The organism is Vibrio sp. 10N.222.54.E6 (genome assembly GCF_041473955.1).
Taxonomy (GTDB): Bacteria; Pseudomonadota; Gammaproteobacteria; order Enterobacterales; family Vibrionaceae; genus Vibrio; species Vibrio tasmaniensis_A.
Window position 1 is genome coordinate 57,672 of sequence record NZ_JBFRTD010000009.1, and the last position, 57,671, is coordinate 115,342.

Sequence of the window (57,671 nt, forward strand, 5' to 3'; positions counted from 1 at the left end):
CTACTTGAACATAACCAATATAACGTGCCATAGAAGCACACTTGTTGTTCAAGTATTTGTTTACTGTTTACCATTTGGATTTCAGACATGTCATTACCACACGTAATTTTAACCGTTTTAAGTACACGCGATGCTACTGGTTACGATATCACAAAAGAATTCTCCGCAAGCATTGGTTACTTCTGGAAAGCTAGCCACCAACAAGTTTACCGCGAGCTAAATAAAATGGCTCAGAACGACCAGGTAACTTGCGTACTTGAGCCTCAAGAAGGCAAACCTGATCGTAAAGTTTACTCTATCACCGATGCTGGCCGTGGCGCGCTAGGTGAATGGTTTGAACAACCAACTGCACACCCAACCGTTCGTGACGAGTTCTCAGCTAAGTTAATCGCTTGTGCTGTACAACCTTCTGATGCGTACCGTGTACAACTTGCTGAACTAGTAGAAGAGTCTCGCAAACTGGTTTCTCACTACAAAGAAATCGAAGCGGCTTACTACGCAACGCCATCTACACTAGACAAGCAAGCACGCCTAGAGCGTCTAACGCTTCGTCGTAACCTACTGATCCGTGAAGCATGGATTGTATGGGCTGACGAAGTACTGCTTGAACTTGGCGCTCTTGCTTAAGTTAAGCTAGAAACTAGAAACTAGAAACTAGAAACTAGAAACTAGAAACGTAAAAGGCTTGAACTCTTAGAGTCCAAGCCTTTTTTGTATCTATAGGATTTGAAATGTTACTACCAGAAGCTTTTACAAGCGCTTGGGCTTTACTTCCTAGACTTTACTTAAAGCGCAGCGACTTGTGGGCGAACACCTAGCGTATGGCAAAGTGCATAAGTCATTTCTGCACGGTTTAGCGTGTAAAAGTGGAAATCTTTCACACCTTCACGGCTTAGCGTACGAACCATATCGATCGCTTGGCTAGCACCGACTAACTGACGAGTTGTTGGATCATCATCCAAGCCTTCGAACTGCTTCGCCATCCAACCTGGTACTTTTACGTTATTCATCGCAGCAAAACGAGACGCTTGCTTGAAGTTAGAAACCGGCAAGATACCCGGTACAATCTCTACGTCAACGCCAGCCGCCACACAACGGTCACGAAAACGTAAGTAGCTTTCGACATCGAAGAAGAACTGAGTGATTGCACGGTTTGCACCCGCATCCACTTTACGCTTTAGGTTAATAAGATCAGATTGAGCGCTTTTTGCTTCAGGGTGAACCTCAGGGAATGCCGCTACTGATATATCAAAGTCGTGACGAGATTTAAGCAGCTCGACTAAATCAGACGCATACATATCTGGCGCACCACCGCCTGCTGGAATATCACCGCGCAACGCAACAATACTTTCAATGCCATTTGCCCAGTAATCGTCGGCAATTTGAATCAGCTCTTCGCGGCTAGCATCAATACACGTTAAGTGTGGTGCAGCAACTAAGCCTGTTTGGTTCTTAATTTCTTTAATGATTGAGTGGGTACGATCACGCTCACCCGAGTTTGCACCATAGGTTACTGATACAAATTTAGGTTGAAGTGTTTTAAGACGGTGAACAGAATTCCACAGGGTCTCTTCCATCTTCTCACTGCTTGGTGGGAAAAATTCAAATGACACATTGATGTTGTCAGAAAGCTCTGCAATATTCTGATTTAAAGCGTCGATATGACTTGCGTGTGTGTATCCCATCTTACTCTCCCTGTGGCAAAAGCAACCACTAAATAATCTCAAATCCCTAGCGACGTTTAGACGTCTATATGTCTCCAGAATGAATTGAATACGATTTAATGTCAACAGATCCATTATGAATTTTTTTCAAGTAGATAGTGAGAAAAGCTCAAGCCGATAGGTGGGTCGCAAAGAAGAAATAATGTAGAAAAAAGGCTGAAAACACATCGTGCTTTCAGCCTTATTTATCTTAGTGGATAGTATGCTATTTACGCATTTAAACAATTAATCTGAGTATTAAAGCAATTGATCTGACTATTAAGCCAATCGCTCTAAGTATTAAACCAACCGCTCTAAGTATTAAAACAGGCTAGACATTCTGTTTAAATCAGACTGAATTGCACCAGCTGTCACTTCACGACCAGCACCTGGGCCACGAATAACCAATGGATTATCTTTGTACCATTTGCTCTCAATCGCAAAGATGTTGTCGCAAGGCAGTAAGTTCGCCAGAGCGTGTTCTTTAGATAACGCTTCAACGCCTACCGTTGCCTTACCATTCTTCTCTAAACGCGCTACGTAACGAAGGACCTTCTGTTGAGACTGCGCTTTCTCTAAACGCTCGGCCAACTCTTCACTCAGTACAGAAGCTTTATCAAAGAAGTCATCCACTGACAGATCTTGTAATTCTTCAGGTACCAATGATTCTACTTTGACGTTTTCAGGCTCAATATCTAAACCCGATTCACGCGCCAGAATCACTAGCTTACGCATCACGTCAGAGCCATCGAGGTCAGCACGAGGATCCGGTTCCGTCAGGCCTTGTTGCCACGCTAAATCAACCAACTCGCTGAACGGCACAGTGCCATCAAACTGTTGGAATAACCAAGATAGAGTGCCCGAGAAGATACCTGACAGAGCAATAATATCGTCACCGCTTTCGCGCAGGTCACGTACCGTGTGGTTAATCGGTAAGCCAGCACCCACTGTCGCATTGTACAGCCAATGACGGCTGATCTTAGCGAAAGCATCTTGTACCTGATGGTAATACTCGCTTGATGCAGAACCTGCCACCTTGTTAGCTGAGATCAGGTGGATACCTTGTTGTGCGACTTGCAGGTATTTTGCAGCAAGCACCGGGCTTGCCGTGACATCGAGTACTACAGCTTCATCGTAACCCTGAATAGAACCCAAACGCTCTAGCCAGTCGTTGCCGTTATTGGCAATCGCTTCATCATCAAAACGCTTGCTCACAGAAGTCGCATCAATGCCTTGATCATCGAACCAATAAGTTTGGCTATCAATCACCGCAACCAATTCAAAGTTCATTCCACGACGCTTTTCAAGTTCCGCTTTTTGCTCAGCAAACAGGCTTAACCAACTTGAACCAATATTGCCCTTGCCACATAAAGCAATCGCAACACGCTTCTGCGCTTGGAACAGTTGAGAGTGAATGCCTTTCACTAGGCTTGATGTTTCACTCTTACGAATCACAGCCACTAAGCTCAAGCCAGAGTTCGCTTCTGAGATAAACTCAACCGGTGAGCTCTTGAGTTGTTGGTAGAATCCATAACAATGGTTCGGGTTCTTAGTCACACCAGCACCCACCGCCGCAATCAGAGAGAAGCCTTCTTTAAGCTTAATTTCCGCTTCAATCGCGTGGTCTTGTAGATATTCCAACGCACCACCAGCAATCTCTTCCGTGTAGGCAAGGCGCAAGCAGTGCTGATCCGGTTCAAGCTCATAAGCAAGCGGCTCAAGTTGAGCTCGCTTAAGGCCTTCAAGGACTTCACTTTCTAAGCGGTCAAAATCATGGCCATGACCAAAGGTCAGCTGAACGATCAGAACTTCATCCAGAGAGGTAATAATTTTTGCGCCGCGACCCGATGCCAGTACACGCTCTATTTGTGTAGAGCCCGCCTCCGGCTGGTAGCTGCAGCGCAAGCTGAGATCCATAGCACTTTGAGCCACAGGCTGTAGCGTTCGGCTATGGAGCACTGGAGCCGCCAGACGAGCGAGTTCACTCGCTTCATCAAGGCGAAGCAGAGGCAACAAACACGCATCCGAAACCAAACGAGGGTCAGCGCTGTAAACGCCCGCCACGTCACTCCAAATCGTCACACGTTCAACTTCAGCCAAGGCGCCAATCACGGTTGCTGAGTAATCTGAACCGTTACGACCAAGCAGTACTGTTTCACCTTCGCAGTTCTGAGCCATAAAGCCCGTAATCACCACTCGGCAATGCGTATGCTGAGCCAAAACTTCTTTAATCAGAGGATAAGAACGCGCGCGATCCACTTCGGGTTGAGCACCCGCTTCTGCACGTAAAAAGGCACGCGCATCTTGAGCAACTGCTTGTAAGTCATGTTGGCACAACAGAGCGGCTAACAAACGTGAAGACCAAACCTCACCGTGTCCTAACACCTGTGCTTTTTGCGATTCGCTTAGAGGAGCAGTTAGCTCACCTAAAGCAGTAAATTCTTGTTGAATAGTGGCCGTTAGCTGAGCCGCAGACTCACCTTCAAGCAGCGCTTCAATCAGCTCAAGCTGGAACTGACGAAGGGTTTGTAGACATTCATGCGCAATACGACCATCTTTGTCGAGCGCTTCAACAAACTCAATCAAGCGGTTAGTTGTTTTACCCGCAGCCGATACCACGACCAAGTCAGTAGATGACGAGTATTCTCTAAGAATATTGACCACGCGTTGGTAACACTCAGGGTTCGCTAAACTGCTGCCACCAAATTTATGTAGCTGGCGAAAGGTTGTCATTATTAAACCTCCCCTTCTGCGATAAAGCCTTGTGTTTTTTCAAACGCTTGCTTGAGATCATCAATCAAGTCTTCTGCATCTTCAAGGCCAACAGAAAGGCGCAGTAATTGTTGAGAAACACCCGCTTCTGCTAAGGCTTCTTCGCCCATAGCACGGTGAGTCATCGACGCTGGGTGACAAATCAGGCTTTCAACACCGCCCAATGATTCAGCCAAAGAAAATAGCTCTAATTTATCCACAAAATATTTAAGTGCTTCAAAAGATCCCGAAAATTCAAAGCTCAGCATGGAACCAAAGCCCAACTGCTGTTTCTTCGCGATCTCGTGACCCGGATGTTCAGGAAGGCTTGGGTGGTAAATCGTACCCACCAGATCTTGTTGTTGCAGAGCCGTCAGAATTTCACGTGAGCTCTCTTCGTGAACGCGCATACGTGCACCTAGCGTACGAATACCACGTAGCGTCATGTAGCTATCAAATGGTGTGCCGGTTGCACCAATACAGTTACCCCACCATGATAGCTCTTCAGCGTGCTCTTCAGTTTTAGTGACCACAACGCCGCCAATAACATCTGAGTGTCCGTTGATGTATTTAGTGGTTGAGTGGATAACAAAATCCGCACCCAGCTCTAAAGGCTTTTGGAACACAGGCGTCAAAAACGTGTTGTCGACAGCAACCAGAGCACCTACTTCTTTCGCTTTACGGCAAGTTTCTGCAATATCAACCACACGAACCAATGGATTCGATGGCGTTTCGATTAAGATTAACTTTGGCTTAAGCGCGATCGCCGCATCCAGTGCAGCTTGATCCGATTGATCAACAAACAGAACTTTGAAGTCACCTTTGAGTGAGCGTGTGTTAAACAGACGGTAAGTACCGCCATAGCAGTCGTGCGGTGCAATAATAAGATCATCGCCACCTAAGAAAGCGGATACCCATAAGTTAAGTGCCGACGTACCGCAGTTAGTGACAACCGCGCCTTTGCCTGATTCAAGCTCAAACAGTGCCGTTTCTAATAGACCGCGGTTTGGGTTACCAGAACGGGTATAATCATACTTTGGCACTTCACCAAAAGCGGGAAACCCATAGTTAGTCGAAAGATAAATAGGTGGGACAACGGCATGGTGTTGCGTGTCTGACTCGATGCCAGTACGTACTGCGATGGTTGCTGGCTTCCGGCTGCTCATAGGTGCTTCCTTACAAGTTTTGCGTCTGAGAATCACAGCTGCTTGTCGGCATTTTGTGGCTGTGTTAGATATATGTTACTCACTTTACTTTCATAAACGTGAGACGTCAACACTTCTGGACGTCTATATGTCTTTGCTTATGGCAGTAAATCCCGCTAAAATCAGCACTATTAATTTATTCTAACAACTAAAGTGATGAAGGTACGCAATGGCCGACTGGAATGGTGAATACATAAGCCCATATGCTGAGCATGGAAAGAAAAGCGAACAAGTAAAGAAAATTACAGTTTCTATCCCTCTAAAAGTGTTAAAGGTTCTTACTGACGAGCGCACTCGCCGCCAGATCAATAACCTACGCCATGCAACAAACAGTGAGCTACTGTGCGAAGCCTTTCTACATGCGTACACAGGCCAACCACTGCCAACGGATGAAGACCTTCGTAAAGATCGTCCAGACGACATCCCGACTGAAGTCAAAAAACTGATGACAGAGATGGGCATCGAGTTCGAAGCGTTTGACGAAGAATAAAAACAACTCAGTCACCGCCTTCATTATTGATTCGCTATAGCTGAACCCTATTTGTCACATCACCCACTACGTTATCTGTAGCTGCGCTGTGAATGATAGACATAAAAAAACCGACTCCTATGAGTCGGTTTTTTATTATTCTTTTTCGCTCAATAGAGCAACAGCTATTAAGCTATTAAGCTATTAAGGCATTAAGGCATTAAGCCATATAGTTAGCAGGCATCTCAATTCGAGCAACGCCAGACTCAACAGCCGCTTCAGCAACTGCTTTTGCAACACGAGGAAGCAGACGCGGGTCCATTGGCTTAGGAATGATGTAACCCTTACCGAACTCCAGTGCAGTCTCGCCCGCAGCTGCCAGTACTTCAGCTGGAACTTCTTCTTTTGCTAGTTCACGAATCGCTTTAACCGCCGCTAGCTTCATTTCGTCATTGATTTCGCTCGCACGCACGTCTAGTGCACCACGGAAAATGAATGGGAAACAAAGTACGTTGTTTACTTGGTTAGGGTAATCACTACGGCCAGTACCCATGATTAGGTCAGAACGAACTTCATGTGCAAGCTCAGGTTTGATCTCTGGATCTGGGTTTGAACATGCAAACACAACAGGCTTATCAGCCATCAGCGTAAGTGCCTTAGCTGGTAGCAGATTAGGACCCGATACACCCAAGAACAGGTCAGCGCCTTCGATAACATCTTCAAGCGTGCGCTTGTCGGTGTTATTTGCGAACAGCTCTTTGTATTCATTCAAGTCATCACGACGAGTGTGGATCACACCTTTACGGTCAAGCATGTAGATCTTCTCACGCTGAGCGCCACACTTAATCAGTAGCTCCATACAAGCAACCGCTGCTGCGCCAGCACCTAAACAAACGATCTTACACTCTTCCAGTTTCTTACCTTGAAGCTCGATCGCGTTAAGCATACCCGCTGCCGTTACAATCGCAGTACCGTGTTGATCATCATGGAAAACAGGTACATCACAACGCTCAATCAGGCGACGCTCGATTTCAAAACAGTCTGGTGCTTTGATGTCTTCTAGGTTAATACCACCAAATGTATCTGCGATATTCGCAACCGTATCAACGAACTCATCGATTGTGCGGTGTTTTACTTCAATATCGATAGAATCTAAACCAGCAAAACGCTTAAACAGTAGCGCTTTACCTTCCATGACCGGTTTAGAAGCAATAGGACCAAGATTACCTAAGCCAAGAATTGCAGTACCGTTAGAGATAACTGCAACCATGTTGCCTTTACCTGTGTACTTATAAACGTTATCGACATTCTGTGCGATCTCGCGAACAGGCTCAGCTACGCCAGGGCTGTATGCCAGTGCTAGGTCTTCTGCAGAGTTTGCAGGCTTCGTCAGTTCTACGGCAATTTTGCCTGGAATTGGGAACTCATGATAATCAAGAGCTTGCTGACGGAATTGTTCTTGAGGCGATAATTCTTGAGGGGATTGATCTTGGCGGCTGTCTTCAGACATAGGTGTAGGTTCCTAGGATATTATTATTTGGGGGATCTTGTTCATGTTAATGGATGTACTTCAAAGTTCCTAGGTGGTTGAAGCATCTGTATCATTAAAAAACGAGATTTCACTACTAATAAGACCAGTGGGCAGTTGAAATTACTGTCGCCTGCTCAACTTTAGAGCGAATTTCGAGGAAGGAGTGTTGGGGTAAGCGATGAAATAAAATTTACGCCAGTAACCTACCACTTTAAATGAGCTAATAATGAAATACGATTCAGTATTTTTTCAAATTTAAGGCAACAAAAAAGGACACCGAAGTGTCCTTTTTATGTCTAAATAGCGAGAATTACTTCTTGCTAGAAAGAGCACCGAAACGCTTGTTGAAGCGATCAACACGGCCGCCCGTATCTACGATACGTTGCTTACCAGTGTAAAACGGGTGACATTTGTCACATACGTCTAGGTGGATTGATTCTTTTGCTAGCGTTGAGTTGAACTCAAATGTGTTGCCGCAAGAACAAGTTGCAGAAACTGCTTTGTATTCTGGGTGGATACCAACTTTCATGGGAAAACCTCAATTAGGCCGTGTCGCCATCCGATTCTAAGCCGGACACCACACGTAGTTAAAAAATAAATAAAGACACCGCTGTATCACTAAACCGCGATAAAGCCATACCTTTAAGGCGCAGTATAGTAATGAATCTGTGAGGTAGGATCAACTGATTTGATACATTTTTCACCAACACTGTCCTTAAACCTTCTATTAAGCGTTATTTTCTGGCTCCAGTAGCATTCAAGCCTCAAGTAAGCTCTGTCATCTAAACTGCTCCTCGAATTTAACGCCCTTATCCATTAGACTGTTCGCTCTCGTCAACTCAGATAAAGCCGTCCCTTTATGCGTCCAATGATTGCCCGTGTGGCACTGCCTGTTCCACTCGACAAGCAGTTCGATTACAAGATTCCTAGCCACCTATTTCCGATTATTGGCGGTCGAGTCTCTGTGCCTTTTGGACGACAAACCTTAACAGGCATTGTTACGGCTCTGGTTAACGAATCTGAATTCGAGTTAGACAAACTCAAGCCCATTAAAGCCTTACTAGACAACCAACCCGTTTGGCCGGAATCGGTCTACTCACTCTTGGTATGGTGCAGCCAGTTCTATCAGTATCCACTAGGTGAAACCTTGGCCAACGCACTACCAAGCGCCTTACGAAAGGGCAAAGCGGCCGATTTCGCGACGCTTGTTGAATGGCAACTGACCCCATCAGGTAGAGATCAACTGATGCAAGGCTTTGGTCGTGCCGTCAAACAAGCCAAAGTAATGCACATGCTTGAGCACGGCCCTGTTCCCCATCAAGAATTCATCGATGAAGAAGTGGGCAGCGCGGTACTTAAGACGTTGGAAGAGAAAGGCTGGGTTGAATCGGTAGAGAAAAAGCCGAAACGCCAGCCGTGGCCAGTTGAGCTCGAAAACGATCAAGATAAGCCAAAACTCAGTGAAGAACAGGCTATAGCAATAGCGACAGTAAATAGTCAAACCGACTTCGGTTGCTTCTTGCTAGAGGGTGTAACTGGCTCAGGTAAGACCGAAGTCTACCTGAATATGATCAAGCCGATTCTCGACCAAGGTAAACAAGCGTTAGTGTTAGTGCCCGAGATCGGTCTAACCCCTCAAACGATTAACCGCTTTAAGCGACGCTTTAATGTTCCAGTTGAGGTTATCCATTCTGGTTTAAACGATTCTGAGCGACTAAATGCTTGGTTGTCGGCGCGTGATAAAATAGCGGGCATTGTGATCGGTACTCGTTCAGCTCTGTTCACACCGTTCGCGGATCTGGGCATTATCATTGTCGATGAAGAGCACGACGCCTCTTACAAGCAGCAAGATAGCCTACGCTACCACGCTCGTGATGTTGCCATCATGCGTGCTCATAAAGCGCAGATTCCGGTTGTGCTAGGCTCGGCGACTCCGGCCTTTGAAACGCTGCACAACGCTCAGATCGGTAAATACAGTTACCTCACCCTGACCTCACGCGCAGGTGTCGCGCTGCCGACCACCAATAAAGTGTTGGACGTTAAGGGGGAATATCTAGAAAGTGGCTTGTCTGCGTCGTTGATTGCTGAAATGCAAAGACACCTCAAAGCAGGCAACCAAGTGATGTTGTTCCTCAATCGTCGTGGGTTTTCTCCCGCATTAATGTGTCACGATTGTGGTTGGACAGCGGAATGTAAGCGTTGTGATGCCTACTACACCTATCATCAATACAGCAATGAGATGCGCTGCCACCATTGTGGATCGCAGCAGCATATCGTGCACAATTGCCAAGGCTGTGGTTCGGCTAATTTAGTGACTGTAGGTGTCGGCACCGAGCAACTTGAAACACAACTTGGTCAACTATTCCCTGAATACAAAACCATTCGCATTGACCGAGACAGCACTCGCCGAAAAGGCAGTTTAGAAAGCGCGTTAGAATCGATTCGTAAAGGTGAATACCAAATTCTGATTGGTACACAGATGCTTGCTAAAGGGCATCACTTCCCAGATGTCACACTTGTGGCATTGCTGGACGTTGATGCCTCTTTATATAGCAGTGACTTTCGCGCCTCTGAGCGATTGGCTCAATTGTTTACTCAAGTCGCCGGTCGAGCAGGACGAGCCAGTAAGCCGGGGGAAGTTATCTTACAAACTCACCATCCAGAACACGGCTTATTACAGGCATTACTGCACAAAAACTACAACCACTTTGCTCAAACTGCATTGGCAGAGCGTAAACAAGCGATGTTGCCACCTTATACCTTCATGACTTTGTTTAGAGCGGAAGCCAATGACACTCGCTTAGTGGAAGAGTTTTTGCGTCAAGTGCGCCACACATTGGAATCGCATCCGTTATTTGACCAATATTGCATGGTGCTAGGACCAACCCCTGCACCACTAGCCAAACGAGCAGGTAAATCGCGCTGGCAGCTTATTTTACAAACACAGACTCGCTCGTTGATGCAAAAGCTATTAATGAGCGCCAAGCCAGCAATCAATATGTTACCCGCTGCGAAAAAAGTCCGTTGGTCACTCGATATTGAGCCGCAAGATCTGAGCTAAACCCACTTGGGTTAAAACTAATGATAAGTTTGTTCACAAATATTTCATATTTCTCGTGAGCAACTTCACACTAGTCATGTGATTTTTGTTAATCTAGCCGTAACTTTACATGGGTGAAACGAATAAAATATTGCAATAAAAAAAGTGTTAGCAACACTTTCACAATATCTATTCGATTACATTTATTATTCATGCCTTAGATACTTAGGCAGCAAAGGAATTAAAAAGAGGGTTTAATTTATGGCGACAATGAAGGATGTTGCCCAGCTAGCAGGCGTTTCAACAGCCACGGTATCACGTGCATTGATGAACCCTGAAAAAGTCTCGGTTTCTACTCGTAAGCGAGTTGAGACAGCAGTACTTGAAGCTGGATACTCACCCAATACATTAGCTAGAAACTTACGTCGCAACGAATCAAAAACCATCATCACTATTGTTCCTGATATCTGTGACCCGTATTTCGCAGAGATCATTCGTGGTATCGAAGATGCCGCAGTAGAAAATGACTACCTCGTTTTACTGGGTGATAGCGGCCAACAGAAGAAGCGTGAGTCTTCATTTGTTAACTTAGTATTCACCAAACAAGCTGACGGCATGCTACTACTTGGCACCGACCACCCGTTTGATGTCAGTAAGCCTGAACAAAAAAATTTACCGCCGATGGTGATGGCGTGTGAGTTTGCCCCTGAGCTTGAACTCCCTACCGTACACATCGATAACCTGACCTCAGCATTTGAAGCGGTGAACTACCTAGCTCAGTTAGGCCATAAACGTATCGCTCAAATCTCAGGGCCCATATCGGCAACGCTGTGTAAATTCCGCCAACAAGGTTACCAACAAGCGCTACGTCGTGCAGGAGTATCAATGAATCCTGCCTACAGCACTGTCGGTGACTTTACCTTTGAAGCGGGCGCTCAAGCTGTTCGTCAATTACTCGCTCTTCCTGAACAACCTACAGCGATCTTCTGTCATAACGATGCGATGGCCATCGGCGCGATTCAAGAAGCGAAAAAATTAGGCTTACGCGTTCCTCAAGACCTATCGATTGTCGGCTTTGATGACATCCAATTCGCTCAATACTGCGATCCACCGCTAACCACTATTTCTCAGCCTCGTTATGAGATTGGACGCCAAGCAATGTTGATGATGCTCGACGTACTTAAAGGCAACGATGTGCAAGCGGGGTCGCGCCTGCTTGAAGCCAAATTAGTCGTTCGAGGTAGTACAGCGCCGCCTCGAATCTAATCTGAAGAAATATCCTTATAATTCTGCGGCACATTTTGATGTGCCGCTTCCATTTCTGCACTGTTATCCTCGCTCAATCTGGATTACCATGAGAGCAGAATCAGCAACTATTGAATTGTCTTGTGGCTAATAGAGATTATGTAAAGCGCGGTCGTGGCACGAAAAAACCGACCAAGAAACAAGCCCCTCGCCGTAAACCATGGCGTAGTGGTCTTTTGGCGATCCTCCTTGCCGGTGGTTTTGGTTACGGCCTTTACCTATTGAGTAATGATCCTGAGCCGCCAGCACCGACTCCAGTGGTAACCAAACCAAAGCCTAAGCCGAAACCAGCAAAAGTAATTCCGCCCCCTCCAGAGGAGAAGTGGGATTACGTTGAAACCTTGCCAAGTCGTGAGATTGAAGTAAAAGCCAAAGAGCAACAGATCTCGAAGATCCCTTACATCATGCAATGTGGCGCGTACAAAACCTCAAGCCAAGCTGAAGCACGTAAGTTGGATATTGCTTTCCAAGGTATCTCAAGTTCAATCCGTAAAAAAGATGGAAGTAGCTGGTACCGTGTGGTTCTAGGGCCATATAAATTGAAGCGTGATGCAGAGCGAGATCGCCATAAGCTGCAGCGAGCGAAAATCGAACCTTGTGCTATTTGGAAAGACACCGAGTAGTTATAGATTTAGCCGCAGAAGCAGAAGCAGAAAAACCAAACACCGAAAGCCTCCCATTGTGGAGGTTTTCTTTTATCTACACCCTTTAGCCAAATTTCCTTACAACTTCCGCCGATAAGTTGCGCGACATCACTCGACCTTCCTTGAATTATCCGAGCACCATCCTCATATACTTTTTATACCCAAAGATAAGAAATATTAAGAGGCCCTACTCGTGACTACCATTGTATCTGTACGTCGTAATAATAAAGTCGTCATCGCGGGTGATGGACAAGTATCTCTAGGCAACACCGTAATGAAGGGCAATGCCCGTAAAGTACGTCGCCTATACAACAACAAAGTACTGGCCGGTTTTGCTGGCGGTACGGCAGATGCTTTCACGCTATTCGAAAAATTTGAAAGCAAGCTGCAAATGCACCAAGGCCACCTAACCAAAGCTGCCGTTGAGCTGGCGAAGGATTGGCGTAGCGACCGTGCTCTACGTAAATTAGAAGCACTGCTAGCAGTAGCGGATGAAACTGCTTCATTGATCATCACAGGTAACGGTGACGTAGTTCAACCAGAGAACGACCTGATTGCTATCGGTTCGGGCGGTAACTTCGCTCAAGCAGCAGCCACTGCACTATTAGAAAATACAGATTTAGATGCGCGTGAAATCGCAGAAAAGTCGCTGAACATTGCGGGCGATATCTGTGTATTCACCAACCATCACCACACTATTGAAGAACTAGAAAGCACCGTTGAGCTACCAAAACCAGAGTAACGACCGCTTCCATCAATAACGTTGTATTCAACAGTGATTAAAGAATTAAGGAAAAACCATGTCTGAGATGACTCCTCGCGAAATTGTTCACGAACTCAATCGCCACATTATTGGCCAAGACAACGCTAAGCGCTCAGTGGCTATCGCTCTTCGTAACCGCTGGCGTCGTATGCAGCTTGAAGAAAGTCTGCGTGTTGAAGTATCACCAAAAAACATCCTGATGATCGGCCCAACCGGTGTAGGTAAAACTGAAATTGCTCGCCGTCTAGCTAAACTAGCAAACGCGCCTTTCATCAAGGTAGAAGCGACTAAGTTCACTGAAGTTGGCTACGTTGGTAAAGAAGTTGAGACCATCATCCGTGATCTAACGGACGTTGCCATCAAGATGACACACCAACAAGCGATGGAAAAAGTACAGTACCGCGCTGAAGAACAAGCTGAAGAACGCATTCTTGATGCCCTTCTACCACCAGCACGTGATGCTTGGGGTCAGAACGAGCAATCAACTGAAGATACCACTTCTTCAAACACTCGTCAGATTTTCCGCAAGAAACTGCGTGAAGGTAAGCTAGATGACAAAGAGATTGAAGTTGATGTAGCGGCGCCACAAATGGGTGTTGAAATCATGTCACCTCCAGGCATGGAAGAGATGACAAACCAGCTACAAGGCATGTTCCAAAACCTCGCTGGCGATACCAAGAAAAAGCGTAAGATGAAAATCAAAGACGCATTCAAAGCACTAACGGAAGAAGAAGCTGCGAAGCTTGTGAACCAAGAAGAGCTAAAAGAGAGCGCGATCTTCAACGCTGAAAACAACGGCATCGTATTCATCGATGAGATCGACAAAATCTGTAAGCGTGGCGACAGCTCTGGCCCAGACGTATCTCGTGAAGGTGTTCAGCGTGACCTGCTCCCTCTTATCGAAGGCAGCACAGTATCAACTAAGCACGGTATGGTTAAAACTGACCACATCTTGTTTATCACTTCAGGTGCATTCCAAGTGGCTAAGCCATCTGATCTGATCCCTGAATTGCAAGGTCGTCTGCCAATCCGTGTCGAACTAGAAGCACTATCAGCACATGATTTCAAACGTATTCTTACTGAGCCAAAGGCATCACTGACAGAACAGTACATTGCCCTGATGAAAACAGAAGATGTCGGCATTGAGTTCACTGAAGATGGCATCAACCAAATTGCTGACGCAGCATGGCGTGTGAACGAAACCACTGAAAACATCGGTGCGCGTCGTCTACATACCGTCATGGAGCGCCTAATGGATGAGATTTCATTCGACGCAACAGACCGAGCAGGCAGCAAATTAGTGATTGATGAAGCTTATGTAATATCTAAGCTTGGCGAGCTCGTAGAAGACGAAGACCTAAGTCGCTTCATCCTGTAGCACAAGAAACTCCAACTTATTGCTCTATCTCAAAGAAATAGCAGCTAATAAGCGAATTCAAGGCCCACTTTCGAGTGGGCTTTTTATTACCCGAAAAATGGGCGTATACTCAAATCACAGTATGAAACGAAGACTTACAAAGAATTAGACCTACGATGAAACAATCTCTACTGATTTGGCTTGATGCCGCACGCCCAAAAACTCTGCCTCTCGCACTTGTCTCTATTCTTACAGGAAGTAGTTTAGCGTTCGCTGGTGGTCATTTTTCTTTATCAATAGCCCTGCTGGCATTTTTAACCGCCACTCTATTACAGATTCTGTCGAACTTAGCCAATGACTATGGCGACGCGGTAAAAGGCACAGACAACGAAAACCGTCTAGGGCCAACACGTGCAATGCAATCTGGCGCGGTGACCGCGAAAACCATGAAGCAAGCGATCATCCTCAACATCGTATTTACCATGCTCGCAGGGCTGATTCTTATCTTTCATGCCTTAACCTCGATTGAGAGTATCTTATCTTTCATTGCGTTAGGCGTATTAGCCATTGTTGCAGCCATCGCTTACACCGTCGGCAATAAACCTTATGGTTATATTGGCCTTGGTGACTTATCGGTATTTATCTTCTTCGGTTTGTTAGGCGTTTCAGGGACTTATTTCTTACACACTGGCCATGTTGAACCAAGCCTGTTTCTGCCTGCACTAGGCTGCGGATTGATGGCGGTTGCGGTACTCAATATCAACAACATGCGTGATATCGAAAACGACAGCGAATGTGGTAAGCGCACCATGGCGGTTCGCCTAGGGCAACGCAAAGCCAAGCACTATCATTTTGCACTGCTTGGGCTCGCCCTTGCCTCTTTCGCTATCTACCTGCTGATTCAAGAAAAACCGGTCTGGATCAGCCTGCCGTTTTTACTAAGCATTATTATTGTTTATAAGCACGGTAAGGCCGTTTGGGAAACCGAAAAGCCAGCGCAGATTGCACCAATGATGCCCGTGATAGTGAAATGTTCACTGGTCACTAACCTATTGTTTGCAGGGGTTGTCGTAGCTCAAACTCTATTGAGTTAAATAAGACTAATCATTGCAAAGGGATCAAGCACCGATATACTCAAAGTAAGCTCATTGTTCAAAAGGTATACTAATGGAATACAACACTTCAGCACTGTGCGACATATATTTGGATCAAGTTGATGTCGTGGAGCCAATGTTCAGCAACTTCGGTGGACGTGCATCCTTCGCAGGACAGATCACGACATTAAAGTGTTTTGAAGACAATGCTTTAATTCGCTCCGTATTAGAACAAGATGGTTTGGGGCGTGTGTTGTTAATCGATGGTGGCGGCTCACTGCGTAAAGCGCTGATCGATGCTGAGATTGCCCTACTTGCTGAAGACAATGAGTGGGAAGGTATTGTGGTTTACGGCTGCGTACGCGAAGTCGATGAGTTAGAAGACATGAATCTTGGTATTCAGGCTTTAGCCTCTATTCCTGTGGGTGCAAGCCAAGAAGGTGTCGGCGAATTGGATGTACCTGTGAACTTTGGCAGCGTGACCTTCTTACCTGAAGATTACCTCTATGCAGACAACACTGGCATTATTCTTTCGGCAGAGCCTTTGGATGTAGAACTCGATCTGGATGTTGAAGAAGAAGAGGCCGAGTAACTCACTCAGCTTCAAATAATAAAACAAGCCAAAGAACACAAAGCATAAGAATACAAACGAAAACGCCCGCTACTGAGTAGCGGGCGTTTTTTTAAATCTGAAGAGTCGATTACTCTACGTCATCCATTTTACCAAGAAGGTTACGGATGCGATCTTGCCATGCTGAATGCTCTTCCTGCATTTGCTGAGTTTTTTGCTCTAGCTCGTGACGGCTTGCTTTAAGCTCACCAGCTTCTGTTGCTAGTGCTTGTTTCTCTTCTTTAAGCTCTTCCACTTCCATTTGAAGAAGTGCAATTGTATCTACTGCTGTTTGAATTTTTGCTTCTAGCTGCTCTAGTACTTCAAAAGACATTCTGGCCTACCTTTAAGTTATCCGTTTGATGGTGAAGGTTCACTCCACTTATTTCCCCATTCTACTCAGCAGAGCAAGGATAAACACTCAATATATTCGATATTTTGCGCCATTCGATGAAAAAAACAGCGCTTTTTACCGAATATTGACGTGAGTGATTACCGCCACAAGGGCAAACCGATTATTTTGATGAATAATAACTGTTTTCCACTGCGAATTGATCGAGAGCAATCTCCAAAAAACAAAAAAGCAAACGTTTCCTTTGGGATATGGTAAAATTCGCCGCGAAATTTCTATTCCCCCTTTGATAATTTTGGAGTCCGCATGAAACGCGATTTAGCAATGTCATTCTCTCGTGTCACAGAAGGTGCAGCACTAGCTGGTTACAAGTGGCTTGGTCGTGGCGATAAAAACGCTGCAGATGGCGCTGCTGTAGAAGTAATGCGTAGCCTACTAAACAAAACCGAAATTAGCGGTGAGATTGTTATCGGCGAAGGTGAAATCGATGATGCACCTATGCTATATATCGGTGAAAACGTCGGTGTGGGCGGCGATGCTGTCGATATCGCCGTAGACCCAATTGAAGGGACTCGCATGACAGCTATGGGTCAATCAAATGCATTGGCGGTATTGGCTGCAGGCGAAAAAGGCAGCTTCCTTAAAGCGCCTGACATGTACATGGAAAAATTGGTTGTTGGCCCTGGCGCTAAAGGCGTAATTGACCTAGAGCTGCCACTAACAGAAAACCTAGAAAACATCGCGAAAGCATTAGGTAAAACACTCGATACGCTAGTAGTAACCACACTGGCTAAGCCTCGTCACGATCAAGTCATTGCCGACATGCAAGCCATGGGCGTTCGTGTATTTGCTGTACCAGACGGTGATGTTGCTGCTTCTATCCTAACGTGTATGCCAGACAGCGAAGTAGACGTAATGTACTGCATCGGCGGCGCGCCTGAAGGTGTCGTTTCTGCTGCTGTTATTCGCGCACTCGACGGTGACATGCACGCTCGTCTTCTTCCTCGTCATGAAGTAAAAGGCGATACAGAAGAGAACCGCAAGCACGGTGAGCTTGAACTAGAGCGTTGTGCAGAAATGGGCGTAACGGCAGGCATCGTCTTGAAAATGGAAGACATGGCACGCAGCGATAATGTTGTATTCTCGGCAACAGGTATTACTAAGGGTGATCTTCTAGAGGGCATCACTCGCACAGGCAATATCGCAACCACAGAAACTCTGCTTATCCGTGGTCGCTGTCGTACGATTCGCCGCATCAAATCTATCCACTACCTAGAGCGTAAAGACCCAGAAGTAATCGGTCACATCCTGTAGACCTAAACTAGCTCTAACAGAAACGTTCCAAGGCTGATACCAAGTATCAGCCTTTTGTTTTATTAGTGCACCAGAATCTCACCATTTGCTGTCGCTAGAGTAAAACGCTGTCTATATAGTAAATCCCCATCAATATAGTAAATGGTTTGCTTTATAAACACCTTGCCTCATAATAGTAAGGTTGATGAGGTAGGGATAGTATGAAAACAAGCGACAAAATCTTACAGACCATTAAGCGTCAAGGCGCGGTAACCGCGAAACAACTGTCAGAAGAGTTTGGCATGACGACAATGGGTGCAAGGCAACATCTGCAAAGTCTGGAAGATGACGGTATTCTTGCGTTTCATGATGTGAAAGTAAAAGTGGGTCGCCCGACTCGCCACTGGTCCCTGACTCAACAAGGCCATAGCCAATTTTCAGACCGACACGGTGAACTCACTATTCAAGTAATTGATGCCGTAGAAAATCTATTTGGTCAAGAAGGGTTGGCTAAGGTTGCTGCCGAGCGAGAACAACACACTCTGAAGCAGTATCAATCTGCACTGTCTGGCTGTGATTCGCTCATGAGTAAGCTTGAAAAACTCACACAGCTTCGTGAAGACGAAGGCTACATGGCTGAACTTCAAGAGCATGATGAGCACTACATCTTAATTGAGAACCACTGCCCCATCTGTAAAGCAGCAACTCGCTGCCCTAGCCTATGCCAATCTGAGCTCAATGTTTTCACTGAACTGCTCAAAAATGAGTGTCATGTAAGCCGCACTGAACACATTATTGCCGGCGAGAGACGCTGTACTTATACCTTAACGCCCACGCCTTTATCGTAATACCAAGTGCTAAGGGCTAGTCCCAACCCACCGATTCCGTCTCAATATTGAGAAAATGAGAATAGATTAAAATTTGTACAAATTTATTTCTTAAGCTTAAAGCATATGAAACACGCTTAATGCTAAGGAAGGAATCATGGCACAGCCACAGCCAAATCAAAAACTGCCCCCCTTTGATGAACTGGTCCAACTCGCCAAAAGCGATCCGAAAGCATTCAATCAATTCAAACACGAAATGTGCGAGCAGATGATTTGTTCGGCCTCGGAAACTATGCAAGACAGGCTACGCGCTCAGCAAAGTCACATCGATTTGGTGGTCGGTCGCTGTAAAAATCCACATCATGTTAATGTCGTGCTCATGCAGGAGCTTCGTTGTCAGGTCTGTAAATTCCAAGATTCACTCGAAGGTCGCTGTAGTTTTGAAGAACCTAAAACTGAAAATGTCGTGCCTTTCAGGCCGAATACAGAACCCAAAATGTACTAAAAGTAGAAAAGTATCAAAAAGAAAAAAGGGAGCGCAATGCTCCCTTTTTACTGATGAATCATCCAATCTTTAAACTGGATCTTCACCGTAATCATTACGGCCTTCTGTGCCTTTCAACAAACCACACTCAATCAGAATCCATAAGCCACACACTAACGCTGCAACGGTCGCAACCATATGGATTGGCGATACCGGCTCAGTGGTAGTCGCTGCCATTGGCGAAGCCAAACGACCCAGTACTAGGGGCACATTTAGTAGTAACCAGTAATTCGACTTATTGCGGTCGTGCCAGCGCTTAGCGGTGACCGCAAGATCTGGGATCACTAGCAGCAATAGGAATACTGGCAGTAGGATGTAAGAGTAAGCAGGGAACAACACAGAGATACCAGAAGCAAAACCAGTAATCGCTATGTAGTAGAAAATATTCCAAATCCAGTAAGTCTTACGACCAATTCTCCCTTTGAAAGAGAGCAGTAAATCTTTCATCGACATCTTAAAACACTCAAAAATTAATACGCTACCAAAAAGTTAGCAGCAAATAGTTAGTGAATCACTTTTAGTTAGTTGATTATTTTTAGCTAGTTAATCACTTTCTGAAAGCAACTTTTATCCATATCCCGTATGTTGACCGTTAGGCTACGGATATGGCTTGCCTGTTCTTGTAAGGTTTGCATTAACAAACGCGACAATTCTCTTTTCTGTTCTTCAGTACGTCCAGAAAGTAACTCGAAGCTAATATGAACAAAATCTACATTGTCCTCTTCATCACCGACCAACCAGTTATGACAGCGTAGTGAACGAGACTTCACAGAAGGTACATCAAACAAACCACAGTTTAATGTAACTTGATGAAGGTCTTCCAGTAAACCTTGGATATTCACTCGCTCATCCACTGAATTTGAGTACTCTAGAACTAGATTCGGCATTATTACTTCCTATTGTTAACGCAATCGTTTGTCCCTTAATAGCAACTAACGATGAAAAATCCGAGAAGTTAGCTATTATTCTGTCTGCCGGATCACTGATATTTGCTCAAAATCTACTCTGACCATTGAGTAAGATCCAAGAAAGTCATGACCACAGTCATGATCTGTTGATATTATTCTGTTATATTATTTCGTAATAAAGTTTACTTTTTTACATTCGATTTATTTAAATACTTTGGAGATATTCCTATGCGTCATCCTGTAGTTATGGGTAACTGGAAACTAAACGGCAGCAAAGAAATGGTTGTTGATCTACTAAACGGTCTTAACGCTGAACTTGAAGGCGTAACAGGCGTAGACGTAGCAGTTGCTCCACCAGCACTTTTCGTTGATCTTGCTGAGCGTACGCTTACTGAAGCGGGCAGCGCTATCATCCTAGGTGCTCAAAACTCTGACCTAAACAACAGCGGTGCATTCACTGGCGACATGTCTCCAGCAATGCTTAAAGAGTTCGGCGCATCTCACATCATCATCGGTCACTCTGAGCGTCGTGAATACCACGCTGAGTCTGACGAATTCGTTGCTAAGAAATTCGCATTCCTAAAAGAGAACGGCCTAACTCCAGTTCTTTGTATCGGTGAATCTGAAGCACAAAACGAAGCAGGCGAAACTGTTGCTGTATGTGCTCGTCAACTTGACGCTGTTATCAACACTCAAGGTGTTGAAGCTCTTGAAGGCGCTATCATCGCTTACGAACCAATCTGGGCTATCGGTACTGGTAAAGCAGCTACAGCTGAAGATGCACAACGCATCCACGCTCAAATCCGTGCACACATCGCAGAGAAATCTGAAGACGTTGCTAAGAAAGTTGTTATCCAATACGGCGGTTCTGTTAAGCCAGAAAACGCAGCAGCTTACTTCGCACAACCAGACATCGATGGTGCTCTAGTTGGCGGCGCAGCACTTGACGCGAAAAGCTTCGCAGCTATCGCTAAAGCAGCAGCTGAAGCAAAAGCTTAATTTAAACTTCACCGTTTAGATTAGATGAAAGGTCAACTTAGGTTGGCCTTTTTTGTGCCTGCCGTTTGTAAAAACTCAAACGACAGGCACAAAAAAACCGCTGAACAATCAGCGGTTTTTAATATTTTTTAAGCGAACGCTAAGCTTGGCTTAGAATAACTCTTCTGCAACGCGGAACAACTCAGAACGGTCTGGGTTCTGCATGTTCTCGATACAGTCGATGATATCGTGGTGAACAAGAGCTTCTTTCTCGATACCAACACAACGACCACCTTGACCTTCTTGAAGAAGGTGAACAGCGTAGTTGCCCATACGAGAAGCCAGTACACGGTCAAATGCAGTAGGACGACCACCACGTTGAATGTGACCAAGAACGGTTGCGCGAGTCTCACGACCTGTTGCCGTTTCAATCTCTTTAGCCAATTCGTTCGCGTCCATCATTAGTTCAGTTAGAGCGATAATTGCGTGCTTCTTGCCTTTCGCAATACCATCTTGGATATTGCTGATTAGCTGATCTTTATCTAGGCCAGTCTCAGGTGTAATGATGTACTCACAACCACCCGCGATTGCTGACATAAGCGTAAGGTCACCACAGTGACGGCCCATGATTTCAACAATAGAAATACGTTGGTGAGAAGAAGACGTATCACGTAGACGGTCGATTGAATCGATAACAGTGTTAAGCGCAGTTAGGTAACCGATAGTGTAATCAGTACCCGCGATATCATTATCGATTGTGCCTGGAAGACCGATACATGGGTAACCCATCTCAGTCAGTTTCTTAGCACCCATGTAAGAACCGTCACCACCGATAACAACAAGTGCTTCGATACCGTGCTTCTTAAGGTTCTCGATGCCTTTCTCACGAACAGCAACGTCTTTGAACTCAGGGAAACGTGCAGAACCTAAGAAAGTACCACCACGGTTGATCACGTCAGATACGCTTGAACGGTCAAGCTTTTCGATACGGTCTTCCACAAGGCCTTGGTAGCCGTCGTAAATGCCGTAAACTTCAATGCCAACTGATAGCGCAGTACGAACTACACCGCGAACTGCTGCGTTCATGCCTGGAGCGTCACCACCACTGGTCAAAACACCGATCTTCTTAATCATGCTCACCCTCGATTTTTGGGAATCTATTATTCAATTCTTGTTCTTGCTGATTGTATATCAACAAGATTTTAAATCTATATTTGTACGTTATGTTACATTTCCTCAACAGGAATAGCACTTAAATCACGTAAAATTATGTAACATTTCTACTTCTGTAAGAGTATTACAGTTTTACTCAATAACTTTGTTGATTCACATCAGAATCAACATTAATTGTTACTAAGGTGATTTTTGAATCACCTTCGAGTTAGCAATTTTTACTCACTTTAGTTCAAAAGCCATTCACTTGCCATTTGCTGCCTGATTTTTAGACGCATTACCATGAGTGAAATTTCTGCTGCTTCTCTGGTCCAAATACGACCGAATATGGATCTTGATGAATTAATACATCAGCATCAGGGAACACTGAAATAAGCTTGTCCTCTACTTCATCAGAAATGCGGTGTGCTTCAATCAGTGGGATATTGTCTTCGAGTTCTAAATGCAATTGAATGAAACGAACAGGCCCAGAACGGCGCGTTCTTAGTTGATGTACACCCAGTACCCCTTCCACACTCAACGATGCCTCTTTAATTTGTTTGAGCTCTTCATCGGGTAGCTTGTGATCAAGTAGAGATTGCACCGCTTCCATCGCCATTTGGTAAGCACTGTAAAGAATGTAGATGCCGATACCAATCGCGAATACCGAGTCTGCTTGACCGATACCAAACCAGCTCAGTGCTAGCGCCAGCATAATCGCCGCATTCATATAGAGGTCAGATTGATAATGCAGTGAGTCAGCCGCAATTGCTTGGCTACCCGTTTTGCTCACAACATGCTTTTGGAATCGAACCAAACCGAAGGTCATGACCATTGCGAACAAGCTGACATAAATACCAATTTCAGGAGAGTTCAGTTCATGCGGTCGGAAGAAACGTTCAATACCGTTAAGAATAAGGAAACAAGCAGAACCAGAAATAAACATCGCTTGTGCTAATGCAGCAAGAGATTCGGCCTTGCCATGACCAAAGGTATGTTCTTTATCAGCTGGCTGCAGAGAGTAACGAACCACCACAAGGTTGACGACAGAAGCGGCGATATCCAACAGTGAGTCAACAACAGAAGCTAATAAACTGACTGAGCCTGTCACCCACCACGCTGCAACCTTCACAACCAATAATATGGAGGCAATGATGGTGGCAGCCCAAGCGGCGAGCGTAACTAAACGTGCGTATTCTTGTTTCATAAATTGGCTATAAAGTGACTGATAGCACAAAGTATAACCCGCAAAACACCGATTGAATATGACAGCTAGGATCTAATACGTTCATTTTAAAGATCAAAAAAAGCGGCACTAGGCCGCTTCTTTCTAAACACTTTCAATCAATCCAGCTTTTTCAAACCATGAATTACTTGTCTTTGTTCATGCGTTTTTCCATTTTGTCCGCACATTTAGCCATGCGATCTTGCTGGATTTCTTTCAGTTGAGTCTTCTGTTCAGGTGTTAGTACGCTCATCATTTGATGTTGCTTCTTCAGCATGGTTAAACGACGCTCTGTTTGCTTCTCTACCATTTGGCTTGCTAGGTCGTTTGCCGCCGCTTCATCAAAGGTATCGGCTAGAACTAAATCTTGAACTTTCTCGTGGTGCGCTTTCATCTGCGCCATCTTGTCCGCTTTATTACCTGAATGTTTTGCTTTCATCTCAGCACGGTTCGCTTCACGTATCTCTTTTAGCTCTGCTTTTTGAGCATCCGTCAGATCCAGTTGACGCATCACTTTTTTGTCAAAGCCGCCACACTTGCCGTGCATGCCTTTGTGGTCACCTTTATCGCCACCGCCATATGCGAACGCGCTTGCTGTACCTAACATAAGTGGAAGTGCCGCAGCTACTAGTACAAGTTTCTTAGTCATTTTCATAATTTTTGCCTCAATTCGGTATAATCAGTCATGTGTTGCGTTTGTTTTCAGCGCTTAGATATAGATTAGTCTTTCCCTCGTAAAGCGACGTTTAGAAAGCGTAAAGAATCGTAAAGAGTGAAAGTTGACGAATAATTAGCAGTATTATTAACCTATAAACAACTGATTAAGGCTTCCCAATGGCGAACATTCTTCTTATTGATGACGACACCGAGCTAACCGGCTTACTTAAAGACATACTGAGCTTTGAGGGATTCACTGTTTCCGAAGCCAATGACGGCTATGCGGGGTTGGAAGCTATCAATGATGAGATAGATTTGATTCTTTTGGACGTGATGATGCCGCGCCTTAACGGTATGGAAACGCTAAAGAAACTAAGAGAAAATTGGGAAACGCCAGTACTGATGCTGACAGCTAAAGGTGAAGAGATCGACCGTGTTATTGGCCTTGAGCTTGGCGCAGATGATTACTTGCCAAAGCCTTTCAGTGACCGAGAGCTGCTCGCTCGTATTCGTGCCATCTTACGTAGAACGCAGATCAACACCGCTCCTAAAGCAGCCAGTGATAAGATTCAATATCAAGACATTGAAGTATTTCCAGGTAAACAAGAAGCTTATTGTAATGGCCAGCTTATCGATCTTACCACCACCGAGTTCGCTTTGCTGAGTCACCTAATCCAGAACCCAGGGCAAGTGATCACCAAGGAAGCGTTGAGTTTGGATGTTCTGGGTAAAAGGCTGGCGGCGTTTGACCGCGCGATAGACATGCATATATCTAATCTGCGCAAGAAGATTCCAGAACGTACTGACGGTAAGTCTCGCATCAAAACCTTACGAGGCCGTGGCTACTTATTGGTAGAGGAAGATTAATGCGTATCCCTAAAATCACCAGCTTATATGGACGTATCTTTGCTATCTTTTGGTTCACCATGTTACTGGTGCTTTTGTCGGTACTGTCACTTCCCCATTTAGACCCGCGAGTGGCGCGCGATGTGCCTGCCGATCATCTCGATAAACTCGAACGTATCGCTAAATTCACAGAAAAGCGCTACGCCAAAGAATCTAACTTGGGAAAAATAGTGTTCCAACTTGAGGCACCGCGTAGCCGCAAGGATTCTCGTGCTCGTATTTACCTAACCGACCTTGAAGGCGCGGTCCTTACATCGAAAAGACACTCAAATTACAAACTTAAAGCGATTCGTAATTTTGTTACCTCGATAGATAACCCTGAATTACCCAAGCAAAAGTTATACGGACATTACATGGTAGCAGGGCCAGTCCCTATCACACTCGCTGGAGAAGAATTACTGATGTATGCCGGAGTAAAATGGAACCAACCTCCTCCATTTTTGCTGCGCTTATTTGATAGACCTTTACAGTTATTGCTTGCGGTAATGCTAGCAAGTACCCCACTGCTATTATGGTTAGCTTGGGCATTGAGCCAACCTGCTCGTAGGCTTGAACGCGCAGCACAACGTGTGGCGAAAGGTCAGTTTGAGGTCGATCCCACACTCGAAAAAGGCACCTCAGAATTCAGACAAGCGGGTGAGAGCTTTAACCAGATGGTCGAAGCGGTTAATCAGATGATTTCGGGGCAACAACGCCTACTTTCAGATATCTCACACGAGCTACGATCGCCATTGACCCGCCTTCGCATGGCCAATGCTCTTGCGATTCGTAAACAGGGTGAGAGCCAAGAGTTAGAACGTATTGATATGGAAGCTCAGCGATTAGAGCAAATGATCAGTGAGCTACTGACGCTATCACGCATGCAGGTCGACAGCCATATTACTCGTGAGGTTCAGCCTATTTCGAGCTTATGGGAAGAGATTTTAAAAGATGCAGAATTTGAAGCTGAACAGATGGGTAAATTACTGACGTTTTCAGAGATCCCAGACCGTTCTATTTCGGGTAACCCTAAGCTACTGATGAGTGCCTTGGACAATATTACGCGCAATGCTATCTACTACGGTAAAGACCAAGTCGATGTGCAATTCGATGTTGTCCAAGATCGGCTGACGATTTGCGTAAATGATAATGGCGATGGTGTGCCTGATGACGAACTGGATTCTATCTTTAGACCTTTCTACCGAGTTTCAACGGCACGAGATCGTAACTCTGGCGGCACAGGGCTTGGCCTAACCATTACAGAGAGTGCGATTCGTCAACACAGCGGAACCATCACTGCAAGCCGTAGCCAGCTCGGTGGATTACAACTCAAAATCACCCTGCCTATCCTGCCAGTGTAATACCCCTACAAAGATCGCAGTTGATAATGATTTCCATTATCATTATGGTAAGTCCTCTAATTAAGGAGGATTTACCATGTCACACTCTTTTCCTGCTCTACCCTACGCCTACGACGCCCTAGAACCTTACATTGACGCTAAGACGATGGAAGTGCACTACAGCAAGCACCATAGAACCTACTACGATAAGTTTGTTGCGGCGATTTCTGGCAGTGAACTTGAGCAGCAATCTCTGACCGAGATCTTCGCTAACATCTCTCAGCACAGCCCTGCCGTTCGCAACAATGGCGGCGGTTACTACAACCATATTTTATATTGGAACTGCATGGCTCAAGATGGCGGGGGTGAACCAGCAGGTAAACTTGGCGACGCGATCCAAAGTACTTTCGGAGATTTCGAGACGTTCCAAGATCAGTTCGCTCAAGCGGCAATCAATACCTTCGGTTCAGGCTTTGCTTGGTTGGTAGTAGAAGAAGGACAACTGAAAATCATCTCGACCTCAAACCAAGACAACCCGTGGATGGATACCATCGCCAGCAACGGTGAGCCGATTCTTGCACTGGATGTCTGGGAACACGCCTACTACATCAGCTACCAAAACCGTCGCCCTGATTACATCAATGCATGGTGGAACGTGGTGAATTGGAATGCGGTTTCTGAAAACTACGCACAAGCACTCGCGAATAAAGCGTAAGCCAATGGTGGTGAACTGTACTCACTCAGCTTGCCACCGTATACTCTGGCTATCTTTGATTATTCTTGTGAACCAACATGTTTGATATCGCTCTATACGAACCTGAAATTGCGCCCAATACGGGTAACATCATCCGCCTATGTGCTAACTGCGGCGCAAACCTGCACCTGATTGAGCCGCTTGGCTTTGATTTTGAAGAGAAGAAAGTTCGTCGTGCTGGCTTGGATTACCACGACCTAGCGCGTGTTAAGCGTCACAAGAACCTAGAAGCCTTTCTTGAGTATCTAGAGAATGAACGCGAGGGTGACTTCCGCATCTTTGCTTGCACGACAAAGACCACAGGTCACCACGTGGATGCGAAATTCCAACAAGGTGATGTGTTGATGTTTGGCCCTGAGACACGTGGCCTGCCTGCAGAGTTCATCGAAAGCATGCCAATGGAACAACGCATTCGTATTCCAATGATGCCAGATGCGCGTAGCCTCAACCTATCTAACGCGGTTGCTATTATTGCATTCGAAGCGTGGCGACAAATGGGCTTTGAAGGCGCGGTATAACCGAACGCTCACCCCCTGCTAGCAATAAAAAAGGCTCTTACCATTATCACTTTCTTGCGAAGGATAAAGGTAAGAGCCTTTTCTGTTTTTCCCTCTATATAAAGAAGAGATAAAAACAAAGAAGAGAAAAAACGGATTAGTTTAAGCGGTTACGATCGTTGTCATCGTCTTTCTTCTCAAATTCACCCTCAAAGGTGTTGCCGTCTTTTGATTGGTCGGAGGGATCGCGATTGAATGGGTCTTGTCCAAATGGACTCTGACCAAAACCAGCCTGTCCACCCGCATGGAAACCGCCAGACATATTGGTCACCACCATTTTTTCCATCATTTTCTTAGCAATCATCGCTCTTGGTGCTGGTAGCAATACCAACATACCGAGTGCGTCCGTCATAAAGCCAGGAGTCAGCAGCAATACACCAGCAACCGCAAGCATCACGCCTTCAAGAATCTGTTGTGCTGGCATTTCGCCTTGTTGTAATCGACCTTGCACAGACATAAGTGTTTGAATGCCTTGGCTACGAACAAGCGATGCACCAACAAATGCAGTAATCAAAACCAACGCAATAGTTAGCCACAATCCTAAGAAGCCACCAACTTGAATAAATAGCCCAATCTCAATGATGGGTACGAAGATAAATAGTAATAATAAGATAGGAAACACACGCCCTCCTTTGTTACATCCAGTTTACGCTGAAAGCCCTATCAATCTCAAATTTATCCTGTAAATAAGCGTGTTTATTGACCGAGAATAACTTTGCAAAATATTGACGAAACAAAACCGAAAAAGGTGATCAACTTAATATTTTTATGCGCTAAGTACAGTATCATGTGCCACATAAGTCAGGACGGATTTATCAGCCCAATATTCTAGCGAACGGAGTATTTGCACACAGAATAGGCTAATAACTAACTATATAATCAGAATAATTCTCTAAGGATCCTGTTATGGCTAATCTATCAGAAGCTCAAGTTGAAGCTCCTCAAGCTACTCGTCTCGAAGAAGATCTACTAGGTCAACGTCATGTTCCGGCTGATGCTTACTACGGCATCCACACTCTACGCGCAGTTGAAAACTTCAACATCTCAAATGTAACGATCTCAGATGTACCTGAATTCGTTCGCGGTATGGTGATGACAAAGAAAGCAGCGGCTTTAGCAAACAAAGAGTTAGGTGTAATCCCAAGCGAAGTAGCTAAATACATCATCGAAGCTTGTGACCTCATTCTAGACACTGGTAAGTGCATGGATCAGTTCCCATCGGATGTATTCCAAGGTGGTGCTGGTACTTCTGTAAACATGAATGCTAACGAAGTTGTGGCAAACGTGGCACTTGAACTTATGGGCAAAGAAAAAGGCCAATATGAGTTCATCAACCCGAATGACCATGTAAACCGCAGCCAATCAACTAACTGTGCTTACCCAACTGGTTTCCGTATCTCAGTTTACAACAGCGTTCGTAAACTGATTGACGCTATCGAATACCTAAAAGGTGCATTCGAGCTTAAGAGCCAAGAATTCAACACAATCCTGAAGATGGGTCGTACTCAACTTCAAGATGCTGTTCCAATGACGGTTGGCCAAGAGTTCCACGCTTGGGCTGTAACCATCAACGAAGAAATCAAAAACCTAGAATACACTTCAAAGCTATTGCTTGAAGTTAACCTAGGCGCAACGGCTATCGGTACTGGTCTGAACGCAGCACCGGGTTACCAAGGCCTAGCAGTGAAACACCTAGCAGAAGTAACGGGCTTAGAGTGTGTAGCGGCTGAAGATCTTATCGAAGCAACATCTGACTGTGGCGCATACGTAATGACGCACGGTGCACTTAAGCGCCTAGCGGTTAAACTGTCTAAGATTTGTAACGACTTACGTCTTCTTTCTTCAGGCCCACGCACTGGCTTTAACGAACTAAACCTACCTGAACTGCAAGCTGGCTCTTCAATCATGCCAGCTAAAGTAAACCCAGTTGTGCCTGAAGTTGTAAACCAAGTTTGCTTTAAAGTTCTAGGTAACGACAACACGGTTTCTTTCGCAGCAGAAGGCGGTCAGCTTCAACTGAACGTAATGGAACCTGTTATCGCACAAAGCATGTTTGAGTCTCTAGACATTCTAACAAACGCATGTGTGAACCTACGCGACAAGTGTGTAGACGGCATTACTGTGAATAAAGAAGTGTGTGAATCTCACGTATTTAACTCTATCGGTATCGTCACTTACCTAAACCCATACATTGGCCACCACGAGGGTGATGTTGTTGGTAAGATCTGTGCTGAAACAGGTAAAAGCGTTCGTGATGTAGTTCTAGAACGCGGGTTATTAACCGAAGAAGAACTTGATGACATTTTCTCTGTTGAAAATTTGATGCATCCTCAGTATAAAGCAAAACGCTACGAATAACGTTAGCGAAAAAGGGCTCCAAACGGAGCCCTTTTTTAGGCTCCAATACGGTTAACCATGTTAATTTTGTGGGTTTCTATTGGTTGCACTTTTGCGAAATAGAATCTAAACCATAGAACTATTATGTGAACATTCCAGCGGCGAATGTTCACATAATAAAATCTAAAATGAGGTGTTACTTATGATTGCAGTAGAACTATTTGTCGTCCTGCTCTTTATCTTTTTGGGGGCCAGAATTGGCGGTATCGGTATTGGTTTTGCCGGTGGTGCTGGTGTTATTGCCCTTTCACTGATTCTTGGCGTTCCAACAAGCCAGTCTTTCATCCCGATCGACGTAATCTTGATCATCATGTCGGTTATCACCGCAATTGCTGCTATGCAGGTTGCGGGCGGTATGGACTGGTTGGTACAAATTGCAGAAAACTTTTTGCGTAAACACCCTGAACGCATCACCTTTTACGCGCCGATTGTGACCTTTGTAATGACACTAATGGCCGGTACTGGTCACACAGCATTCTCTACGCTTCCTGTAATAGCAGAAGTAGCGAAAGGCCAAGGTGTTCGTCCTTCTCGTCCACTGTCTATCGCAGTTGTCGCCTCTCAAATTGCTATCACAGCTTCGCCAATCTCGGCTGCCGTTGTCGCTTTCGCAGCAATGCTGGCACCCTTTGGTGTTGATTACCTAACGCTATTGATGGTTTGTATCCCAACAACCTTCATCGCTTGTATGGTTGGTGCGGTTGTTGCTAACTACATGGGTAGCGAACTGAAAGACGATCCTGTTTACCAAGAACGTCTAGAGAAAGGCCTAATCAAACTGGCGACAGAAGAGAAACGTGAAATTCTACCAACAGCGAAGAGAGCAACGTACATCTTCCTAGCAGCGATTGGTTTCGTGGTTTGCTACGCAGCGGCTATCTCTAGCTCTGTTGGCCTAATTGAAAACCCAGCGCTTGGTCGTAACGAAGCGATCATGTCTGTGATGCTAGCAGCAGCAGCGGCTATCGTGATGTTCACTAAGATTGATGCTGCGAAGATTTCTTCAGCGCCAACATTCCGCTCTGGTATGACAGCGTGTGTTTGTGTACTTGGTGTAGCTTGGTTAGGTTCAACGTTTGTAAACGCACACGTTGCTGAGATCAAAGACGTAGCAGGTGCTCTACTGGCTGACTACCCATGGATGCTGGCTCTTGTTTTGTTCTTCGCTTCTATGCTGCTTTACTCTCAAGGCGCAACAACAGTTGCACTGATGCCAGCAGCTCTAGCGATTGGCGTAGCACCACTAACAGCCGTGGCTTCTTTTGCTGCAGTAAGTGCACTGTTCGTACTTCCAACTTACCCTACGCTGCTGGCAGCGGTTGAGATGGATGACACAGGCTCAACGCGTATTGGTAAGTACGTATTTAATCACCCATTCTTCATTCCTGGTGTGGTAACAATCAGTACAGCGGTTGCACTCGGCTTCGCATTTGGCGGCCTATTCATCTAGTAATCGCTAATGTTCTAAACTAGAAAAGGAAGCTTCGGCTTCCTTTTTTGTTTTCTGCTCAATGTGTTATTTGATACACGTCAAATAACCGTTATAAAATTCAAAAACCAACTAAAAATAAAGTTTGAATAAAATTCCAGGATTATTCAGGCCATTAATTAGGAATGCCTACCCAGTCAATCTCCCTTTGATTTACCGTCATCCCCATCGAATATTAATCCAAGCTAACTAACCAAAAAACCTTGCCAATTTTCTGCCATTTTCCAGCCCTTTCATTAGCCATTATTTTTGTGAACAGCACCAAACTTAAATACTGACGTAAGGAATAAAATAACCGCAGCTAAATTAAATCTAACTTCATTTGGATTGGTAAATATAAAAACAACCTTAATTTAAAGTCAGCAACTTTATATCGTTGAGTGCTTTATAAGTGTCCGTGTATTTACAATCTATAAATCATTAGTCGCTAATTCACATCACTTCTATTTAAGATGATGTAAGGAGATAGCCATGACAACTCAAACGATACCAAACGAGAAAAAAAAGGGCGGCTTCTTTGCCAACTTTAAATTTCCTTCTGCCTACACCATTCTATTTATTCTGATTGCGTTCGTCGCGCTGCTTACCTGGATTGTTCCAGCAGGCCAATACGACCGTGCAATGAATGAAGAGCTAGGCCGAGAAGTACCCGTAACCGGAACCTATCAAGCGGTAGAAGGTAACCCTCAAGGCGTGATTGATGTACTGCTAGCGCCTATTGATGGCTTCTACGACCACAATAGCTATGAAGCAGCGGCTATCGACGTTTCGCTGTTCATCTTAATCATTGGTGGCTTCTTAGGACTAGTAACCAAAACAGGTGCCATTGATGCTGGCATCGAGCGCGTTACCGCCCGCTTAGAAGGGCGAGAAGAGTTGATGATACCAATACTGATGGCACTGTTTGCCGCTGGTGGTACTGTCTACGGCATGGCGGAAGAATCACTGCCATTCTATACATTACTAGTACCAGTAATGATGGCAGCTCGCTTTGACCCTCTAGTTGCGGCTGCGACGGTATTGCTTGGCGCGGGCATTGGGGTGCTAGGCTCTACCATTAACCCATTCGCGACCGTTATTGCTGCCAACGCCTCTGGTATTCCATTTACCGACGGTATCGCGCTGCGTATTGGAATGCTGATTATTGGTTGGGGTATCTGTGTCGCCTACGTCATGCGCTACGCAAGAATGGTACAAGCCGATCCAACAACATCGATTGTTTACGACAAATACGAAGAGAACAAAGCGCACTTCCTTGGCAACGCAAGTGGTGAAAAACTGGAGTTCACCGCGACTCGCAAACTGATCCTGGCCATTTTTGGTGGCTCTTTCGCTGTCATGATTTACGGTGTATCCGTTGCTGGATGGTGGATGGCAGAGATCTCCGCGATGTTCTTAGCTGCGACTATTATTGTCGGTATTGTGTCTCGCATGAGCGAGGAAGAGTTCACAACTAGCTTCATTGACGGTGCTCGAGACCTACTGGGCGTTGCGCTTATCATAGGTATCGCACGTGGTATCGTAGTCGTAATGGACCGCGGTATGATCACCGACACTATTCTTTTCTCAGCAGAACAAATGGTGACTGGCCTTTCTTCAGTTGTCTTCATTAACGTGATGTTCTTCTTAGAAATTCTACTGTCATTCTTAGTACCTTCGACCTCTGGTCTAGCAGTGCTGACTATGCCAATCATGGCGCCATTAGCCGATTTTGCTGGCGTAGGTCGTGACCTTGTTATCACCGCTTACCAATCTGCATCTGGCTTGGTCAACTTAATCACTCCAACCTCTGCAGTGGTAATGGGCGGCTTGGCGATTGCTCGTGTCCCTTACGTGCGCTGGGTTAAATGGGTGATGCCATTAATCGGAATCTTGATGGTGTTCTGCATCGTTGTACTAAGTATTGGTGCGCTTATCTAAAACCTACACACCACCTTCTCGTTCAAAGCCGCTTTCTTAGCGGCTTTTTTGTTGCTATCGCCCTCAGAACCAGTCCCCAAAACAACCTCACGAGCTGCACACACTCTATTTAAAGCCTCTCTATAGCCAACCTCATCAGCCAACCTTAAACAATCCAAGGACACCTTCGACAAAGCGTAAATCAACATTTTAATATTGATGTTAAGGCTAATAAAAAACAATCCATTCCTCTCCATTATGTTTATAAAAATATTTAGTCATTTATTAACGTTAATTATATTTAAAGTTATTCACCTTGTAATAACCAAAGGGAAAATAAAGGCTATTTTTATAGAAAACTGGCTTAAAAAAACCAATTATAAAGTGTGACCACAACAGCTTTATTCGCATTTATTTTGTTAATAAATAATTAATTTCACATCCAAAATTAAATATCTAAATAGAAACATTGCATACTTCCAAGCTAAGTACATTCTTATCAATAAAACTATTTTGCATATAATCCCTAACAATTTTAATTCTAGGAAGGTTCATCAAAAAAGCGTGCATAAAGTTCCCTAACAGCTAACTATTTAGAATGTAATCGTCATGACTAAAAGTGCATAAAGTTTGTTAAAATCCTTAATTTTAAAGGGCTGCGGGATAAAAAACGATTTGTGATAGATCTCTAAGAATACCTGACTAGCAGGCGTAATATTAATTCCAGACAAGAGATATGAATAAAATAATTCATTATTCTCCACTGAAAATAAATAATTACTCTTAGCGATAAAAGTAATTCAAATATATAAGAGAGAGACGATCATGAGTAAGTTCTATGTAGGTTCTGAAATAGGTCAATTGCGCCGCGTTCTAGTTCACCGCCCAAGACGCGCACTGACTCACCTAACACCCTCTAACTGTCACGATTTACTATTTGATGACGTACTGGCTGTTGAGCGCGCAGGTAAAGAGCATGACGCATTTACTAAAACGCTACGTGATCAGGGTGTTGAAGTTCTTCTTCTTACTGACCTACTAGCAGACACACTAGCAGTGCCAGAAGCGAAAGACTGGCTACTAAGCTGCCAGGTATCTGATTACCGTTTGGGTAAAACATTCGCCAATGATGTGCGCTGCTACTTGGGCGACTTACCAAACTTAGAGCTAGCAAAAATTCTAACGGGCGGTCTGTCTTACGCTGAAATGCCAATGAAATCATCTTCAATGATGCAAGGCATGCACGCACCAACTGACTTCATTATCGAACCTCTACCAAACCACCTATTTACTCGTGACACATCTTGCTGGGTATACGGTGGCGTATCTATCAACCCGATGGCGAAACCTGCTCGTCAACGTGAAACAAACCACGTTCGCGCTATTTACCGCTGGCACCCAACATTCGCAGGCGAAGACTTCATTAAATACTTCGGTGATGAAGAAAACATCAACTACGACAACTCAACAATCGAAGGTGGTGACGTTCTTGTTCTCGGCCGTGGCGCGGTTCTTATCGGTATGTCTGAGCGTACAACAGCACAAGGTGTTGAACACTTAGCGTCTAGCCTATTCAAACACGGTCAAGCGACACAAGTTATCGCAATGCAGCTACCAAAACACCGTTCTTGCATGCACTTAGACACCGTGATGACTCACATGAACGAAGATACGTTCTCTGTTTACCCTGAAGTGGTAAGTAAAGACGTACAGTGCTGGAACCTAACTGGCGATGAGTCAGGCGCAGTGAAAGTGAAAGAAGAAGGCTACTTCGTAACAGCTATCGAAAAAGCACTTGGCGTAGACAAGCTAAACCTAATCACAACTGGTGGCGACAACTTCCATGCAGAACGTGAACAGTGGAACGATGCAAACAACGTTCTAACGGTTAAACCTGGCGTCGTTATTGGCTACGAAGGCAACACATACACCAACGAAAAATACGACAAAGCAGGCATCACGGTTCTTCCGATTCCAGGAGACGAACTTGGTCGCGGTCGCGGTGGTGCACGCTGCATGAGCTGCCCAATTGAGCGTGATGGTATCTAATCACTAAGACGAAACGGCCAAGTTGAACGATCTTAAATAATCTCAACTTGGCCAAAATGAGAGAACACAATTATGACTAAGCAAACTGTTGTTGTTGCACTCGGCGGTAATGCCCTACTTCGTCGCGGTGAGCCGTTAGAAGCCGATGTTCAACGCCGTAATATTGAAACGGCTGTTAAAACCATCTCTGAAATCGCGAAAGTGTACAACGTGGTTCTAGTGCACGGTAATGGTCCACAAGTTGGCTTACTTGCTCTGCAAGGTTTGGAGTACAAAAAAGTAAACCCGTATCCATTGGATGTATTGGGCAGTGAGACTCAAGGCATGATCGGCTACATGCTAATGCAAGAGTTCAAAAACTACCTGCCTGACCGCAACATCTCATGCATGTTGACGCAAATGACCGTTGATCCAAACGATCCTGCATTCGCAGATCCAACTAAGCCAATTGGCCCGATCTACGAAGAAGCAGAAGCGCGTGAGTTAGCGGAGAAATTCCACTGGATCGTAAAACCAGACGGTCAACATTTCCGTCGAGTAGTGCCAAGCCCACGCCCTACTGGCATTGTTGAACACGAAGCGATCACTCAACTTATCGATGCAGGTCACCTCGTAATTTGTACTGGCGGTGGTGGCATCCCAGTGAAAAAAGAAAATGGCAAATTAGTCGGCGTTGAAGCGGTTATCGACAAAGACATGTCAGCGGCTTTCTTGGCGAAACAATTGGATGCGGATGCACTACTTATTCTGACCGATGCTGACGCTGTTTATCTTGATTGGGGCAAACCGACTCAACACGCACTGCGCAGTACTACACCAAGTGAATTGGCGAAGTTTACATTTGATGCAGGCTCAATGGGGCCAAAAATCGAAGCATCGTGCGAGTTCATTCAGCAAGGCGGCAAAGTAGTGGGTATCGGCGCACTCGAAGATGGTTTGCAAATCCTGCAAGGCCAAGCGGGCACCAATATCACCAAAGGTTAATGCACTAGCGAGCTTTATCATCTTGAGAGTCTTAAACCTTGAGAGCTTTTAAAGCTTGCGAAAACAGATTAAACGAAACAAACAAAACCGAACAACTTTAACTAAAAATTGAATCGCGCTTTCTTGAATTTTATTTCCCTGTAACAAGGAAGCGCCTAAATCTAAGAAGGAATACATCATGGCTTTTAACCTACGCAATCGTAACTTCCTAAAACTACTAGATTTCACTCCACGCGAAATTCAACACTTGTTAGATCTTTCTATGGAGCTAAAAAAAGCGAAGTACAACGGTTACGAACAGCCAACACTGACTGGCAAAAACATTGCGCTTATCTTTGAAAAAACCTCAACTCGTACTCGCTGTGCATTCGAAGTAGCAGCATTCGACCAAGGTGCTCGAGTTTCTTACTTAGGCCCATCTGGCTCTCAAATTGGCCACAAAGAATCAATGAAAGACACCGCTCGCGTTCTAGGCCGTATGTACGATGGCATCGAATACCGCGGCTTTGGTCAAGAAATCGTTGAAGAGCTAGGCGCTTACGCTGGCGTTCCTGTGTGGAATGGCCTGACTGACGAATTCCACCCAACACAAATCCTAGCTGACTTCCTAACTATGACGGAATACGGCCGTGGCAAGCAATTGCATGAAATCAAGTTTGCTTACCTAGGTGATGCTCGCAACAACATGGGCAACTCTCTGATGGTTGGTGCTGCGAAAATGGGCATGGACATTCGCCTTGTTGCTCCAAAACAATTCTGGCCAGAAGAAGAGCTATTAGCTCAATGTCGTGAAATCGCAGAACACACTGGCGGCAAAATCACGCTAACAGAAGATGTTCAAGAAGGCGTGCAAGGTTGTGACTTCCTATATACCGACGTTTGGGTATCAATGGGCGAAGCGAAAGAAGCATGGGCTGAGCGTATCAACCTAATGATGCCTTACCAAGTCAACATGGACATGATCAAAGCAACAGGCAACCCACATGTGAAATTCATGCACTGCCTACCTGCTTTCCACGGCGAAGATACAACTGTCGGCAAACAGCTTGCTGCTGAATATCCGCAGCTTAAAGATGGCGTAGAAGTGACGGATGAAGTGGTTGAGTCTGAATACTCTATCGTGTTCGATGAAGCAGAAAACCGCATGCACACTATCAAAGCAGTAATGGTTGCGACATTAGGCAGCTAATGACCTAAGAAACTAAACAGTTAAGACGTTAAAAATTAAGAAGCTAGGCACTCACTTGTTCGAAATACGTTGATAAGTTAAGTGCAATGACAGGGAAATGCGGGTGGCGTTCTTGGGATTTTGACCTTGAATAAAACTCGCATTTTTTTTCATGCGGTTGAAGAGATAATTTCCTGGAAAACCCTGTAAGTCTCAGCCCCAACAAAGACTTAAATGGGAGTTTAAAATGGACGTAATCTCGCATAAAAATCCATTAAATGAATACTTTACAGAAAGTATTGCATGGCCTTTTTATCTGAGTATAATCCTCCGCAATTTGTCTTAAGAGAGCAAAAAATGAACCGCAATTTTTTCGCACATGATTGTCAGCCAATACGCCTTAGAACGGCGTTGGTGTCATTTTTATTTTGCTCTATTGATCATTTCGAAGCCTCCTATTTTTAGGGGGCTTTTTTTTGTCCGCAATTTGACTGTATGCATAGAAAAAGGAAGACCCGTTATGGCGCATTCGTTATTTAACAAGCACATCATCTCCATTCCAGAGCTATCTCGTGATGAACTGGAGCTTATCGTCGATACTGCAGCAAGACTCAAAGCAGAACCAAACCCTGAGCTGCTGAAAAATAAAGTCGTTGCGAGCTGCTTCTTTGAGCCTTCAACTCGAACTCGCCTCTCATTTGAAACCGCAGTTCAACGCCTTGGCGGCACAGTCATCGGCTTTGATAATGGCGGCAACACATCGCTGGCGAAAAAAGGCGAAACACTTGCCGATTCCGTTCAAGTGATTTCATCTTACGTGGATGCCTTTGTGATGCGTCACCCACAAGAAGGCGCGGCGCGCTTAGCGTCTGAATTTTCTAACGGTGTGCCAATTGTGAATGGTGGCGATGGTGCAAACCAACACCCAACGCAAACCTTATTGGATCTGTTCTCGATTTACGAAACGCAAGGCACGCTCGATAACCTCAATGTGGCGTTCGTCGGCGACCTAAAATATGGCCGTACCGTACACTCTTTGACGCAAGCACTATCAAAATTCAATAACGTGCGTTTCTTCTTTATCGCGCCAGAAGTGTTAGCGATGCCTGATTACATCTGTGAAGAATTGGAAGAGATGGGCATCCAATACAGCACCCACAGCAGCATTGAAGAAGTGGTGCCTGAACTGGATGTCCTGTACATGACTCGCGTACAGAAAGAGCGCTTTGATGCGTCAGAATACGCGCACATGAAGTCGGCTTACATTCTAACGGCCGATACCTTGAAAGATGCACGCCAGAACATGAAGGTGCTTCACCCATTACCACGCGTCGATGAAATCACAACCGACGTAGATAAAACGCCACACGCTTACTACTTTGAACAAGCTGAAAACGGTGTATACGCTCGCGAAGCCCTATTGGCCCTAGTTCTTAACGACACTTTATAAGCAGGAGAAACAGTCATGGTTAAACAAACTCAGCTACAAGTAGAAGCGATCCGTAACGGCAGCGTGATTGACCACATCCCTGCTCATCTTGGTATCAAAATCCTTAAACTGTTTAAGCTACACAAAACAGAACAACGCATCACCATGGGATTGAATCTGCCATCATCTGCGCTTGGTCATAAAGATCTGATCAAGATTGAGAACATCTTTCTGACCAAGGAACAAGCCAACCAATTGGCTCTGTATGCGCCGCAAGCGACGGTAAATCAGATTGAAGAGTACAAGGTGGTTAATAAGCTAACATTAGTACTGCCAGACCAAATCAACAGTGTGTACTCTTGCCCGAATAGCAACTGTATTTCGCACGGTGAACCCGTTGAAAGTAGCTTTAAAGTGCAGCTAAAACACGAAAACGTCCAACTAAAATGTCACTATTGTGAAAAAGTATTCTCTCGCGAGATCATGAGTGAAATCCGCTAGCCCTTAGCGCTCTTACCTTCGTAAAAGAAACCGCTCAAACTACATGGATATTTATTCCCAACCTGGAATAAATATCCACTTACCCAAAGAATAAAATTCCACAAAAAAAGCAAATAACCAGAATTTTGTTTGGTGATCGCCTTCAAAAAGATAACTATTCTTTAGTGGTAGACTGGATGAATAGAAGATCATACATCACGCATACCCTTCCTATTTATTTCGGGATTCATCGGTAAGCCCTAACTAACAATCGTACTCTACGGCTTTGGGAGTGCGTTCTGCGCTATGGACAAGCGATACCCACACGTTGGCTTTAAGGAGTTGTTCATGAACCAAATCACTGAGCACGGTTGCTTGTATTCAGCTGAAGATAAAACACTGACTGCAGCGTGCAAACGCTTACTACAACAGCAAAGCTTCTCGACCCAGAACCAGCTGCGAGAGAAACTCGTCGACATTGGTTATACAGGCATTAGCCAGTCGACTGTGTCTCGTATTTTGTCACAACTCGGTGTTGTCAAAATCCAGAACGCCTGTGGCAAAAAGGTTTACTGCATCACCGTAGAAAGCGCACCGGTACGTGTCGATGCGTCAATCTCATCACAAATCGAATTAATTACTCACAACCAAGCAATGGTGATCGTAAAAACAAACCCTGGTTGCGCACAGTTGGTCGCAAGATTGGTTGATATCGACCCACATACCGAGATTATCGGTACGGTTGGCGGCAATGACACGGTGTTAATTATTCCGAAAGACACCACGAATATAGATGCTTGCGAACAAGTAGTAAGAGCACGCTTAGGAGTGGCTTAAATGTCTTATTGGCAAAAGCTGACAACTCATGTTGAGCGACTGACACTCTCTCGACTGCCCCAGAAAATAGCCCACCCGCCTTAGGGGATATTTGTCTACCGATGAAACTAATCACAAACTATTACGGTCTGATTGAGTTAAGATACCTTCAACTCCATTTTGATGACTAAATAGTATGCGACGACTTGCCACATTACTTTTTGTTTGTGTTTCCCTGTTCACCCAGCCTGCGTGGGCGCTTTTTGGAAACGACAACGCCGAGCCAAGCTTCGGAGGCAATAACAACGGTTTTGTCCCTGTAGACCAAGCTTTCCCTTTCAATTACTACCAGCAAGACGGCAAGGTCCTTCTCGACTGGCAAGTAAAAAAGGGCTACTACCTCTATCAACATAGCCTCTCGTTCACTGGCCAAAATCTCACTATCGGCAATGTTGAAATGGAAAATGGCCAACCACACCAAGATGAATTCTTCGGTGAGGTGAGCATCTATACTCAGCCATTATTCGTGCAAGTTCCTCTACAGAGTTACCAAGATAGCTCACAGCTGATCGTTAAGTATCAAGGCTGTGCAGATGCTGGTTTCTGTTACCCACCAGAGATCCGAGTAATCGACATTGAACCGTTTACTGCGACGAGTTCTGGGGATATGAAAAGCAGTGATGATCAAAACAGTGGTGCTTTACAAGGTTCTTCTGGTGAAGCTGACAATTCAGTACAAGCCTCTTCTCCTACCGCTGACGCAGCAAGCAATACCACTCAACAAACCAATGCTCCAGTTTCAAAAGAAGCAGGCTTAGCCGATAAGCTGGGTGACAGTTGGTGGACGCCATTATTATTCCTCGCACTCGGTGTTGGCTTAGCCTTTACGCCGTGTGTTCTGCCTATGTATCCGATTCTAACGGGTATTGTGCTAGGTGGCGGTAAGCTCAGCCAAGGCCGTGCGCTGATGCTGTCGTTCATTTATGTACAAGGCATGGCGCTGACCTACACCTTATTGGGTTTAGTGGTTGCTTCAGCAGGCATGCAGTTCCAAGCTGCGATGCAGCACCCTTATGTATTAATCGCGCTGAGTGTTCTGTTCGTGACGTTGGCGATGTCGATGTTCGGCGTTTATAACCTACAACTACCAAGCAGCATCCAAACTTGGCTTAACAACCAAAGTAACAAGCAACAAGGTGGCAATACCTTGGGCGTGTTCGCAATGGGCGCTATCTCTGGCTTGGTGTGTTCACCTTGTACCACTGCGCCACTGTCAGGCGCGTTACTGTACGTGGCTCAAAGTGGCGACCTATTAACCGGGGCGTTCGCTCTGTATGCGTTAGCGATGGGTATGGGTATACCGCTGATTTTGGTTGCGGTGTTTGGTAATAAGCTACTACCAAAAGCAGGTAGCTGGATGGACAAGGTGAAGATCGTATTCGGCTTTATCTTGCTGGCAGCGCCTATCTTCCTGCTAGAGCGAATTATTCCTGAATTGTGGGCAACGGTACTTTGGTCTGGTCTTGGGTTCATCGCCTTTGGTTGGCTTTACCACAGCAAGAATGCACTGCCATTCGGTGGTTGGAAACAGAGCGCTGTAGGTATCATCGCGATGCTTGGCCTGTTCGCATCAGCTCAACCTGCACTCAATTACTGGTTCGCAGAAAAGAGCGTTGTGGTTGAGCAACAAATCCAATTTGCCCGCGTCAACACGGTTGAAGAGTTAGAAATCCAGCTCATCGAAGCCAAGAAACTCGGCAAACCAGTGATGCTCGATTTCTACGCCGATTGGTGTGTGGCCTGTAAAGAGTTTGAGAAGTACACCTTCCACCAAGCTGATGTTGAGAACAAGCTTTCTGACTTTGTTCTTCTTCAAGCTGACGTAACGAGAAACATGCCTCAAGACATTGAACTGCTTAAACAATTACAGGTGCTGGGCTTACCAACCATAGAGTTCTGGGATGGCGAGGGTAACCATGTTCCAAATGCTCGTGTAACGGGTTTTATGGCTGCCGATGTATTCTTGAAACACATGCAAGACCACCAGCTATAACGGCAATATTCACCGGAATATCTGCCTAAACGAAAGCCGCACTGCCCCTCATTAACGAGATGGCAGTGCGGCTTTTTTGCTATTCAGAGTAACGCTTTCTTATTCCGGGGATAAAAGTCGATATGGTTCAGACTTTTCATGCATAGATATTGTCCACATACTCAATCAGGATGATAATAAATATTAACTAAATTGTTAAAAGTATGAACGTCATGGACTCGACCTATACCATCATCATTGCTGATGACCATCCTCTTTTTCGCAACGCCCTGTTTCAGTCAGTTCATATGGCGATCAGCGGTGCGAACCTGCTTGAGGCTGATTCTCTCGATGCCTTACTGACTCTGCTAAAAAAAGAAGATGAACCTGATCTGTTGCTTCTCGACCTTAAAATGCCGGGTTCAAACGGGATGTCTGGCCTAATTCAACTGCGTGCTGAATACCCAGATTTACCAATTGTGGTGATCTCTGCCAGCGAGGATGCCAGCGTTGTCACTCAAGTGAAGAGCCACGGTGCCTTTGGCTTTATTCCTAAATCGAGTGATATGCGTGAATTGGTCAGCGCACTCAATCAAGTGCTGAATGGCGACCCGTTCTTCCCTGAAGGGCTGATCACCAACAATGCAGCCTGTAGCGACCTTGCGGAAAAGCTTTCCACATTGACGCCTCAACAATACAAGGTGTTAGGAATGCTATCGGACGGCCTACTGAACAAGCAAATTGCGTACGAATTGAATGTTTCGGAAGCGACCATCAAGGCGCATATGACAGCCATCTTCCGTAAACTGGATGTGAAAAACCGAACTCAAGCAGTTATCTTGCTACAAGAAATCCACAATTAAGCTTCGTTTACATCCTCTTCTAAAGTCGTCTTAGGCAAACATAAACCCAGCTTGACGACTTTATGATCATCTATATCTGCAACCACCCAAGTGATGTCATGCCACTCGAAGCTGTCGCCTAATACCGGGTGTGCCCCAAGCTCTTGATCAACCAATTGTTTTAGCGTCATTTCTCGCTCTTCTTCCGAGCCAAGTTCAATACCATAACAATCGCTTACCGCAGCGACCGATAACCCAACATCTAAGAAGAAGTCACCAAAGAATCGAGCGGCTTCTTCTGCCAAAGGTGCCTCACTGAAGAGCTCACTTAGGCTACCTAGGTCTTTATCTTGACCAAGTACACAGAGAATATCGTTCGCCTCTAATATGGTACTGCCCGATGGGTGAAGCAAGGCATCTTGTCGAAACAGTGCGGTAATGCGTGTCCCTTCTGGCATCGATAAACGCTTGAGCGGTTCACCGACACACCACTTTTCCTCTTTCAGCTTGTAGACAAACATCTCCCATTCACTGGTCGGATAAATCTCGATACCGGTGCGAGAAATCGGTGTTGGCGTTGGCGGTAGAGTCACTTTAGCGAGTCTTGCGACTTTCATTAAGCTGCCGCCTTGAACAATCAACGAAACCATAACCACGAAGAAGGCGATATTGAAATACAGCTGAGCATTTGGCAGGCCAGCCATCATCGGGAAAACCGCCAAAATGATCGGAACTGCACCACGTAAACCGACCCAAGAGACAAACCAGCGCTCCTTGGTGGTAAAGCTTCTGAACGGCAGCAAACCCAACCAAACCGACACTGGACGAGCAAACAAAATCATACCGAAAGCCAGTGCTAACGCAGGAAGTGCAATGTCCATTAAGGTCGATGGAGTCACCAATAAACCCAACACCAAGAACATCACGATCTGACTTAGCCACGTCATACCGTCTAGGACATTAAGAATAGAGTGTCGAGAACGCGTTGGACGATTACCAATGAACAAGCCCACTAGGTAAATCGATAATATGCCACTACCGCCAAGCATGTTAGAGAACGCAAACAGCGCCACGCCCCCACTGAGTACCAGAATGGAGTAAAGGCCATCAGCCAGTTGTACTCGATTGATTAAGCTCCATAGAACCCAGCCGCCGCCAATACCAACAAGGGTGCCGATACCAAACTGCATCGCAAAACTTTGCAGTAGGAAGTTCATTCCCATCTCAGCGTCAGGGTTACCTAACAGCGCAATTAAGGTCACCGTCAGGAAGACCGCCATTGGGTCGTTAGTGCCCGATTCGATCTCTAGAGTTGAACCTACACGCTCATTGAGACTCTGCCCTTTCAGCAAAGAGAATACCGCTGCCGCATCGGTTGAACCCACAATCGCCCCGACCAAGATGCCCTGCATTAATGACAAGTCAAACAGCCAAGCCGCCATCAATCCGGTTAAGGTTGCTGTACATGCGACACCTATCGTCGCCAGCGAGAGCGAAGGCCAGAAAGCGACCTTGAAGCTCGCCACCTTGGTTCGCATACCGCCATCCAACAGAATCACGGCAAGCGCAAGGTTACTCACCAAGTAGGTCAGTGAGTAATCATCGAAATGAATATTACCGGGTCCATCTTCACCCGCTAACATACCAACGAACAAAAAGATCAAAAGAATAGGAACGCCCAATCGAGAGGACACTTGTGAGAAAAGCACGCTGATGGCGATGAGTACGGCACCAGTCAAGAATAAGTGGTTAATGGTTATTGCGTCCAATTCGTTCCCCCAAAGAATAAAATCCGAGCTTTAAGCCTGTTGATCTTTTGCCACTAGCTTGTTGATCTTCTGCCGTTTAGCAAGGCACGGTCGGTGAAAGTGCCGTAGTTACTATAACAAACTTATGTTTCGCTTCGTGTCATAAGCAGGGCTAAATACCGTTTCTCAGTCATTTAGTTGTTAAATTTTATGACTCTCACTCTAATTCATCCCTTTTTGTTAGACCTTTGGCTAATTTAACATCATTGCAACATCACGTTTTTCTATGGTTCTGTCTCCTAGCTCCCATATTTAAGGACATTAGCGCTAATAGCGTCCCGACTAAAGTTGCACAGATCCCTTGACTTATCCTTGCTACATTCTAAATCGTAACATTACGTTAACACAGCAATTTCTACAGAAACGGTTTCTACGAAAACGGAATTAAAGGAGAAGGCAATGGCGTTCGAATCTACGGAACATGCTCAAGCCTACTGGAAGGAAAACTTGGGAATAATGGGAACACTACTCGCTGTCTGGTTTGTGGTGTCTTATGGCGCTGGCATCTTATTTGTGGATGTCCTAAATACCATTCAATTTGGCGGGTTTAAGCTAGGTTTTTGGTTCGCTCAACAAGGTTCAATTTATACCTTCGTGGCGTTGATATTTATTTACGTTGTTCGCATGAATAAGCTGGACAAAAAATACAACGTACAGGAAGACTAGAGGCTAGAACATGGATATTCAAACTTGGACGTTTATTCTCGTCGGTATTACTTTCGCAGTCTATATCGGCATCGCAATCTGGGCTCGCGCTGGAACAACGAGTGAATTCTACGTTGCTGGCGGCGGCGTACACCCAGTAGCAAACGGCATGGCAACAGCCGCTGACTGGATGTCGGCAGCATCATTCATCTCAATGGCAGGTATCATCTCATTCGTTGGTTACGACGGTGCGGTTTACCTCATGGGTTGGACAGGTGGTTATGTACTACTTGCGCTATGTTTAGCACCTTACCTACGTAAGTTCGGTCAGTTTACGGTTCCTGATTTCATCGGTGAACGTTACTACTCGAAAACAGCACGTATGGTAGCGGTATTCTGTGCAATCTTCGTATCATTTACGTACGTTGCGGGCCAGATGCGTGGTGTTGGCGTTGTATTCTCTCGTTTCCTAGAAGTTGATATTAACCTAGGCATCATCATTGGTATGGGTATTGTGTTCTTCTACGCAGTGCTTGGTGGCATGAAAGGCATCACTTATACGCAGGTAGCTCAATTCTGTGTCCTCATTTTCGCCTTCCTTGTTCCAGCAATCTTTACCTCAATCATGATGACAGGTAACCCACTTCCACAAGTTGGTATGGGCTCAACGCTATCAGGTACAGATGTATACTTACTTGATAAACTGGATGGACTAACCGAAGAGCTCGGATTTACAGCCTATACCGAAGGTAACAAGAGCATGGTAGATGTATTCTTCATCTGTGCAGCTCTAATGGTAGGTACTGCCGGTCTTCCACACGTAATCATTCGTTTCTTCACGGTACCAAAAGTACGTGATGCTCGTATCTCAGCGGGTTGGGCACTACTGTTCATCTCATTGCTATACACAACAGCGCCAGGCGTTGCAGCCTTCGCTCGTGTAAATATGATCGAAACGATTAATGGCCCAGACATGCAAGGTGTCGCAGCAGCAGAAGCACCAAGCTGGTACAAAAACTGGGAAAGCACTGGCCTAGTTGGTTGGGAAGATAAGAACGGCGATGGCAAAATGTTCTACTCGGGCGACGAACGCAACGAAATGAAGATTAACCGTGACATCATCGTACTGGCTTCTCCAGAACTAGCAAAACTACCAAACTGGGTTGTCGCACTGCTTGCAGCTGGTGGCTTAGCCGCAGCACTATCAACAGCCGCGGGTCTGCTATTGGTAATCTCAACGTCGATTTCACATGACTTGTTGAAGAAAGGCTTTAGACCAAACATGACCGACAAGCAGGAGCTGTTAGCCGCTCGTTTAGCTGCCATGATCGCGATTGTAGGTGCAGGTTACTTGGGTATTAACCCACCAGGCTTTGTAGCACAGGTAGTAGCGTTTGCCTTCGGCTTAGCCGCAGCATCCTTCTTCCCAGCGATCATCCTAGGTATCTTCTACAAGAAGATGAACAAGGAAGGCGCAATTGCAGGTATGTTGTCAGGTATTGCCTTCACAGCAAGCTACATCATCTACTTCAAGTTCATTAACCCAGCAGCAAGCACACCGGAAAACTGGTGGTTTGGTATCAGCCCAGAAGGCATCGGTACGCTAGGTATGTGTCTAAACTTCGTAGTATCAATTGCAGTGAACAAAGTGACCGCTGAAGTTCCTGAAGATGTACAAGAGATGGTTGAGAACATTCGTTACCCGAAAGGTGCTGGTGAAGCTCACGACCACTAAGCACTACCACGAAACAAAGATGTTTAGCAAAAATGAATCAGTACTTACATTGTAGGGATTAGGTACTGACTCCAGAAAGCCGATACTTCATGTAGCGGCTTTTTCTTTTCCTACTCACTTTATAAAAAGAGAAACAAAGGGTTGTTTTTAAAATCTCATTTGATAATAATTATCATTAACACTCATTGATGAGATGCAGATGATGAAAGAGCAGCAGGTTCTTTATTCGAGGTTTTACAAAGCACAGGATCGCTTTGCTTCATTAGAACAAGTTCAAGGCCATGAACCGTTTGTGATTCGAGAGTATATCGAGTGCGCACTCACGCTTTCTGCTTACTATGAAAAGCATGCCGCCCAAGAAAATATCTTGTTGTGCGAGCTGTATCTGCGCCAAGTTTTCTTCCATTTGATTGAAGCGATTGAGTCTCCAGAACGCAGTTTCGCCTTTCGTCATATCTGCCTAGACTCTATTCACTCACCACTATTTTATTTGAAACGCCACTACTGCCAGCAGCCTCAAGGCCAAGCGCGTTTTTTGAATCTCAGCCAAACACTACAACAAGTCCAAGCCCCACTTGGCTAACAAGGATAGAAGATGACTCTACAATTTCGGATAGAAAAAGACAGCATGGGCGAAGTGAAAGTTCCTGCCGATGCGCTATACCAAGCTCAAACTCAACGTGCCGCTGATAACTTCGCGTTTAGTTCACACAAGATGCCAGCCAGTTTCATTCAAGCACTGGCGCTGATTAAGCAGGCCGCCGCCGATACCAACGCTCAGTTAGGTTTATTAGAAGGTGATATTGCCAACGCGATAGCCGAAGCTAGCCAAGAGATCATTGAGGGTAAACACCTCGAGCAATTCCCTATTGATGTTTACCAAACCGGTTCTGGTACGAGCTCCAACATGAATGCCAACGAAGTGATTGCGACACTCGCTTCAAGAAGCCTGCAAGGAGACGTGAACCCGAATGATCACGTAAACATGGGGCAAAGCAGTAACGATGTCGTGCCGACAGCAATCCAAGTCAGTGTCGCTTTGATGGCAGAAAATAAGCTGTTGCCTGCACTTACCCACCTTTTTGCGGCGCTTACCGTAAAACAGCATGAACTTGCTGAGGTAGTCAAAACTGGCCGTACCCATCTAATGGATGCAATGCCGATTACCTTTGCTCAAGAGCTTGGTGGTTGGAAATTTCAGATTGAACATGCCAAGCAAGCGATAGAAAGCAGCTTGCCAGCAGTCAAGGCGCTTGCTCAAGGTGGTACAGCGGTAGGTACGGGGATTAATGCCGACCCACGCTTTGCCGATAAGTTTGCAAGTAACCTGTCTCAATCGACAAAGATCAGTTTTACCTCGAGTGAAAACTTCTTTTTTAACCTCAGTAGCCAAGACGCGATCGTTGCACTGTCAGGTCAGCTTAAAACTGCAGCAGTTGCGATCATGAAGATCTCAAACGATCTTCGCTGGATGAATTCAGGGCCGTTGGCTGGCTTAGGGGAAATTGAGTTGCAGGCTCTACAGCCGGGTTCATCGATCATGCCTGGCAAAGTGAACCCTGTAATTCCAGAAGCAGCTGCAATGGCGGCAGCACAAGTGATTGGCAATGACACCACCATTACGATTGCAGGCCAATCGGGTAACTTCCAATTAAATGTGATGCTGCCCGTTATTGCTCATAACGTATTAGAAAGCATAGAGTTGTTAGCAAACAGTTCAGTCGCACTGGCTGATAAAGCGATTTCTACCTTCACGGTACGCCAAGACAACCTCGATTTGGCACTGTCAAAGAATCCAATTCTGGTGACCGCACTTAACCCTGTGATTGGCTACCTAAAAGCGGCTGATATTGCCAAGAAAGCCTACAAAGAGGGCTTACCGATTCTTGATGTGGCCGAACGAGAAACGGATCTTAGCCGAGAAGAACTCAGCAAGCTGCTTGATCCAAGCACGCTGACGCAGGGCGGTATTGCGGGCTAGTTAGTTAAAAAGCGAATAGGCATTAACGATCCTTACTGAAACAAAAAAGGCCTCATCCGAGGCCTTTTTTACATCCGTTCATTAATTAGGAATTCGAGCTGATTATTCCTAATTAACTCACCCGATTTAGAACCGCTCTGAGTTTTAGCGGCTTGACGGGTTTAGCGATAAAGCTGAAGCTATTGGCTTTTATTGCTGCCAGCATGTCATCGGTTCTATCTGCACTGATAATGACCCCTTCAAAAGAATCTCCAAGACGTAAACGGCATTGTTGCAACACTTCGAGACCCGTTCGGCCATTATCGAGGCGATAATCAGAGAAAATCACATCCGGCTGCCAATCATCATCGAGACACTTCAAACTTTCGACTAAGTCGACGGCGGTCTTAACCTCACAGCCCCAACGACCAATCAAGTTCTCCATGCCGACTAAAATCTCGCGCTCATTATCGACACACAGTATTTTCAGATGTTCGATGTCACTGGTCGCCATTGGCGTCGAAGCTTGTACAACCGGAGCCACCTGCTCTGCTCTCGCTAAGGTGATGGAAAAGACGCTACCTTCTCCCGGCCATGAACGCATCGATATTTGATGACCAAGCACATGAGCAATCCCTTTCGAAATCGCCAACCCTAATCCCAACCCCTGATCGGCTCGTACTTGGCTACCTCGCGTAAACTCTTCGAAGATCTCTTGTTGCTTGTCTTCATCGATACCGGTTCCGTTATCCCACACATCAATTCGTACCTGATCATTCACTCGTCTCGCACCGAGGACCACTTTCCCTTCAGGGTTATAGCGAAACGCATTCGTTAAAAAGTTCTGAATCACTCGTCTTAATAACTTAGGGTCAGAGTGAATAAACAGTGACGATGGAATCATCTGAAACTGTATTTTTTGCTGTGTCGCTAAAGCGCTAAATTCTGCATTCAGGTTGGTCAGTACATCATGCACGGCAATCGCGTGAATGTTGGTTTCTAATTTTCCTGACTCCAATCGCGAGATATCAAGCAGGTCGCCAATCAGATCTTCAGCCGCACCCAACGCACTTTCGATATGAGAAGAAAGCTGCTTCTCCTCTTGTTCTTTTGCGACCTCAGATAGCGAAGAAGCAAACAAGCGAGCAGCATTTAATGGCTGCATCAAATCGTGACTAACAGCCGCAAGAAAACGACTCTTAGATTGTGATTCTTGGTCAGATATTTGCGTCGCCTTTACCAAACGATGGTTAAGCTTCTCGAGCTCTTGAGTTCGTTCATGGACTCTCGATTCCAAGCTTTCATTAGCATCTTTTAGCGCTTGCTCTGCTTGTCTGAAAACCGTGATATCGGTAAAGCTCATGACGAAGCCACCACTTGGCATTGGGTTACCTTGCACCTCAATCACTCGACCATCCGGACGAATACGAGATGAGGTGTGTCGCGTGCCTTGCTCAAGGTGATAAACACGGCGTCGAACGTGATCTTCTGGGTCGCCTCGGCCACACAAACCTTGCTCAGCATTGTGACGAATTACATCTGAAATGGGTCGACCCACCTGAATCAAGCCTGCAGGGAACTCAAACAGTTCTAAGTAACGTTGATTCCACGCCACCAGCCTCATTTGTTTGTCAATTACGGCAATGCCTTGACCAATATGTTCAATCGCACCTTGCAGTAAACCACGGCTGAAATCGTACAGTTCAGAGGCTTCATCAACGATGGTCGCCACTTCCTCAAGCTGCATATTTCTGCCCTGCAAGGCCGAAGTAAGTACTAACTTAGCTGAAGATGCACCGAATACACCAGCGAGCACACGTTCTGCATGTCGAATCAGGCTTGCGGGCGCTTGTTGGTTAGGAAGTAGCGGCTGCCCGTGCTGTTGCCAATAACTCTGTAAGGCACTTTTCGCACGCTTACGCCCCACAAAACGAGACGCCAGCATTTCTAATTCAGCGACCGTCACACGGCTCTGATAGAGGCTGATGTTCTCATTTTCTGGTAATGGTGTGCCAATAAAAGCAGCCGATTGTAAACGCTCACTTAGGCTTGGTCTGGTCACCATAGAAACCACGGCATAACACAAAGTATTCAGTAAAATACTCAGCACAATCCCCCAGTTTGAACTGCTGATCTCCCAACTGTTGAGCAACTCTGGTGGCGTGATAATCCACAGTAAAAGGTTACTTTCACTATCGCCCGCCAGCATACTGGTTTGGCTCATCAGGGTGATCAGCCAAATCAACGAGCCCACCATTAAGCCGACATAAACCCCCTTCCGGTTGCCCGGACGCCAGTACAAACCACCAATAAGTGCTGGCGCGAATTGAGCAATCGCCGCAAAGGAAAGAAAGCCAATCGCCGACAGTGAGTGAATGGTATCGAGCGCTTGATAGAACAGCCAAGCACCCAGTAACAGCAGTAAAATCAACCCGCGTCGAATCACCAGCAACATGCCAGAAAAATGTCGATGGGTTCTTTGAGTTAGGCGCATACGGCGCAGCAGCAATGGCATCACTAAATCATTCGATACCATGATCGCTAATGCGATGGTCGAGACAATCACCATGCCACTCGCCGCCGAAGTACCTCCGAGGAAAGCTAACAAAGCAATGTGATTCGCACCTTCTGCCATTGGTACACTGATCACGTAAGTATCAGCCGGCATGTCGGTGAGCAGCCCTTGTCCTGCCCAAGCAATTGGCAGCACAAACAGGCCCATCAAAATCAAATAAAGAGGAAACAACCAGCGAGCGGTATGCAAATCTTGAGGACGTTCGTTCTCAACCACCATGGTGTGGAATTGACGCGGCAGACAGACAATCGCCAACATGGTCAAAACGGTATGAATAATTAAGGTCGGAATATTAGGCGATTCGTAGGTGGAAGCCGCCACATCAAACAAGTCAATTTTGTCACTGCTCATCGCCAGGTAGATAATAAACAGGCCAACAATCAAGAATGCTGCAAGCTTAACGATAGATTCAAACGCCACCGCCATCATCATGCCACGGTGATGTTCTGTGTTATCAATGTGTCTTGTACCAAACAGCATGGTAAAAATGGCCAAAGCACCGACCACAAACCAAGAGACGTGATAATCCTGATAACCGAAATCAGACGCTAGGTTTGGCGCAACAATATCTAGCCCCATCGTAATACCACGCAGCTGTAGCGCGATATAAGGAAGAATACCGACCACGGCAATCACGGTGACGGCAACAGCCAAGCCCTGAGATTTTCCATAACGAGCCGCGATAAAGTCGGCAATTGAAGTGATGTGTTCACGCTTTGCAATCAGGATCAACCGCGCCAAGATCCGCCACCCGAGTGTAAAGACCAGAATGGGGGCGAGATAGATGGGTAAAAAGGACCATGGGTTATTGCTCGCCTGTCCGACCGTTCCATAGAAAGTCCAAGAGGTACAATACACTGCAATCGAAAGACTATAGATCCATGGGCGCCAACGCGATAGCCAGCGAACCTGCCTGTCTCCATACCAAGCGATCAGAAATAACACGCCCAAATAGGCTAAAGAGACTGGAATTACTATCCATCCTTGCATTAAAAACCCTTTTTCATCCATAAAAAAACCTCTCCATAAGGGAGAGGTTTCATTTAACTAAGGATGGGTCATTAACTCAATCGAATCGCTTAAATTCTGTGCTTCAGACTCTAATTATCAGCATTTGCTGTTAGATTCTAATTGTTCCGAACCTGATTGATTAATCTCAACCACTGAACTTCTCTCGTCCAACTTAATGAACAGAGCAAGAGCCCCCATCGCGGCCATACCCCAGAAGATGTTTGCCCCCCAAAGCTCATAGCCCCAACCACTTAAGGTCGTCATTAGTGCGATAACAGCCCCCAATGGGATCGCGTTATACAGAGCTTGCAGCGCGACCATTTTATTCTGTTCTTCTGATTGAATGTATTGAATGGCTGCGATATGCGCCATAGCAAACGTCACACCATGCAGCATTTGCACCATAACCAAGGCGAAAATCGCCGTTGTTGATGCGGTAATCCCCCAACGAGCCATCACACCGATTGCAGCTACCACGAATAGAGTACGCATTGACCAGCCAGAGAATAAGCGCTTACTGAGAGCAAACACAGCCACCTCAGCAACAACGCCTAGGCTCCATAAATAACCAATAATCGCTTCTGAGTGACCGGCTTCTTTCCAGTAAATCGCACTAAAACTGTAGTAAGCCGCATGGCTACCTTGCAGCAACGCCATCAAGGCCAAAAATTTAACCACAGACGACTCACGCAGTAACTCACCTAATTTTGGTCGCACTGCTTGTTTCTCAGATTGCGTTACTGGCATCACGTTAGGGTTTCTCATCGCCAACACTAACGACAACAGCACACCAACAAGCGCTGTATACAAAATCATATCAGTGCCGAACTGTGCGACTAAATAACCCACCACGGTTGAACCCGCAATAAAAGCAATCGAACCCCATAAACGAGTGCGTCCATAGTCAAGCATCTTAAGACGACTGTAATGGTTAGCCATTGCGTCAGAAAGAGGGATAACCGGCCCACAACACAGGTTAAACAATACTGTTGCCAACAGCATCAATAGAAAACTGCCTCCAGTAAAGAAGTGGAAACCAACAAATAACAATGAGGCGAAGCTCAACCAGCGCAGAGCGGGCAAAAGATTCTCTACGTTATGGATGCGCGGCGTAATCACAAGGTTAGCAACACAGCGAGTCGCAAAACCAATACCAATCAATACACCGATGTCCCCTGCAGAAACGCCTTGGTCTTCAAACCACAACGCCCAAAATGGCAAGTACACACCATACGCAAAAAAGAAACCAAGAAAATACTGAGATATCCATCCGTAAGGAGAGGGGCTAAACATAAATAACCTATAAAGTGTGCGGAAAAAGGCGGCTCCAATTATGCCTATCTAGAGTAGGATGAAAAAGGGAATTATTACTGGGATAGCATTCCTATATTCAATTAGCCTAGATATCACTTATCACTTATCACTTATCACTTATCACCAAGCTATATCACGTTCATCGATATCTAGTCTGCATTTAGACTAAAGTCGTCTGGAGCTTCGCTGGTATTTTGTCAGACTGATTAAAGACTCCCACTTCTTGTGATGCTTATGCCTGAAAAATTTAATATGCAGCACCCACCCTTCGATAGCCTGTCCGATACGGAACAATTGAAGCTTCGCTCTTCATTAGACGTGGTGTATTACCGCTCTCAAGAAGTGATACTGGAAGCAGATAGGCCGAGCAGACACCTGCATATCCTGATCAAAGGAGCCGTTGAAGAGCGCGCGAGCAGTGATGGTGAGATTTACGCACATTACGCCAATGACGATATTTTTGATGTGCGCAGCCAGTTTGAACCTCACACCAAACATCAATATATCGCACTCGAAGACACCTTAAGCTACCTACTGCCTACCGATGTTTTTCTCGATCTTTATCACGCCAATGGTCAATTTGCCGCCTACTTTGATAGTAACCTGTCGACACGGAAAGCTCTGATTGAGGCCGCTCAGCAGCAACAAAACCTTGCCGAGTTTATATTGACCAAAGTGGATGACTCTATTTATCACCCACCACTGATTCTTGAGCCAGGGCAACCCATCAACCAAGTCACTCAAATCCTAAAAGAGCAAGGCTTAGACTCGGCGCTGGTGCATTTAGACGACAAAGGCATAAAAGATTTTGGTTCAGGCTCCTTACCGTATGGGATCGTCACACGAACCAATTTATTGCACGCTGTAATGCTCGATAACTTCCCACAGGACGCGCCCGTTGGCGAGATTGCAACATTTCCAGTGATGCACGTAAACCAAGGGGATTTCTTATTTAATGCCATGATTACCATGACCAGAAACCGGGTAAAAAGGTTGATGGTTTGTGACGGTCTAGATGCTGTCGGCATGGTGGATATGACACAAATCCTCAGTGCATTCTCCACTCACTCTCACGTGCTCACTTTGCGTATTGCGCGATCCACCAGCATTGAAGAGCTCGCATTAGCCTCCAACAAACAACGTCAACTGGTCGAAAGCCTACTCAGTAACGGCATTCGCACGCGCTTCATCATGGAGCTAATTTCAGCCGTTAATGAACAGATAATAGAGAAAGCGTTTGAGTTGGTTATCCCACCCGCACTGCATAATCATTGCTGCCTCATCGTGTTGGGCTCCGAAGGCCGTGGAGAACAAATCCTCAAAACCGATCAAGACAACGCGCTAATAATTCAAGATGGCTTGGAGTGGCATCAATGCCAAAGTGCCATGAACGACCTCACCCACACCCTTCAACAATTGGGTTACCCACTGTGCCCGGGCAACGTGATGGTCAACAACCCGAAATGGGTGCATTCAGAACAAGAGTGGAAACAAACCCTCACCCATTGGGTAAAAAAAGCCACGCCAGACACCGTGATGGATATCGCGATCATGGCGGATGCACACGCCGTTGCGGGTAATAGAGAGTTATTAAAACCCGTAAAGCAGCACCTAAGTGATTTGATGCTCGGACAAGAATTGATTCTGACTGAATTCTGCCGACCGGCTCTGAACTTCTCAGTACCCCTCACCCTGTTTGGCAATGTTAAACAATCCAAGTCAGGGCTCGATATCAAACAAGGCGGTATTTTCCCTATCGTGCATGGTGTGAGGGCACTCTGTCTTGAGCATGGTGTCACGGTAAACAACACCTTCGAACGCATTGAACAGTTGGTCTGTAAGAAAGTGCTTGAGCAAAGTACCGCCGATAACCTTAGTGAAGCACTCAAACAGTTCTTTAAGTGGCGCTTAGCCCAAAGACTTTCTCAGCAGCACAGTAGCAACAAGATTAACGTCAAATTGATGGAGCGAGCAGACAGAGACCTGCTTCGCCATAGCTTGCATGTGGTCAAAAAATTCAAGCAATGGCTTGGCTACCACTATCAGATACGGGATTAGGCGATTGAACGATGAATAGATTGGTTCGTTATTACTGGCATCATAAACTCAAAGGCTCTACTTATCAGCCTCTGTTTACTGCGCCTGCTAATCACGAATACGTATCTCTCGATTGTGAAACCACCAGCCTCGACCCCAATCAGGCAGAATTAGTCACCATTGCTGCGACCAAGATCATCGGTAACCGAATCATTACCAGCCAACCTTTTGAAGTCCGATTGCGCGCCCCGCAATCACTCGATTGCAATTCAATAAAAATCCACCGCATTCGTCATCAAGATCTAAAGCATGGCATCGAAGAAAAACAGGCTTTAATCGAGCTACTTAACTTCATTGGAAATCGTCCTTTAGTCGGCTATCACATCCGCTATGACAAAAAGATTCTCGACCGCGCCTGTTTAAAACAGCTTGGATTTCCACTGCCTAACCGATTAGTCGAAGTGAGCCAACTCTACCAAGACAAACTCGAAAGACAGCTGCCCAATGCCTATTTTGATCTCAGTATGGACGCCATCTGTCGCCAGCTCGATTTACCTATCCCCGTCAATAAACATGATGCATTACAAGACGCTATCTCCGCCGCCCTGATCTTTGTTCGCCTGAAACATGGTGATCTGCCCCGTTTCAACTCTTCTTATTCTTAATTCAACCACTGGCGCTTCACATAGAGAGCAACATCTCAAAAATGAACTTAACTCGCTATTTTGTAAGTGAAAAGCAACGTCTCATCCTAAAGTCTAATTGTGGAAATCGCCGTCCTAGTCGAGAGTGATAACACAACGACGGTTCTGTAATAGACCTAGAAACTGAACACAAAGGAAGTTGCCAGTTCATTAGGAATGTAGGCACAAGGAGAGATGCAATGAGTGAAGCCCACGTTTATCCGGTAAAAGAAAATATTAAATCAACCACACACGCGGATAATGACACTTACCTAGCCATGTACCAGCAATCTGTTTCTGACCCTGAAGGCTTTTGGGGTGAACACGGAAAAATCGTTGATTGGATTAAACCTTTCACACAGGTAAAAAATACC

General features: G+C 45.5%; 50 protein-coding genes (1 of these 50 only partly in view). 35 read left to right on the plus strand and 15 right to left on the minus strand.

Annotated elements, in window-relative coordinates; translation table 11 throughout:
• Window positions 1-87 precede the first annotated feature (87 nt).
• Complete coding sequence (locus AB4513_RS04515; protein WP_009848889.1) at window positions 88-627, plus strand: PadR family transcriptional regulator; 540 nt, start codon at window positions 88-90, stop codon at window positions 625-627.
• A gap of 158 nt (window positions 628-785) precedes the next feature.
• Here the strand turns inward: AB4513_RS04515 and metF are convergent, their stop codons facing one another.
• From metF to AB4513_RS04530, 3 genes are all read right to left on the minus strand, one after another.
• Window positions 786-1,685, minus strand: a complete 900-nt coding sequence (gene metF / locus AB4513_RS04520; protein WP_009848888.1) for a methylenetetrahydrofolate reductase — start codon at window positions 1,683-1,685, stop codon at window positions 786-788.
• Between the two features lie 339 nt (window positions 1,686-2,024).
• Window positions 2,025-4,436, minus strand: a complete 2,412-nt coding sequence (locus tag AB4513_RS04525) for a bifunctional aspartate kinase/homoserine dehydrogenase II (protein ID WP_009848887.1) — start codon at window positions 4,434-4,436, stop codon at window positions 2,025-2,027.
• Window positions 4,437-4,438: 2 nt separating this feature from the next.
• A complete protein-coding gene (locus AB4513_RS04530) occupies window positions 4,439-5,620 on the minus strand; it encodes an O-succinylhomoserine (thiol)-lyase (protein ID WP_102258062.1) in 1,182 nt (393 codons plus the stop codon).
• A 208-nt stretch (window positions 5,621-5,828) separates the two neighbouring features.
• On the opposite strand from AB4513_RS04530, the gene metJ reads away from it, so the two are divergent.
• The gene (gene metJ, locus AB4513_RS04535) at window positions 5,829-6,149 is read left to right on the plus strand and encodes a met regulon transcriptional regulator MetJ (RefSeq protein WP_004729686.1); all 321 of its coding nucleotides are present in this window, start codon (window positions 5,829-5,831) and stop codon (window positions 6,147-6,149) included.
• A 199-nt stretch (window positions 6,150-6,348) separates the two neighbouring features.
• On the opposite strand, the gene AB4513_RS04540 is transcribed toward metJ, so the two are convergent.
• Window positions 6,349-7,638: a malic enzyme-like NAD(P)-binding protein gene (locus AB4513_RS04540; protein WP_009848885.1), complete on the minus strand. Its 1,290-nt coding sequence runs from the start codon at window positions 7,636-7,638 to the stop codon at window positions 6,349-6,351.
• A gap of 331 nt (window positions 7,639-7,969) precedes the next feature.
• Window positions 7,970-8,188, minus strand: a complete 219-nt coding sequence (gene rpmE, locus AB4513_RS04545) for a 50S ribosomal protein L31 (RefSeq protein WP_009848884.1) — start codon at window positions 8,186-8,188, stop codon at window positions 7,970-7,972.
• A gap of 330 nt (window positions 8,189-8,518) precedes the next feature.
• On the opposite strand from rpmE, the gene priA reads away from it, so the two are divergent.
• The 7 genes from priA to rraA all read left to right on the plus strand — a co-directional run bounded on the left by priA (window position 8,519) and on the right by rraA (window position 16,454).
• Window positions 8,519-10,720, plus strand: coding sequence for a primosomal protein N' (gene priA / locus AB4513_RS04550; RefSeq protein ID WP_009848883.1), 2,202 nt, complete (start codon window positions 8,519-8,521; stop codon window positions 10,718-10,720).
• A gap of 240 nt (window positions 10,721-10,960) precedes the next feature.
• Window positions 10,961-11,965, plus strand: coding sequence for a DNA-binding transcriptional regulator CytR (gene cytR / locus AB4513_RS04555; RefSeq protein WP_009848882.1), 1,005 nt, complete (start codon window positions 10,961-10,963; stop codon window positions 11,963-11,965).
• Window positions 11,966-12,087: 122 nt separating this feature from the next.
• On the plus strand, window positions 12,088-12,627 hold the full coding sequence (locus tag AB4513_RS04560) for an SPOR domain-containing protein (RefSeq protein ID WP_009848881.1): 540 nt from the start codon (window positions 12,088-12,090) through the stop codon (window positions 12,625-12,627).
• A gap of 214 nt (window positions 12,628-12,841) precedes the next feature.
• Window positions 12,842-13,390, plus strand: coding sequence for an ATP-dependent protease subunit HslV (gene hslV / locus AB4513_RS04565; protein ID WP_004729692.1), 549 nt, complete (start codon window positions 12,842-12,844; stop codon window positions 13,388-13,390).
• Between the two features lie 58 nt (window positions 13,391-13,448).
• The gene (gene hslU, locus AB4513_RS04570; RefSeq protein WP_009848880.1) at window positions 13,449-14,789 is read left to right on the plus strand and encodes an HslU--HslV peptidase ATPase subunit; all 1,341 of its coding nucleotides are present in this window, start codon (window positions 13,449-13,451) and stop codon (window positions 14,787-14,789) included.
• 155 nt (window positions 14,790-14,944) lie between these two features.
• Window positions 14,945-15,862 (plus strand): 1,4-dihydroxy-2-naphthoate polyprenyltransferase, encoded by a 918-nt coding sequence (locus AB4513_RS04575; protein ID WP_009848879.1) that lies wholly within the window; start codon window positions 14,945-14,947, stop codon window positions 15,860-15,862.
• A gap of 73 nt (window positions 15,863-15,935) precedes the next feature.
• A complete protein-coding gene (gene rraA / locus AB4513_RS04580) occupies window positions 15,936-16,454 on the plus strand; it encodes a ribonuclease E activity regulator RraA (RefSeq protein ID WP_009848878.1) in 519 nt (172 codons plus the stop codon).
• A 109-nt stretch (window positions 16,455-16,563) separates the two neighbouring features.
• Here rraA and zapB read toward each other — a convergent pair whose 3' ends face one another.
• Window positions 16,564-16,806: a cell division protein ZapB gene (zapB, locus tag AB4513_RS04585; RefSeq protein ID WP_009848877.1), complete on the minus strand. Its 243-nt coding sequence runs from the start codon at window positions 16,804-16,806 to the stop codon at window positions 16,564-16,566.
• A 324-nt stretch (window positions 16,807-17,130) separates the two neighbouring features.
• Between zapB and glpX the strand changes: the two genes are divergently transcribed.
• The 3 genes from glpX (at window position 17,131) to AB4513_RS04600 (ending at window position 19,449) form a co-directional block, all read left to right on the plus strand.
• A complete protein-coding gene (gene glpX / locus AB4513_RS04590; protein WP_009848876.1) occupies window positions 17,131-18,138 on the plus strand; it encodes a class II fructose-bisphosphatase in 1,008 nt (335 codons plus the stop codon).
• A 200-nt stretch (window positions 18,139-18,338) separates the two neighbouring features.
• Window positions 18,339-18,965: a metalloregulator ArsR/SmtB family transcription factor gene (locus AB4513_RS04595; RefSeq protein ID WP_009848875.1), complete on the plus strand. Its 627-nt coding sequence runs from the start codon at window positions 18,339-18,341 to the stop codon at window positions 18,963-18,965.
• 136 nt (window positions 18,966-19,101) lie between these two features.
• Entirely contained in the window at window positions 19,102-19,449 is a 348-nt protein-coding gene (locus tag AB4513_RS04600; protein ID WP_009848874.1) for a DUF3135 domain-containing protein, read from the plus strand.
• 69 nt (window positions 19,450-19,518) lie between these two features.
• Here the strand turns inward: AB4513_RS04600 and AB4513_RS04605 are convergent, their stop codons facing one another.
• Both AB4513_RS04605 and AB4513_RS04610 read right to left on the minus strand, forming a co-directional pair.
• Window positions 19,519-19,941: a DUF805 domain-containing protein gene (locus AB4513_RS04605; RefSeq protein ID WP_009848873.1), complete on the minus strand. Its 423-nt coding sequence runs from the start codon at window positions 19,939-19,941 to the stop codon at window positions 19,519-19,521.
• A gap of 86 nt (window positions 19,942-20,027) precedes the next feature.
• Window positions 20,028-20,375, minus strand: coding sequence for a 5-carboxymethyl-2-hydroxymuconate Delta-isomerase (locus tag AB4513_RS04610; protein WP_004729703.1), 348 nt, complete (start codon window positions 20,373-20,375; stop codon window positions 20,028-20,030).
• A gap of 249 nt (window positions 20,376-20,624) precedes the next feature.
• On the opposite strand from AB4513_RS04610, the gene tpiA reads away from it, so the two are divergent.
• Entirely contained in the window at window positions 20,625-21,395 is a 771-nt protein-coding gene (gene tpiA / locus AB4513_RS04615) for a triose-phosphate isomerase (RefSeq protein WP_012604968.1), read from the plus strand.
• A 150-nt stretch (window positions 21,396-21,545) separates the two neighbouring features.
• Here the strand turns inward: tpiA and pfkA are convergent, their stop codons facing one another.
• The 3 genes from pfkA to AB4513_RS04630 form a co-directional block, all read right to left on the minus strand.
• Window positions 21,546-22,508 carry a 6-phosphofructokinase gene (gene pfkA / locus AB4513_RS04620; RefSeq protein WP_009848871.1) on the minus strand — a complete coding sequence of 321 codons (963 nt, stop codon included), beginning with the start codon at window positions 22,506-22,508 and terminating at the stop codon, window positions 21,546-21,548.
• A gap of 316 nt (window positions 22,509-22,824) precedes the next feature.
• Window positions 22,825-23,733, minus strand: coding sequence for a CDF family cation-efflux transporter FieF (fieF, locus tag AB4513_RS04625; protein ID WP_009848870.1), 909 nt, complete (start codon window positions 23,731-23,733; stop codon window positions 22,825-22,827).
• Between the two features lie 163 nt (window positions 23,734-23,896).
• Window positions 23,897-24,406, minus strand: coding sequence for a CpxP family protein (locus tag AB4513_RS04630; protein WP_017096535.1), 510 nt, complete (start codon window positions 24,404-24,406; stop codon window positions 23,897-23,899).
• Between the two features lie 179 nt (window positions 24,407-24,585).
• On the opposite strand from AB4513_RS04630, the gene AB4513_RS04635 reads away from it, so the two are divergent.
• From AB4513_RS04635 to trmL, 4 genes are all read left to right on the plus strand, one after another.
• Window positions 24,586-25,275: a response regulator gene (locus AB4513_RS04635; protein WP_102258063.1), complete on the plus strand. Its 690-nt coding sequence runs from the start codon at window positions 24,586-24,588 to the stop codon at window positions 25,273-25,275.
• Entirely contained in the window at window positions 25,275-26,654 is a 1,380-nt protein-coding gene (gene cpxA / locus AB4513_RS04640; protein WP_012604972.1) for an envelope stress sensor histidine kinase CpxA, read from the plus strand. Before AB4513_RS04635 ends, cpxA begins: the two co-directional genes overlap by 1 nt.
• 76 nt (window positions 26,655-26,730) lie before the next feature.
• Window positions 26,731-27,348 carry a superoxide dismutase gene (locus AB4513_RS04645; RefSeq protein WP_012604973.1) on the plus strand — a complete coding sequence of 206 codons (618 nt, stop codon included), beginning with the start codon at window positions 26,731-26,733 and terminating at the stop codon, window positions 27,346-27,348.
• Between the two features lie 77 nt (window positions 27,349-27,425).
• Complete coding sequence (gene trmL, locus AB4513_RS04650; protein ID WP_009844716.1) at window positions 27,426-27,905, plus strand: tRNA (uridine(34)/cytosine(34)/5-carboxymethylaminomethyluridine(34)-2'-O)-methyltransferase TrmL; 480 nt, start codon at window positions 27,426-27,428, stop codon at window positions 27,903-27,905.
• A 136-nt stretch (window positions 27,906-28,041) separates the two neighbouring features.
• Here trmL and AB4513_RS04655 read toward each other — a convergent pair whose 3' ends face one another.
• Window positions 28,042-28,566, minus strand: a complete 525-nt coding sequence (locus AB4513_RS04655; protein ID WP_009844715.1) for an FxsA family protein — start codon at window positions 28,564-28,566, stop codon at window positions 28,042-28,044.
• A 284-nt stretch (window positions 28,567-28,850) separates the two neighbouring features.
• Between AB4513_RS04655 and aspA the strand changes: the two genes are divergently transcribed.
• From aspA to AB4513_RS04710, 11 genes are all read left to right on the plus strand, one after another.
• Entirely contained in the window at window positions 28,851-30,302 is a 1,452-nt protein-coding gene (gene aspA, locus AB4513_RS04660; protein WP_009844714.1) for an aspartate ammonia-lyase, read from the plus strand.
• A gap of 181 nt (window positions 30,303-30,483) precedes the next feature.
• Complete coding sequence (locus AB4513_RS04665) at window positions 30,484-31,791, plus strand: anaerobic C4-dicarboxylate transporter (protein WP_009844713.1); 1,308 nt, start codon at window positions 30,484-30,486, stop codon at window positions 31,789-31,791.
• A 510-nt stretch (window positions 31,792-32,301) separates the two neighbouring features.
• Entirely contained in the window at window positions 32,302-33,750 is a 1,449-nt protein-coding gene (locus tag AB4513_RS04670; protein ID WP_009844712.1) for a YfcC family protein, read from the plus strand.
• 804 nt (window positions 33,751-34,554) lie between these two features.
• Complete coding sequence (gene arcA / locus AB4513_RS04675) at window positions 34,555-35,778, plus strand: arginine deiminase (protein ID WP_009844709.1); 1,224 nt, start codon at window positions 34,555-34,557, stop codon at window positions 35,776-35,778.
• A 72-nt stretch (window positions 35,779-35,850) separates the two neighbouring features.
• Window positions 35,851-36,762, plus strand: a complete 912-nt coding sequence (gene arcC / locus AB4513_RS04680) for a carbamate kinase (RefSeq protein WP_009844708.1) — start codon at window positions 35,851-35,853, stop codon at window positions 36,760-36,762.
• A 178-nt stretch (window positions 36,763-36,940) separates the two neighbouring features.
• Window positions 36,941-37,951, plus strand: coding sequence for an ornithine carbamoyltransferase (locus tag AB4513_RS04685; protein WP_009844707.1), 1,011 nt, complete (start codon window positions 36,941-36,943; stop codon window positions 37,949-37,951).
• 499 nt (window positions 37,952-38,450) lie between these two features.
• The gene (pyrB, locus tag AB4513_RS04690) at window positions 38,451-39,380 is read left to right on the plus strand and encodes an aspartate carbamoyltransferase (RefSeq protein WP_004729720.1); all 930 of its coding nucleotides are present in this window, start codon (window positions 38,451-38,453) and stop codon (window positions 39,378-39,380) included.
• Window positions 39,381-39,395: 15 nt separating this feature from the next.
• On the plus strand, window positions 39,396-39,860 hold the full coding sequence (gene pyrI, locus AB4513_RS04695) for an aspartate carbamoyltransferase regulatory subunit (protein WP_009844706.1): 465 nt from the start codon (window positions 39,396-39,398) through the stop codon (window positions 39,858-39,860).
• A gap of 327 nt (window positions 39,861-40,187) precedes the next feature.
• Entirely contained in the window at window positions 40,188-40,676 is a 489-nt protein-coding gene (locus AB4513_RS04700; RefSeq protein ID WP_009844705.1) for an arginine repressor, read from the plus strand.
• Window positions 40,677-40,851: 175 nt separating this feature from the next.
• The gene (locus AB4513_RS04705) at window positions 40,852-42,708 is read left to right on the plus strand and encodes a protein-disulfide reductase DsbD (protein ID WP_009844704.1); all 1,857 of its coding nucleotides are present in this window, start codon (window positions 40,852-40,854) and stop codon (window positions 42,706-42,708) included.
• A gap of 212 nt (window positions 42,709-42,920) precedes the next feature.
• Window positions 42,921-43,550, plus strand: a complete 630-nt coding sequence (locus AB4513_RS04710) for a response regulator transcription factor (RefSeq protein ID WP_009844703.1) — start codon at window positions 42,921-42,923, stop codon at window positions 43,548-43,550.
• Here the strand turns inward: AB4513_RS04710 and AB4513_RS04715 are convergent.
• Window positions 43,547-45,298, minus strand: a complete 1,752-nt coding sequence (locus AB4513_RS04715) for a potassium/proton antiporter (RefSeq protein ID WP_009844702.1) — start codon at window positions 45,296-45,298, stop codon at window positions 43,547-43,549. The genes AB4513_RS04710 and AB4513_RS04715 overlap by 4 nt on opposite strands.
• 438 nt (window positions 45,299-45,736) lie before the next feature.
• On the opposite strand from AB4513_RS04715, the gene AB4513_RS04720 reads away from it, so the two are divergent.
• From AB4513_RS04720 to AB4513_RS04735, 4 genes are all read left to right on the plus strand, one after another.
• Entirely contained in the window at window positions 45,737-46,003 is a 267-nt protein-coding gene (locus tag AB4513_RS04720) for a DUF4212 domain-containing protein (protein ID WP_009844701.1), read from the plus strand.
• Window positions 46,004-46,013: 10 nt separating this feature from the next.
• Window positions 46,014-47,717, plus strand: coding sequence for a sodium:solute symporter family protein (locus AB4513_RS04725; protein ID WP_009844700.1), 1,704 nt, complete (start codon window positions 46,014-46,016; stop codon window positions 47,715-47,717).
• A 199-nt stretch (window positions 47,718-47,916) separates the two neighbouring features.
• Window positions 47,917-48,300, plus strand: coding sequence for a hypothetical protein (locus AB4513_RS04730; protein ID WP_009844699.1), 384 nt, complete (start codon window positions 47,917-47,919; stop codon window positions 48,298-48,300).
• A 12-nt stretch (window positions 48,301-48,312) separates the two neighbouring features.
• Window positions 48,313-49,698 carry a lyase family protein gene (locus tag AB4513_RS04735; protein ID WP_032554988.1) on the plus strand — a complete coding sequence of 462 codons (1,386 nt, stop codon included), beginning with the start codon at window positions 48,313-48,315 and terminating at the stop codon, window positions 49,696-49,698.
• A 112-nt stretch (window positions 49,699-49,810) separates the two neighbouring features.
• Here AB4513_RS04735 and AB4513_RS04740 read toward each other — a convergent pair whose 3' ends face one another.
• Together AB4513_RS04740 and AB4513_RS04745 are read right to left on the minus strand one after the other, a co-directional pair.
• Complete coding sequence (locus AB4513_RS04740) at window positions 49,811-53,242, minus strand: PAS domain-containing hybrid sensor histidine kinase/response regulator (protein WP_032554989.1); 3,432 nt, start codon at window positions 53,240-53,242, stop codon at window positions 49,811-49,813.
• Window positions 53,243-53,359: 117 nt separating this feature from the next.
• Window positions 53,360-54,556 carry a 3-phenylpropionate MFS transporter gene (locus AB4513_RS04745; RefSeq protein WP_009844696.1) on the minus strand — a complete coding sequence of 399 codons (1,197 nt, stop codon included), beginning with the start codon at window positions 54,554-54,556 and terminating at the stop codon, window positions 53,360-53,362.
• Between the two features lie 249 nt (window positions 54,557-54,805).
• On the opposite strand from AB4513_RS04745, the gene AB4513_RS04750 reads away from it, so the two are divergent.
• From AB4513_RS04750 to acs, 3 genes are all read left to right on the plus strand, one after another.
• The gene (locus AB4513_RS04750) at window positions 54,806-56,635 is read left to right on the plus strand and encodes a DUF294 nucleotidyltransferase-like domain-containing protein (RefSeq protein WP_009844695.1); all 1,830 of its coding nucleotides are present in this window, start codon (window positions 54,806-54,808) and stop codon (window positions 56,633-56,635) included.
• An 11-nt stretch (window positions 56,636-56,646) separates the two neighbouring features.
• Window positions 56,647-57,279, plus strand: coding sequence for a 3'-5' exonuclease (locus AB4513_RS04755; RefSeq protein ID WP_009844694.1), 633 nt, complete (start codon window positions 56,647-56,649; stop codon window positions 57,277-57,279).
• A gap of 218 nt (window positions 57,280-57,497) precedes the next feature.
• Window positions 57,498-57,671, plus strand: partial view of an acetate--CoA ligase gene (acs, locus tag AB4513_RS04760; protein WP_009844693.1) — the beginning only. Its footprint extends 1,776 nt past the window's final position; 174 of the gene's 1,950 nt are visible here — the first part of the coding sequence; its start codon is at window positions 57,498-57,500; its stop codon lies off the right edge, out of view.

Coding starts and splice junctions, on each gene's coding strand:
- AB4513_RS04515 (WP_009848889.1), top strand. CDS start 88: ATGTCATTACCACACGTAATTTTAACCGTTTTAAGTACACGCGATGCT.
- metF (WP_009848888.1), bottom strand. CDS start 1,685: ATGGGATACACACACGCAAGTCATATCGACGCTTTAAATCAGAATATT.
- AB4513_RS04525 (WP_009848887.1), bottom strand. CDS start 4,436: ATGACAACCTTTCGCCAGCTACATAAATTTGGTGGCAGCAGTTTAGCG.
- AB4513_RS04530 (WP_102258062.1), bottom strand. CDS start 5,620: ATGAGCAGCCGGAAGCCAGCAACCATCGCAGTACGTACTGGCATCGAG.
- metJ (WP_004729686.1), top strand. CDS start 5,829: ATGGCCGACTGGAATGGTGAATACATAAGCCCATATGCTGAGCATGGA.
- AB4513_RS04540 (WP_009848885.1), bottom strand. CDS start 7,638: ATGTCTGAAGACAGCCGCCAAGATCAATCCCCTCAAGAATTATCGCCT.
- rpmE (WP_009848884.1), bottom strand. CDS start 8,188: ATGAAAGTTGGTATCCACCCAGAATACAAAGCAGTTTCTGCAACTTGT.
- priA (WP_009848883.1), top strand. CDS start 8,519: ATGCGTCCAATGATTGCCCGTGTGGCACTGCCTGTTCCACTCGACAAG.
- cytR (WP_009848882.1), top strand. CDS start 10,961: ATGGCGACAATGAAGGATGTTGCCCAGCTAGCAGGCGTTTCAACAGCC.
- hslU (WP_009848880.1), top strand. CDS start 13,449: ATGTCTGAGATGACTCCTCGCGAAATTGTTCACGAACTCAATCGCCAC.
- AB4513_RS04575 (WP_009848879.1), top strand. CDS start 14,945: ATGAAACAATCTCTACTGATTTGGCTTGATGCCGCACGCCCAAAAACT.
- rraA (WP_009848878.1), top strand. CDS start 15,936: ATGGAATACAACACTTCAGCACTGTGCGACATATATTTGGATCAAGTT.
- zapB (WP_009848877.1), bottom strand. CDS start 16,806: ATGTCTTTTGAAGTACTAGAGCAGCTAGAAGCAAAAATTCAAACAGCA.
- glpX (WP_009848876.1), top strand. CDS start 17,131: ATGAAACGCGATTTAGCAATGTCATTCTCTCGTGTCACAGAAGGTGCA.
- AB4513_RS04595 (WP_009848875.1), top strand. CDS start 18,339: ATGAAAACAAGCGACAAAATCTTACAGACCATTAAGCGTCAAGGCGCG.
- AB4513_RS04600 (WP_009848874.1), top strand. CDS start 19,102: ATGGCACAGCCACAGCCAAATCAAAAACTGCCCCCCTTTGATGAACTG.
- AB4513_RS04605 (WP_009848873.1), bottom strand. CDS start 19,941: ATGTCGATGAAAGATTTACTGCTCTCTTTCAAAGGGAGAATTGGTCGT.
- AB4513_RS04610 (WP_004729703.1), bottom strand. CDS start 20,375: ATGCCGAATCTAGTTCTAGAGTACTCAAATTCAGTGGATGAGCGAGTG.
- tpiA (WP_012604968.1), top strand. CDS start 20,625: ATGCGTCATCCTGTAGTTATGGGTAACTGGAAACTAAACGGCAGCAAA.
- pfkA (WP_009848871.1), bottom strand. CDS start 22,508: ATGATTAAGAAGATCGGTGTTTTGACCAGTGGTGGTGACGCTCCAGGC.
- fieF (WP_009848870.1), bottom strand. CDS start 23,733: ATGAAACAAGAATACGCACGTTTAGTTACGCTCGCCGCTTGGGCTGCC.
- AB4513_RS04630 (WP_017096535.1), bottom strand. CDS start 24,406: ATGAAAATGACTAAGAAACTTGTACTAGTAGCTGCGGCACTTCCACTT.
- AB4513_RS04635 (WP_102258063.1), top strand. CDS start 24,586: ATGGCGAACATTCTTCTTATTGATGACGACACCGAGCTAACCGGCTTA.
- cpxA (WP_012604972.1), top strand. CDS start 25,275: ATGCGTATCCCTAAAATCACCAGCTTATATGGACGTATCTTTGCTATC.
- AB4513_RS04645 (WP_012604973.1), top strand. CDS start 26,731: ATGTCACACTCTTTTCCTGCTCTACCCTACGCCTACGACGCCCTAGAA.
- trmL (WP_009844716.1), top strand. CDS start 27,426: ATGTTTGATATCGCTCTATACGAACCTGAAATTGCGCCCAATACGGGT.
- aspA (WP_009844714.1), top strand. CDS start 28,851: ATGGCTAATCTATCAGAAGCTCAAGTTGAAGCTCCTCAAGCTACTCGT.
- AB4513_RS04665 (WP_009844713.1), top strand. CDS start 30,484: ATGATTGCAGTAGAACTATTTGTCGTCCTGCTCTTTATCTTTTTGGGG.
- AB4513_RS04670 (WP_009844712.1), top strand. CDS start 32,302: ATGACAACTCAAACGATACCAAACGAGAAAAAAAAGGGCGGCTTCTTT.
- arcA (WP_009844709.1), top strand. CDS start 34,555: ATGAGTAAGTTCTATGTAGGTTCTGAAATAGGTCAATTGCGCCGCGTT.
- arcC (WP_009844708.1), top strand. CDS start 35,851: ATGACTAAGCAAACTGTTGTTGTTGCACTCGGCGGTAATGCCCTACTT.
- AB4513_RS04685 (WP_009844707.1), top strand. CDS start 36,941: ATGGCTTTTAACCTACGCAATCGTAACTTCCTAAAACTACTAGATTTC.
- pyrB (WP_004729720.1), top strand. CDS start 38,451: ATGGCGCATTCGTTATTTAACAAGCACATCATCTCCATTCCAGAGCTA.
- pyrI (WP_009844706.1), top strand. CDS start 39,396: ATGGTTAAACAAACTCAGCTACAAGTAGAAGCGATCCGTAACGGCAGC.
- AB4513_RS04700 (WP_009844705.1), top strand. CDS start 40,188: ATGAACCAAATCACTGAGCACGGTTGCTTGTATTCAGCTGAAGATAAA.
- AB4513_RS04705 (WP_009844704.1), top strand. CDS start 40,852: ATGCGACGACTTGCCACATTACTTTTTGTTTGTGTTTCCCTGTTCACC.
- AB4513_RS04710 (WP_009844703.1), top strand. CDS start 42,921: ATGGACTCGACCTATACCATCATCATTGCTGATGACCATCCTCTTTTT.
- AB4513_RS04720 (WP_009844701.1), top strand. CDS start 45,737: ATGGCGTTCGAATCTACGGAACATGCTCAAGCCTACTGGAAGGAAAAC.
- AB4513_RS04725 (WP_009844700.1), top strand. CDS start 46,014: ATGGATATTCAAACTTGGACGTTTATTCTCGTCGGTATTACTTTCGCA.
- AB4513_RS04730 (WP_009844699.1), top strand. CDS start 47,917: ATGATGAAAGAGCAGCAGGTTCTTTATTCGAGGTTTTACAAAGCACAG.
- AB4513_RS04735 (WP_032554988.1), top strand. CDS start 48,313: ATGACTCTACAATTTCGGATAGAAAAAGACAGCATGGGCGAAGTGAAA.
- AB4513_RS04740 (WP_032554989.1), bottom strand. CDS start 53,242: ATGCAAGGATGGATAGTAATTCCAGTCTCTTTAGCCTATTTGGGCGTG.
- AB4513_RS04745 (WP_009844696.1), bottom strand. CDS start 54,556: ATGTTTAGCCCCTCTCCTTACGGATGGATATCTCAGTATTTTCTTGGT.
- AB4513_RS04750 (WP_009844695.1), top strand. CDS start 54,806: ATGCTTATGCCTGAAAAATTTAATATGCAGCACCCACCCTTCGATAGC.
- AB4513_RS04755 (WP_009844694.1), top strand. CDS start 56,647: ATGAATAGATTGGTTCGTTATTACTGGCATCATAAACTCAAAGGCTCT.